We start from the raw sequence: 57239 nt of genomic DNA on the forward strand, positions 1-57239 counted from the left end.
AACAGGACCGTGAAACGACTCAGCGCCGATGATAGTGCGGATTCCCGTGTGAAAGTAGGTCATCGTCAGGCTAATATCAAGCAAACCCCTCGCACAGCAATGTGCGAGGGGTTTTGTCATTTGGGCGGAACTCTTATTCACTTCCCTCGTGAGTTTGTGTTGAATCGACTATCTGTTCGAAGTGGACAAACTTAAGTCACCTGCGTTTGCGTATCTCCCTCTTCAGCGGGTAAGAGGTCGCCCCTTATGAGGGACTGTTTTCTCTCCCGCTCCGGCATAGACTTCTCCCCTTCGATGCGAGATCGCGCGGGAGGCATATGCGGCGACTGGGAGACATTCAACGGGGCTGGTGGCAAGCTGTTTTGCTGACTATGTTCGGCGCGAGCTGGCTTCAGACGGTGGGAGCGGTCGAGTTACTGCAGGTGTCGCCCCAAGGCGAAGTTGGTCAGGTCCAGAATGTGGCGGTCAGGTTCAAGGAGCCGACTGCGGCGTTCGGCGATCCCCGTTTGCCGGACCCTGTCGAGATTCAATGCGGGAAGGTTGAGGTCAAGGGCACCGGTCGTTGGACCAGCGATCGCGAATGGGTCTTCGATTTCGTCCGCCCCTTGCCTGCGGGTGCGAATTGTCGGATTCGGGTCAAGGCTGATTTTCGACCGACCGCTCCAAATGCGTCGGGCAGCTGGGTCGGACGTCGCGAGTTCGGCTTCCAGATCGCTGCGCCGACCGTGCGACAGATTCGCCCCTGGGAAGGGGCTCGGATCGAGGAAGACCAGCGCTTTCTGCTGCAGCTGACCGGAGAGGCCAAGCTCTCGACCGTGGCGAGCAACCTTTGGTGCGAGTCGCAGGCTGTCGGCGAACGCATTCCCGCTCAGTTGTTTCCGGACGCCGAGAAGGAGGCCCTCCTCAAGGCGCTGAAGATGGATGCGGTTCGAGGACAGTCTTGCGTGCTTGTTGGTTGCAAGCGGCCATTGCCGGCTGGGGCTGATGCCACGCTGGTGTGGGGGCCAGGGATCGCAGGCGCTGCTGACGATGCGGTGCGTACGCGCGGTGAGCGTCGCTTCCGCTTCTCGGTTCGTCCACCGCTGACGGCTGACTTCTCTTGCGAGCGCGAGCGCGCCAATGCGCCTTGCTTGCCGATTCGTCCGCTGAGCGTCACCTTCTCCGAGCCTGTTCCGCGAGAGCTCGCGCTCAAGGTCCGGCTCAAAGCGCCGGATGGGCAAGAGATCAAGCCCGTCACGCCCAAGAACAGCGACGCCGACGAGGGCAACGCGACGCTGTCTTCCGTTCAGTTCCCTGTGCCACTTGCCGAGCAGCAGCAGTATCTGGTGGAGTTGCCCTCTGGCGTCAAGGACCTGAGCGGACGCGCGTTGTCCAACGGCGCGAGCTTCCCGCTCAAGGTCCGCACCGGCACGGCGCCTCCGCTGGCCAAGTTTGCGGCGGCTCCCTTTGGCATCGTGGAATGGGAGCCAAGTGGCCAGAGTCTGGTGCCGCTCAGCATGCGCCATGTGCAGGCGGATCTGCAGCCCAAGGCAGGCGGCCATCTGAAGGTCAAGCGGCTGACGGACGACATCGAGATCCTCCGCTGGTATGGCCGCATGGCCAATCAGCGCGAATGGGACGATCGCAAGATCGAGATGCTCAAGGGCGAATCTGGCCTCTCGTCGATGACCGTGCCCGCGCCGAACACCGACAAGGCGATCGACGTGGTCGGCATTCCGCTGTCGCAGCCGGGCTATCACGTGCTGGAACTCAAGTCGCCTCAGCTTGGGAAGTCCTTGCTCGACCCGGTGCAGCCGATGTACGTGCGGACCGGTGCGCTGGTGACCAATCTCGGGCTGCACTTCAAGCTGGGCCAGGACAACAGTCTGGTCTGGGTGACCAGCTTGGACAAGGGGCGCGCGGTCGAGGGCGCGACCGTGTCGGTTTACAGCTGCCAGGGCGAGCAACTCTGGACCGGCCGCAGCGACGCCAACGGTCTCGCCCGCATCGACCGACCCAATCTTGATCGCGGGTCGAGCGGCAAATGCATCGCCGAGCAAGGCCTGTTCATCACGGCGCGGCTGGATCAAGCCGGTCGTCCGAGCGATCAGTCCTTCATGTTCAGCGGCTGGAGTCGCGGCATCGAGCCTTGGCGCTTCAATGTGCCGATCTCGTGGGACCGGGAGCGGCAGGCCCGCGCTCACACCGTGATGGACAGAGCTTTGCTGCGCGCCGGTGAGACCCTGTCCATGAAGCACTTCTTCCGCTTCGAGACGCTGCAGGGACTCAACGACGCGACGCCGGATCAACTGCCGGACAAGCTCAAGGTGGTGTTTGAGGGCACCGGCGAGGACGTCGCGAGCTTTGATCTGAAATGGCAGGGCTCGCGCTATGCGTTGACGACGTGGAAGGTGCCGACGGACGCCAAGCTCGGACGGTATCGCCTGGTGCTGGAACGCAGCTCCGGCGGCGGCGAGGGGCAGCGCAGTTGGGACAGCGGAAGCGTGCGCGTCGAGGAGTTCCGCGTGCCGCTGGTGGATGCGCGCTTGATTCCACCCAAGACCAGTGCGCCCGGTGCAAAGGAACAGCCCTGGGGCGCGCAACTGAACTACATGTCCGGTGGCCCGATGGCGAAGTCGCCGATCGAGGTGAGCGCCATGTTGCAGCCGCGGTGGAGCAACTTCTCCGGCTATGAAGATTTCGCCTTTGAGCCGCCCGCCGCACGAGGTGCGGAGAGCGACGCCCCCACCAATCCCGAGGAGGACGGCGAGGGCGAAGGCTCGGCTGCGCCGGCGGGCAGCAACCGCCTGCTGCTGGACAAGCTGGCGCTGCAGACCGACGCCAAGGGTGCGGTCCAGTTCAAAGTGCCGCTGAAAGCCAATGTCGATCGCCCGACCGAGTTGCGGGTCGAGATGAACTATCGCGACCCGGATGGGCAGACCCACACCCGGGCTGCGTCGCAAGTGCTGTGGCCGGCCGATGTCATCGTGGGTCTGCGTGCGGCCAGCTGGATCGCCAACGGTCAGAAGCTGCGCGTTCACGCCGTTGCACTGGACATGAACGGCAAGCCGGTGGCTGGACGCAGCGTGAGCATCGGCGCGCGCCAGATCCAGACGCTGAGCACGCGCAAGCGTCTGGTCGGCGGCTTCTACGGCTACGAGCATCAGCGCCAGGTCAGGGATCTGGGCGAGCTGTGCAGCGGCAAGACCGACTCGCTGGGGCTGATGCAATGCGAGGTGACGCTCAAGGACAGCGGCCAGACCGAGTTGATCGCCGCGGCCACCGATGGCGGCGGGCGGACCGCGAAGGCAGCGCGCTCGGTGTGGGTGACGCGCGCGGGGCAGCTCTGGTTCTCGCAGGACAACGACGATCGCATCGACGTGCTTCCGGAACGCCGCCGGTATGAACCCGGTGAGACGGCGCGCTTCCAGGTCCGCATGCCGTATCGCGACGCGACGGCGCTGATCACGGTCGAACGCGAGGGTGTGATCCACAGCGAGGTGCGTCGGCTCTCCGGCACCGACCCGTGGATCGAGCTGAAGATCGCCAAGGAATGGGCCCCCAACGTGTACGTCAGCGTGATGGTGTTGCGCGGGCGGCTGCGCGAGGTGCCGTGGTACTCCTTCTTCAGCTGGGGCTGGCGCGAGCCCACCAACTGGTGGCGCGAGTGGCGCGCCTCGGGCGATTACCAAGCGCCGACCGCAATGGTCGACTTGTCCAAGCCCTCGTTCAAGTTGGGGATGGCGCCGATCGAGGTCGGTCAGGCGCGGCATCGTCTTCAGGTTGAGGTGGTGCCGCAGCAGGCGCAGTACGGCGTGCGCCAGAGCGCGCAGGTGAAGCTGCGCGTGACGCAGGACGGCAAGCCGGTGCCGGATGCGCAGATCGCCTTCGCCGCAGTCGACGAAGGGCTGTTGGCGCTCGCGCCGAATCCCAGTTGGCAACTGCTCGACGGGATGATCCAGACGCGCTCCTGGGGCGTGACCACCGCCACCGCGACGAGCGAGATCATCGGCCGGCGCCATTACGGCCGGAAGGCCGTGGCGGCGGGCGGCGGCGGCGGTTTCGCGACGCGGGAGCTGTTCGACACGCTGCTCACCTGGCAGCCCGCTGTGCGAGTCAACGCGCAGGGCGAGGTGCTGGTGCAAGTGCCGCTCAACGATTCGCTGACGCGCTTCCGGTTGGTCGCGGTCGCGGACGCGCCGGGGCAGCGCTTCGGAACGGGCGAGAACAGCATCAACGTCAGCCAGGACCTGCAACTGCTGTCCGGGCTGCCGCCGCTGGTCCGCGAGGGCGACCGCGTGCAGTCGATGATCACGCTGCGCAACGCGACCAACCGGGCGATGGACCTGCGGGTCACGCTGACCGGCAAGGCGACGATGGCGACGGGCGAGCAGCCGGTCGCCACCGAGCCGCGCATGGTGAAGCTCGCGGCGGGCCAGGCGCAGGAGCTGACCTGGGATGTCGTCGTTCCCGAGGGCGCGAACCGCATCGTGTGGGAGGCGCAGGCGCTGGAGCAGGGCACCGGCGGCGCGAAGGACGCGATGCGGACCACGCAGGCGGTCCAGCCCGCGGTGCCGCTGCGTGTGTTGCAGGCCACGCTGCGTCAGCTCGACGGGCCGGTGAGCATTCCCGTCGCCGCGCCGGCGGACGCCTTGCCGCCTCAAGGCGTGAAGAAGGGCGGGCTGGTCGTCGGTCTGCAGCCACGGCTGTCGAGCGCCCTCCCTGGCATCCGTCGCTACTTCGAAGAGTACCCCTTCACCTGTCTGGAGCAGCAGAGCTCCAAGTACCTGGCGCTGCACGACAACGCCGCCTGGGACGGTTTGATGGGGCAGCTGTCCAGCTATCAAGACTCGGACGGGCTGCTCGCCTACTTCCCGTTGTCGCGCTACATCGTGAAGGGCAATGACGTGCTGACGGCGCATCTGCTGTCGGCTGCACAGGAAGGCGGACGCACGATTCCGGCAGCTCAGCTGAGCAAGGCGCTGGACGGGCTGGCGGCTTTCGTCGAGGGTCGCATCGAGCGTCAGCATTGGTCGCCGCGTCCCGACGACGAGCCGCGACGCGTCGCCGCGCTGGCGGCGTTGGCGCGCTACGGCAAGGCGACGCCGCGCCAGTTGGGCACGGTGGACGGGACTCACTTGACGAGCTGGCCGACCAGCGCCGTGATCGATTGGCTGGTGATTCACCAGCGCATGGCGCAGGCGCCAAATCGCCAGGCGCAGATCGCCGCCGCGCAGAACCAGTTGCGCGCGCGCTTGAGCTTCAGCGGCTCCACGCTGCGCTTCGTCAACGAGGACACCGACTCATGGTGGTGGCTGATGGGCAGCGGCGATGCGGATGCGGCGCGCGCGATCCTCGCATTGGCGGAGGACGCCGGCTGGAAGGAGGACGTTCCTCGTCTGGTGGTGGGCGCGCTCGCGCGTCAGGAGCGAGGGGCGTGGTTCAACACGACGGCCAACCTGTGGGGCGTGTTGGCGCTGGAGAAGTTCTCCGCGCGCTTCGAATCGCAGGCGGTGAAGGGACGGACCGAGGCCAAGGTCGGCAACGCGCAGGCGGCGCATGACTGGAGCGCGAAGCCCGATGGCGGCACCCTGCAGCTCGCGTGGCCGGCGGCGGCCAGCGGCACGCTGAGCGTCACGCAGGTCGGCGAGGGCAAGCCCTGGGCGACGGTGCAGGCGCTCGCGGCGGTGCCCTTGAAGGCACCGCTGAACTCGGGCTACGCGATCAAGCGGACGGTGACGGCGGTCTCGCAGAAGGCGGCGCCGCGTTGGACGCGGGGCGACGTGATGCGGGTGCGCTTGGAGATCGACGCCGCGGCCGACATGACCTGGGTCGTCCTGAGCGATCCGCTGCCGACCGGCGCCGCCATCGTCGAAGGCACGATCGACAGCCAGGGCGAGCGCGCGGAAGGTCGGGCCTGGCCGGACTTCATCGAGCGCAGCTTCACCGCCTGGCGCGCCTACTTCGGCTTCCTGCCGCGCGGACATCACGTGCTCGAGTACACGGTGCGCCTGAACAATGCCGGCCGATTCCAGATGCCGACGACGCGCGCGGAGGCGATGTACGCGCCTGATCGCTTCGGCGAGACGCCGAACGTGACGCTGGAGGTCGCGCCGTGACGACGAGGCGCGTCCGTGCCGTCGCGGGCATGGCCGCGCGCGCGGCGGCGATCGTCGTCGCGCTGGGCGCGGCCCCGGTCGCTCGGGCCAACGACTTGCCGAGCTTCGCGCAGGCGCGTGCCGCGCATCCGGTTTCTGACCTGACCTTGCTGGACCGTCGAGGCGAGCCGCTGCAGACCTTGCGTCTGCACGCGGACCGGCGCGTCCTTCCCTGGGTGCCGCTGGGACGCATGTCGCCGTCACTGCTGCGAGCGATGCTGGTCTCCGAGGATCAGCGCTTCTACGAGCACAGCGGCGTGGACTGGTCCGCCGTGGCGGCCAGCGCCTGGGGCAATCTGTGGAACACGCGCACGCGCGGGGCCTCCACGGTGACCATGCAGCTGGCGGGTCTGCTGGATGAGGATCTGACCTCGCGCGGCGGGCGCAGCCTGATGCAGAAGCTGGGGCAGGCGTGGGTGGCGGGGCGTTTGGAGAAGCGCTGGACGAAGGCGCAGATCCTCGAGGGCTATCTGAACCGCGTGCCGCTGCGCGGCGAGTTGATCGGCGTTCCCGCGGCGGCACAGGCCTTCTTCGGCAAGCGGCCCGGCGGGCTGGATGCCCGCGAGTCGGCGATGCTGGCGGCGATGCTGCGCGCGCCGAACGCGTCGCCGGAGGTGATCGCCACGCGCGCGTGCGGCGTGCTCAAGGCCCTGGGCGAGGTCTGTTCAGGGTTGAACGACGAGGTCGGCGCGGTGCTGCGGCGCAAGGCGCTGTCGGTCGCTGACGCGCCGCAGTGGGCACCGCACTTCGCGCGCTTGGCGCTCAAGCCCAATGGTGGTCCGACGCAACGCAGCACGCTGGACGCGACCTGGCAGCGAGGCGCAGTGAACTCGCTGCGGCGTCATCTCGCCGAGCTGTCCGGACGGCAGGTCGAGGACGGCGCGGTGGTGGTGCTGGACAACGCCAGCGGCGAGATCCGCGTGTGGGTGGGTTCCAGCGGCAGCCAGCTGTCGGAAGCCGCGCAGGTCGACCATGTGCTGGCACGACGTCAGCCGGGCTCGACGCTCAAGCCCTTCCTCTATGAACTGGCGATTGAACGTCGTCTGATCACCGCGGCCAGCCTGCTCGATGACTCGCCCGCTCAGGTGGCCACGGCGGCAGGCGTCTACCTGCCGCAGAACTACGACAAGCACTACCGCGGCTGGATCAGCGCCCGAGCCGCGCTCGGCAACAGCCTGAACATTCCGGCGGTGCGGCTCTCGCTGATGCTGACGCCGGAGGTCGTGTTCGATCGGCTCAACGCGCTGGGATTGCAGCTGCCGGAGACGGGCGGCTTCTATGGCCACTCGCTGGCGCTCGGGAGCGCCGACGTCACGCTGCTGGCGCTGACCAACGCGTATCGCGCGCTCGCCAATGGCGGTCGCTACGGCGAGGTCTCGATGCCCGGCGCGGCGCCCGCGCGGACCTCCGTTCAGGACAAGGGCACGTTGTCGTCCGCTTCCTCGCGGTCGGCTAGGCCGGGTCAGGTGGCCGATGCGCGAGCGAGCTTCATCGTCGGCGACGTGCTGGCCGACAACAACGCGCGCGCGCTGACCTTCGGGCTGTCGAGCGCGCTGGCGCTCCCTTTCCCGGCCTCGGTGAAAACGGGGACCAGCAAGGACATGCGCGACAACTGGTGCATCGGCTGGAGCAGCCGCTTCACCGTCGGCGTCTGGGTCGGCAACTCGAGCGGGCAGGCGATGCAGCAGGTGTCGGGTGTCAGCGGCGCGGCGCCGGTCTGGCGCGAGGTGATGCTGTCCTTGCATGCGGGCCGCGTGCCGTCATTGGCCAAGGCGCCGGCGGGCGTGGTCCAGGTCGAAACCCGCTTCGAGGACCAGGACGAGCCGCGACGCCGCGAGTGGTTCCTCGCCGGCACGGAGCAGCCGGTGATCCACCGAGCCGCCGTCACGCCGACGCTCAGCAACCCGACCGACGGCGCCATCTACGCGCTGGATCCGGACATCCCGCCCACCGCGCAGCGCTTGCGCTTCACGCATGAAGGGCGGCTCGACAACGGGGCGGCGCAGTGGCGGCTGGATGGCCGCGTCATCGGTCGCGGCGCGGCATTCAACTGGCTGCCGATGCCGGGACGCCATGAACTGGCCTTGCTGGACGGCCGGGGGCGAGTCCTCCAGCAGGTCAAGTTCGAAGTGCGCGGCGCAGGCTTGCGGACGGCGCCGGGTGGCCCGCCCGGCGCGGGCGGCAGAAGGGGTGCAGACGGCAAGGGCGCCGTGCCCAAGCTCATTCCTCAGGCGGCGGCTGGTCGCCCCAATCCGGGTTGATCAGGGCGAAAGTCTCGTGATCGCGCCAGGCGCCATGGATGTAGAGGTAGCGCGGGCTGAAGCCCTCGCGCGCGAACCCCAAACGCTCGAGGACATGGCGGCTGCGTCCGTTCTCGGGCCGGACCGAGGCTTGGAGACGATGCAGCCAGACCCGCTCGCTGAAGACCTCGTCGCGCAACCGGCTGAGGGCTTCATGCATCAGGCCGTGACCGACTTCGGCCGCGTCCAGGCTGTAGCCGAGCATCGCGCTCTGGAAGACGCCGCGCGCGACCTGCGACAACGCGCATTGGCCGATCACGCGGTCCGGCGCCTCCGGCCGCACGAACCAGTAGCGCCAGAGGGTGCCGGCCTGGAAGGCCTCCTCGTATTGCGCCAAGCGCTCCCGAGTGGGCGCGACGTCCCAATAGTCCGGCGGGCGGATCGGATCCCAGCGATTGAAATGCTCGGCATTGCGGGCCTGGTAATCGCTGACGGCCGCCGCCAGGGCGGACGTGGAGGCCCGCATCAGCAGGCGGTCGGTGCTGAGCGTAGTGGCCGGCAGGCCGGGCTTGCGGACGACAGGGGCATTCATGGCGGGCGATTGTGCCGGGGGATCCCATCCCCGCATTCCGCAAGTCAAGCGCTCCAGGACGCAGTTCGTCGCCCCCCTGTGGTCTGGGCCGGGCTGACTTTCGATACTCCATCCATCGACGCAAAGTTCCTTCAAGGATCGGCAAAGATCCTGAATTCGCGCGGGGAGACCATGATCGCTAGCCAACGAGTTCCGATGACCACTGCCGCAGCCCTGTTGCGGGTGCCGCGCGGTGGCGCCAGCCTGATGGCCGCCCGTCGCGCCACGGGCGCGGCCGTCCGCGGTCTGGGCATCGCCGCGCTGGGCGCCGCGCTGCTGGTGCCGATGGCGCCGGCGCAGGCCAGCGAGGTGGTCAAGCTGGCGCGACTGGTCATCACCGGCAAGCGCCAGCCCAGCCGCCCGCCAGCGGCGCCGCAACCCGCACCCACCGACCGCGGCGACGTCACCACCCAGCCCCAAAGCCGCGCCGGCGACGGCGAGTCGCATGTCTATGCGCAGCAGCGGCGCACCGCCGAGGCGGCGCTCACGATGACCGAGTGACCCTCAAGCGACGGTCAAGCGCGCACCAAGGCGCCGCATTCATCCCCGTTTCGCGGCGTTACCGCACCAGCTCGGAACTTGTCGCCAAATGGCTGTGCGATTCCCGATGATGATGCTCAAAAGAGAGCATTTCTCCGCCTGACAAGGTCACGGTCGACCGCCACACTCCCGCGCTTCGCCTCATGAGGGCGTGACAGTTGGGAGAACAGGGAATGACCAAGGTCTATCGAAAAGGCCTGCCCTTCAGCGCGGAAGTCGCCCCCTTGATCGGGGCCATGCCGCTGCTGGACGAGTACCGCGAGCCGCTGATGCGCTTGCAGGGCGCTTGGGACAGCCTGGCCTTGCTGGGCCAGATGAGCGGCGCCGCCACCGACATGGCCGACACGCGCAGCGCCTTCGAGGCGCTCACCGGCCGGCTGCTGGACAGCCTGGCACGGCGGCAATTGCGCAACGCCGTGCAGCAGCTCCAAGGCCGGTCGCAAGTCGCGATCGACATCCTGATCCGCAATCTCTTCGAGCGCACCGCCGATGTCGGCTTCCTGGCCAGCGACGGCCCGCTGCGCGCGGCGCTGTCCGGCGCCGAGGATTTGCAAGCGTTGCGACAGCGCTTTGCCGCCTACGTCGCCAAGTACTCCGTCTATGACCAGGTTGTGCTGCTGAGCGCCGACGGCCGCCGGATCGCCGCGCTCGACGAGGCGCGCTGCGCGCCGCTGGTCGACGAACCCGCCCTGCGCGCCGCGCTCGATCCCGGACGCGCGTTCGTCGAGGTCCATGGCCCCACCGCCTTGCTCGGCGGGCAGGCGGGACTCGTCTACGCCGCAGCGGTCGAACCCGCGGGCACGGCCGGCGGCACCTCTGGCACGGCCGGCTCCTCCGGTCAGCGCGGTCTGCTGTGCCTGTCCTTCAAGCTGGAGGACGAGTTGCTGGGGCTGTTCCGCGCGCTGTGCGCGGGCGTGAAGCGCTCGGTGCTGGTGCTCAAGGACGGCGACGGGCGCGTGCTGCTGACCTCCGATCCCTGGCAGATCCCGCTCGGCGCGCCGCTCGCGGACGCGGGCGAGGCGCAGGGCTGGCGGCTGGACTTCGCCGGGCGCGACTACCTGTCCTGCAGCAGCGCCGCCAGCGGCTATGAGGGCTACTTCGGTCCCGGCTGGACCGCGCAGATGCTGCAGCCGCTGCAGCACGCGTTCGCTGACGCGCCGCCCGAACGGCAGGACGAGCGCGCCCGGCAGGTCGACACGCGCGCGCTCTTCGACGAGGAGCTGCGCAGCATTCCGCTCGAGGCGCGCCGCATTCAGCGGGAGCTGTCGCGCTCGCTGTGGAACGGCAAGCTCAAGAGCCGCGCGCAGGCGCAGGGATCGGCGCAAGAGAGCAACGCCTTCGCCGTGACGCTGCTCAACGAGGTCGAACGCACCGGCGACCAGTTGCGGCAGGTGTTCGAGCGCGCCATCGCGCAGCTCGAGGACGGCGCGCTGGGCGCGATCTTCGATGCCGCCGGCTTCCAGGCGGAGCTGGCCATCTCCATCGTGAACCGCAATCTCTACGAGCGTGCCAACGACTGCCGCTGGTGGGCGCTCGACGCGCGCCTGCAACAGGCGCTCGCCATCGGCGATGCCGCGGCGGCGAGCGAGGTGCTCGCGAGCATTCACGCGCTCTACACGGTCTACTCGCTGCTGCTGGTCTTCGACAACAGCGGTCGCGTCGTGGCCGTCTCGGATCCGGCGCAGGCGCATCACGTCGGTCGCTCGCTTCAGGGGGAGTGGGTGGGCGCCGCCCTCGGGCTGCGTGACACCAGCCGCTACGTGGTCTCCGCGCATGAGCCTTGCGGGCTCTATGGCGAGGACGGCCATGCGCCGTGCCTGGTCTACGCGGCCGGCGTGCCGCATCCGGACGGTGGGGGCCAGGTGGGCGGCCAAGTGGGCGGCATCGCGGTCGTCTTCGACGGCGCTCCGCAGTTCCGCGCGATGCTGCGCGCTGCCTTGCCTGCGCAGGCCGGTGCGGCCGCGTTGCTGGTCACGCGCGCGGGCCAGGTCGTCGCCAGCAGCGATGAGCGCTGGCATCCGGGCGATCGGGCGCCGGTGGCGCTCGCGTCCCTGCAGAGCCTGCCGGCCGATCGTCAGGTCACCGGCGAGTTCGATCACGACGGGTGCGTGCAGGCCTTCGGTCTGGCGATGTCCGGTGGCTATCGCGAGTACCGCCGCCTCACGCCGCCAGATCCGTCCGATCTGGCGGCGCTGGTGCTGATGCCGCTGGGCGAGCGGCTCGCCGACGGCGCGGGCATCCAGGGGCAGGCGGCCTTCGTGCCGCAGGCGCCGGCCGGCGCGCAGCAGGTCGACGTGGCGAGCTTCCTGGTCGACCATCAATGGCTGGGCTTGCCCGCGCTGCAAGTGCTCGCGGCGCTGGAGCGCCAACGCATCACCGCCTGGCCGCAGGCGCCCGCCGCGGTGCGCGGCATGCTGGGCTTCGAGGGACGCATGCTGCCGGTGCTGGATCTGGGGCAGTTGCTCTTCAATCGGCCCTGCGGCGACGAGGCCGCGTTGCTGGTCTGCCAGACCGCCGCCGGACAGCGCCTGGTGCTGGCGGTCCAGCAACTGGGTCAGGTGTTCGTCGCTGGCGCGGAGCAGTTGCAGCTCAGCCCGACGCGTCCCGGATGGGCCGCGCAGGCGCAGGTGCGCTTGCTCAAGGGGCAGGGGCCGTTGATGCTGACGCTGCTGGACGGCGACGATCTGTGGCGGCTGGTCAGCGGTGTCGCTGAGCCGGCGGCGCCCTCGACGCCGCCGGCCCTGACGCTGAACTGAGATCGCCCGGCCTGGGACCGGCCCGGACTGCGAGCGGCCCGGCCGGCTCACTCCGCGGCGCGCTCGATCACGGGCGGCCGGGGGTGCAGACGCGCCATCGTGAACACGTCCACGTAGCGGCCATGCCGCAAGCCGTAGCCGCGCAGCCGACCTTCGTGCTCGAAGCCGAAGCGGTCGTAGAGCCGGATCGCCGGCGCGTTGTCGACGAACACGGTCAGCTCGATCCGCAGCAGCCCCAGCCAGTCATCCGCCTGGCGCGTCAGCGCTTCCATCAGCGCCGAGCCGACACCCCGCCCATGCGCGTCCGGGTGCACGCCGATGCCCAGCATCATCGCGTGGCGCCGGCGCACCTGCGGCCCGACTGGATGCAGGCCCGCGTTGCCCACCAGACGATCGCCGTCGAAGGCGAGCAGCACCAGCTCGCCGGTGGACATGTCGGGCACTTTGGAGAAGCGCTCGCGCCACAGCTCCTCCGAGGTGTAGGGCGTCTGCAGCAGCCAGGGTTGCACGCCGGGGTGGCCCATGAGCTCCGCCTGGGCGCGCGCGTCCTCGGGGCGCGGGCGGCGCAGCGTGATGCCGTCGGCGACGCGGATCGCGGGGCGGTCGGTGCGAGGGGACCCGCCGACATGGGTGTCGCGGACATCGCGGTGGTCGTCGGAACGCGGGCTCAAGCTCGGGGTCGTCATCGGAGTCTCCTGGTGGGGTCGGGACCGAGGGCTGAAACGAACAAGGCCCGCGGGTTGCGCGGGCCTTGTTGGGGGAGGGGACTGGGATCTCTGAGGATCTGGGCCGGGGAAGCACTTGGAGCTGTCGGGCTCTGCTTCCGGGGCCGGGGCGTCTACCGCGTTCGACACCTGCCAGTCGTGTGCGTGCACATGCAGCATTGCAGCGAGTGCTGCTGCATCTGGACGACGACTAGACGGATGGCGCGGGACATGCGGGCCAGTATCTTGGCGGGGCTGCGAGGGCGTCAAGCCTGCCATTCGCCATGGCCTGGCCGCTCACGTGGCGACGGCGCGACAATGCGCGTTTCCCGATTCGTCGCGGCTTGGCCGCACGCCGACGCCATGCCTCGTTTGAGTTCCGTTGCTCCCACTGCCCCGGACACCTCCGCCACCGCCGCTGCGGCGGCAGCCGATGCCGGCCATGCCGGTCAGCCGGTGCGTGTGAAGGGGCAGCCCTTGCCGGCCGAGCGCTTCGCGCTGACCGTCGGACCGAGCGCGATCGACGGGCTGGGCGTCTTCGCGGCCGAGCCCATCCCGGCGCGGCTCAAGATCGGCGAGATGCGGGGAGAGGTCGTGTCGGTGCGGGAGGCGCGTCGGCGCATCGACGGCCGGCGGCGGATTCACGTGGTGGAGATCTCCAACAAGACCGCGATCGACGCGACCAAGTCGGATGGCGCGCTGCGTCATGTGAATCACAGCTGCGCGCCGAATGCGGTGCTGCGGATTCGGCAGGGGCGGGCCGAGTTCTACGCGATGCGGGACATCCAATCCGGCGAGGAGATCTGCGCCGATTACGGCGAGAGCCACCATGAGGGCAAGCTGCGCTGCCGCTGTGGGGCGCCGAATTGCAAGGGGCGGTTGTAGAAGACCCTCTCCCCAGCCCTCTCCCGCAAGCGGGCGAGGGGGTAAACAGCGTCCTCTGCGCAAGCGGGCGAGGGGGCAAACAGTGCCCTCTGCGCAAGCGGGCCATTCAGCGTGCTTCATCTCCGCCAGAGTGCGAAGGAGGGGCTCTTCTTACTCCCTCTCCCGCTTGCGGGAGAGGGCGGGGGAGAGGGTCTTCGAGCTCCCTGAGCTCCCGACGCTCAATGCTTCGCGTCGTTCGCGGCCAAGTCGGCCATTGCATCCTTGAGCGCGCGCTGCTGCATCCAGAACAGGCGCAGGTCCTGCACGGTGAACAGCATGTCGTCGATCAGCGCGTTCTGGTCGATGCCGTCGGCCTCTTCGTAGGCGCCTTCGATGTACTCGGCGCGCGGCGTCGAGCCCTCGTCCAGCGTCACCGCCTCGATCGCCTCCAGCATCAGCTTGAGGTCCTCGGCCGCATCGCCGTCCTGCAGACGCCAGTCGCTCTCGTGATCGTCGACGGCTTGCAGGAAGCCCTGGGCCCACATCGTGCCCGGCTCGGGCAGACGGTCCAGCAGCTCGGCCGTCAGCGCGCCTTGCGCCAGCAGCTCGGCCTTGGTCTCCTCGTCGAACTCGGAGATCAGCGGCACCAGGTGCATCTGCTCAGGCGCCTCCACCAGCGCCTCGGGCTCGACGCTGTCGCCGATCTCGTTCCAGCGCACATGCAGCGCGTCCATGAACGCGTCGGTCTGGTCGTGCTCTTCCAGCGCGGCCGGCCAGTCCTCGCCGAACAGCGCGTCCATCGCCTGAATCGGCGCCGCTTCCGACGGGCCCACGCGCAGCGCGGTCAGATAGCCGTCCAGCGTGTCCAGCGTGATCGCGGGCGCGTCCTGGTCAGCAGCGCCGGCCAGCAGGGCCAGCAGCTCGCCCAGTCGCTGCGCATTCTCCACGTCCAGCGTCACGCCCATGTCGTCGTCGGCCATCGGGGTGTCAGTCATTCATCTCTCCAGTTCAAAAAGCACAAGAGCCCGAGGGGGCCCTTGTCGCGGGCCCCGCCGGGCCCAGATCATCGCGTCGCCGTATGACGCGGCGGCGTCGTCCTTGTCAATCCGCGATCAGACGCGCTCGCCGACCCAGGCCTGCACGCTGGCCAGCGCCGCGGGCAGGGCCTTCGCATCGGTGCCACCAGCCATCGCCAGGTCCGGCTTGCCGCCGCCCTTCCCGCCGACCTGCTGCGCCACGAAGTTCACCAGCTCGCCGGCCTTGACCTTGCCGATCGAGTCCGCCGTCACGCCCGCCGCCAGCTGGACCTTGTCGCCGTCCACCGCCGCCAGCACGATGGCCGCCGTCTTCAGCTTGTCTTTCAGCTTGTCCATGGTCTCGCGCAGAGTCTTGGCGTCGGCGCCCACCAGCGTGGCGGCCAGCACCTTCAGACCCTTGACGTCCACCGCCTGCGACAGCAGCTCGTCGCCTTGCGCCGAGGCCAGCTTGCTCTTGGCGGCCGTCAGGTCCTTCTCCAGGGCGCGGACCTGGTCCAGCACCGCCTGCACGCGCAGCTCGACTTCCGTCGGTGCGGCCTTCAGCGTGCCGGCGACAGCGTTGAGCGTCGTCTCCAGCGATTGCAGGTAGTGCAGCGCGTTGTCGCCGGTCACGGCCTCGACGCGGCGGATGCCGGCGGCGACGCCGCTCTCCGCGACGATCTTGAACAGGCCGATGTCACCGGTGCGGCGCACGTGGGTGCCGCCGCACAGTTCCTTGGACGAGCCGATGCTCAGCACGCGCACCGTGTCGCCGTACTTCTCGCCGAACAACATCATCGCGCCGCTCTTCTGCGCGTCGTCCAGGGCCATGACCTGTGCTTGCGCGTCGGCGTTGGCGAGGATCTCGGCGTTGACGATGGCCTCGACCTTGCGGATCTCGTCCGCGGTCATCGGCGCGGTGTGCGCGAAGTCGAAGCGGGTGCGGTCGGCGTTGACCAGCGAGCCCTTCTGCTGGACGTGCGCGCCCAGCACCTCGCGCAGCGCCTTGTGCATCAAATGGGTCGCGCTGTGGTTGCGGACCGTCTTGGCGCGGCGCTCGGCGTCGACCTTGGCGGCGAAGACGTCGCCGACCTTGATCGTGCCCTCGACGACCTGACCGTGATGGCCGAACACGTCGGCCTGGATCTTCAGCGTGTCATCGACGACGACGCGGGTCGTGGCATTGCGGAACTCGCCCGCGTCGCCGACCTGGCCGCCGCTCTCTGCGTAGAACGGGGTGTTGTCGAGCACGACCACCACGTCGTCGCCCGCGTCGGCGCTTTGCACCGCGCTGCCGTCGACGTAGAGCGCGACGACCTTCGCGTCCTCGCGCGCCAGCTGGTCATAGCCGTGGAAAGCGGTCGCAGCGCCGGTGTACTCCAGGCCCTGCGCCATCTTGAACTTGCCGGCCTGGCGGCCGCGGTTCTTCTGCTCTTCCAGCAGGCGATTGAACTCGGCCTCGTCGACGGTCACGCCGCGCTCGCGGCAGACGTCGGCGGTCAGGTCGACCGGGAAGCCGTAGGTGTCGTGCAGCTTGAACGCGGTCTCGCCGTCGATCTGCCGGGCGCCGCCGGCCAGGGCCGATTCCAGCAGCTCCATGCCGGTGGCGATGGTCTTGAAGAAGCGCTCTTCTTCCTGCTTCAGGATCTCGGTGATGCGGGCTTCCTCGCGGCGCAGCTCGGGGTAGGCCTCGCCCATTTCCTTGGCCAGCGCGGACACCAGCTTGTGGAAGAACGGGGTGCGCGCGCCCAGCTTGTAGCCGTGGCGGATCGCGCGGCGGGCGATGCGGCGCAGCACGTAGCCGCGGCCCGCGTTGCCCGGGATCACGCCGTCCACGACGGTGAAGGAGCAGGCGCGGATGTGGTCCGCGATGACCTTCAGCGACGGGCTGTCCTTGTCGCAGTCGCCGGTGACGGGCGTGGCTGCGTCGACTTCCCGCTTGGCCGCGGCCAGCAGGTTCACGAACAGGTCGATCTCGTAGTTCGAGTGCACATGCTGCAGCACCGCCGCCAGTCGCTCCAGGCCCATGCCGGTGTCGACACTGGGCTTCGGGAGCTTGTGCATCACGCCGTCTTCAGTCCGGTTGAACTGCATGAAGACGTTGTTCCAGATCTCGATGTAGCGGTCGCCGTCTTCGTTCGGCGACCCGGGCGGGCCGCCGGCGACGTCCGGGCCGTGGTCGTAGAAGATCTCGGTGCAGGGGCCGCAGGGGCCCGTGTCGCCCATCATCCAGAAGTTGTCGGACATGTAGCGGCCGCCCTTGTTGTCGCCGATGCGCACGATGCGCTCGGCGGGCACGCCGACCTGCTGGTTCCAGATCTCGTAGGCCTCGTCGTCCTCGGAGTAGACCGTCACCCACAGCTTCTCCGCGGGCAGCTTGAAGTGCTGGGTCAGCAGCTCCCAGGCGAAGCTGATCGCGTCCTTCTTGAAGTAGTCGCCGAAGCTGAAGTTGCCCAGCATCTCGAAGAACGTATGGTGACGCGCGGTGTAGCCGACGTTGTCCAGGTCGTTGTGCTTGCCGCCGGCGCGGATGCACTTCTGCGCCGTCGTGGCGCGCGAGTACGAGCGCTTGTCGAAGCCCAGGAACACGTCCTTGAACTGGTTCATGCCCGCGTTCGTGAACAGCAGCGTCGGGTCGTCGCCGGGCACGACCGGGCTCGAGGCGACGATCTGGTGGCCCTTGGATTCGAAGAACTTCAGGAAGGTGTTACGGATCTCAGCGGCTTTCATGCCTGTCCTTTGGTAGCCAAACGCTTGATTTCGCGAAGCTTTCGATTATAGGAGCGCGACCCCGTCCCGCCCGCCCGGGCGCACCGGTGTCGCGTCCGTCACGTGGCGTTGACGCCAACGCCATTAGGATCGCCCGCCGTGCATGTGGGCACTCGGGCATCCCGGGTGCCCTGCCAGGACCAGGACCGCCCCGACTCCGGAGACCGACGATGGACACCAAGACCTCCCCGCTCACGCAGCTCAAGGATCCCAGCCTGCTCAAGACCGACGCCCTGATCAACGGCGAGTGGGTCGGCGGCTCGGCCCGCTTCGACATCGACGATCCGGCCACCGGCGCGGTGCTCACGCATGTGGCCAACCTGGGCGGCTCGGAGGCGGACGCGGCCATCACCGCCGCCAACGCCGCCTGGCCGGCCTGGCGCGCCAAGACCGCCAAGGAGCGCGCCGCCATCCTGATGCGCTGGTATCACCTGATGATCCAGCACGCCGACGACCTGGCCCGCATCCTGACCGCCGAGCAGGGCAAGCCGCTGGCGGAGGCGCGCGGCGAGATCGTCTACGGCGCCAGCTTCGTCGAGTGGTTCGCGGAGGAGGCCAAGCGGGTGCGCGGCGAGACCGTGCCGACGACCGACGCGACCAAGCGCTACCTGGTCATCCGCCAGCCGGTGGGTGTGTGCGCGGCCATCACGCCCTGGAATTTCCCGCTGGCGATGATCACCCGCAAGGTCGCGCCGGCGCTGGCCGCCGGCTGCCCGGTGGTGATCAAGCCGGCCGAGCAGACCCCGCTGACCGCCCTGGCCGCCGCCGAACTGGCCCAGCGCGCCGGCATGCCGGCCGGGGTACTGAACGTGATCACCGGCGACTCGGCACGCTCGATCGAGATCGGCAAGGTCTTGTGCGAGAGCCCGGTCGTGCGCCACCTGTCCTTCACCGGCTCGACCGAGGTCGGCCGCATCCTGATGGCGCAGAGCGCGCCCTCGATCAAGAAGCTGTCGCTGGAGCTGGGCGGGAATGCGCCGCTGCTGGTCTTCGACGACGCGGATCTGGACAGCGCGGTGGAGGGAGCCATCGCCAGCAAGTACCGCAACGCGGGCCAGACCTGCGTCTGCGCGAACCGGCTCTACGTGCAGGCGGGCGTGTACGACGCTTTCATCGCCAAGCTGGCGGAGAAGGTGGCCACGCTCAAGGTCGGCAACGGCTTCGAGGCAGGCGTGACGCAGGGGCCGCTGATCGACGATGCGGCGCTGGCCAAGGTGGAGCGCCACGTGGCCGACGCGGTGGAGAAGGGCGCCAAGGTGCTGATCGGCGGCGTGAAGCTGCATGACCGCTTCTTCCAGCCGACGGTACTCGCCGACGCAACGGCCGACATGCTCTGCGCGCGCGAGGAGACCTTCGGCCCGGTGGCGCCGGTCTTCCGCTTCCAGACCGAGGCCGAGGGCATCGCGATGGCCAACGCCACCGAGTTCGGTCTGGCGAGCTACTTCTTCAGCCGCGACATCGGCCGGATCTACCGCGTGGCGGAGGCCCTGGAGTCCGGCATGGTGGGGATCAACACGGGGCTGATCTCGACGGCCGAGGTGCCGTTCGGCGGCGTCAAGCAATCGGGCCTGGGCCGCGAGGGCGGTCATCAGGGCATCGACGAATACGTCGAGACCAAATACCTGTGCATCGGGGACGTCAACAAGTGACGGTGTCCGGCTGAGGCTCAGCCCGTGAGGGCTTTCATCTCCTCGGCGAGGTAGTCCAGGAAGCAGCTGATGCGCGAGGCCAGCGCGGTGTTGCGGTAGTAGACCGCGTGCACCGGCTGGCGCGTGTCGACGGTGTGCGACGCCAGCACCTGCACCAGCGTGCCGTCCGCGCGGTCCTGCGCGGTCATGAAGTCCGACAGCGACACCAGCCCCTGGCCGGCGATCGCGAGCTGCCGCAGCGTCTCGCCGCTGGAGGCGCTGAGCGTGGCGGCGATCGGATAGCCCTCGCCGCCGGACCAGCGCAGGGGCCAGATGTTGAGGCTCTCCGGCGCGGTGAAGCCCAGCAGCTGATGCTGGCTCAATTGCTCGACCTTGGTCGGCCGGCCGTGCGCGGCCAGGTAGGCCGGGCTGGCCAGCACCTTGAGCCGGAAGCTGCCCAGCGGCCGCGCATGCAGCGAGGAGTCCGCCAGCGTGCCGATGCGCAGCGCGACGTCGGTGCGTTGCTCCAGCAGGTCGATGATCTGATCGCTGCTGTTGAGCTCCAGCTCGATTTGCGGGAAGCGCTCGCGGAAGCCGCCGATCAGCGGCACCAACACATGCAGCATGAAGGGCGAGGCGGCGTTGATGCGCAGCCGCCCCGCCGGCTGATCGCGGCGCAGCGCGAGCTGCTCTTCCGCGTCCTCGACCGAGGCCAGCACTTTGCGCGCGCGAGCGAGAAAGAACTGACCCTCCTCGGTGAGCTCGAGGCGGCGCGTCGAGCGCCGCATCAGCGTCGTCCCCAGCTTCTGCTCAAGCCGGCTCAGTGCCCGGCTGACGGCCGAGACCGTCTGACCGAGCTGCTCGGCTGCCGCGCTGATCGTGCCCGCGTCCACGATGGCGGCGAGCACGGCGAGTTCGTCGAGGGTGCTTTTCATGCGCGGATCTCCCGCTTCCGATTGGGACGACGTCGGATCATATTTGCTTTGTAGGCAAGAATCATTTGGCCAATCGAGGCTTTTTTCGCAAGCGGCGAATGCGCACACTGGCGCCCATCGCAAGCTCACCGAAGGAGTCCTCATCATGCCGATCGCCTTGTGGGCGCTGACCGTCAGCGCCTTCGCCATCGGGACCACCGAATTCGTCATCGTGGGCCTGATCCCCACCATGGCCGCCGATCTCGGCGTCAGCCTGCCCTCGGCCGGGCTGCTGGTCTCGCTCTATGCGTTGGGCGTCGCCATCGGCGCGCCGGTGCTCACCGCGCTGTCGGGCCGCTGGCCGCGCAAGCAGCTGCTGCTCGCGCTGATGCTCCTGTTCACCGCCGGCAATCTGCTGGCGTGGCTCGCGCCGGGCTACGGCGCACTGGTCGTCGCCCGCGTGCTGACCGGCCTGGCGCATGGCGTGTTCTTCTCGATCGGCTCGACCATCGCCACCAGCCTGGTCCCGCGTGAGAAGGCCGCCAGCGCCATCGCCACCATGTTCTCCGGCCTGACCGTCGCCCTGGTGACCGGCGTGCCGCTGGGCACCTTCGTCGGCCAGCATTTCGGATGGCGCGCGACCTTCCTCGCCGTCGCCGCGCTGGGCCTGATCGCCTTCGTCGCGAGCCTGATCTTCGTGCCGCGCAAGCTGGCCCAGCCCGCGCGCGCCAGCCTGCTGCACCAGTTCGAGCCGCTGCGTCAGCCGCGCCTGCTGCTGGTCTATGCGATGACGGCCGTCGGCTACGGTGGATCCTTCATCGCCTTCACCTACCTGGCGCCCATCCTTCAGCAGATCAGCGGGATCTCGGCCAACGGCGTGAGCCTCGTCCTGCTGGTCTACGGCGTGTCGGTCGCGGTCGGGAATGTCTGGGGCGGCAAGCTGGCCGACCGGCGCGGCCCCGTCGGCGCGCTCAAGCTGATCTTCCTGGGCCTGGCCGCCGTGCTGTTCGTGCTCAGCGTCACGGCGCATTCGCCGATCGCCGCCGTGCTGACGGTGCTTGCCTGGGGCGCCTTCGCCTTCGGCAACGTGCCCGGCCTGCAGGTCTACGTCGTGCAGCAGGCCGAGGCCCACGCGCCCAAGGCGGTGGATGTCGCCTCGGGCCTGAACATCGCCGCCTTCAACCTGGGCATCGCCGGCGGAGCCTGGGGCGGCGGACTGATCGTCGAGCACCTGGGCCTGCTGCACACGCCGTGGATCGGCGCGGTCGTTGTGCTCGGCGCCTTCGCGCTGACCGTGCAGGCCGGTCGCCTCGATCGCCGCTACCCGCTGCCGCAGCGCGCGCCCGGCGCGGCACCGATCGCCGTCGGTCATTGAGCGACGCCGAGATCGCTTCCACCTGAACGGCGCCGCGATGCGCCGTCTGTCCCTCACGCATTCTCTCTGTGGAGTTCCCCCATGAGCAACGCCCCCATCACCGCCCGCTCGATTCCCATGCCCGTCCTGGGTCTGGGCACCTTCCGCCTGCAAGGCCAGACGGTCATCGACAGCGTCAAGAGCGGCCTGTCCATCGGCTATCGGCACATCGACACCGCGCAGATCTACGGCAATGAGGCCGAGGTCGGCCAGGCGATCGCCGAAAGCGGCATCCCCCGCGACGAGCTCTTCGTCACGACCAAGATCTGGATCGAGGCGCTGGCCGCCGATCGCCTGATCCCCAGCCTGCGCGAGAGCTTGACCCAGCTGCGCATGGACGCGGTCGACCTGACGCTGATCCACTGGCCGTCGCCGGGCGACGCGGTGCCGCTGAAGGACACGCTGGACGCGCTGATCGACGCCAAGCGCCTGGGCCTGACGCGCGCGATCGGCCTGTCCAACTTCACCGTCGCGCAGATGCGCGAGGCGGCGGCGCTGGTCGGCCCGGATCAGCTCGCGACCAACCAGGTCGAGATCCATCCCTTCCTGCAGAACCGCGCCGTCATCGCGGCCGCGAAGGCGCTGGATCTCGCGCTCACCGCCTACATGCCGCTGGCCTACGGCAAGGTCATGACCGAGCCCGTGCTGCTGGACATCGCCGCCAAGCACGGGACGACGCCGGCGCAGGTGTCGCTCGCCTGGCTGCTTCAGCAGGGCTTCACGGTGATCCCGTCCTCGACCAAACCAGCCAATCAGACCGCCAACCTCGACGCGCCGCGCCTGCGACTGGACGATGCCGACATGGCGCGCATCGCCACGCTGGACCGTGGCGAGCGCCTGGCCAATCCGGACTTCTCGCCGGCCTGGGACTGAGCGAGCGCCCGGCTTCTTCGTGAGCCTTTGCCGAGAGCCCCGACGACCGGGGCTCCTCATTTCCTCATTTGTGGAACGGTCATTCCAATAAGCGCTACAGTCGCGGCCATGGCCAGACCCAAGCTGTTCGATCCCGACGAGGCGCTGGACGCCGCGGTGGCGGTGTTCCGCGAGCACGGCTATGCCGGCGCGTCCGCGGAGATGCTCACCGAGGCGATGCAGATCGGCAAGCAAAGCCTCTACAACACCTTCGGCGGCAAGTGGCCGCTGTATTGCCGCGCGCTGGAACGCTACGCCGAGACCGAGACCTCCGAGCACATCACCGCCCTCAAGGCCGGCGACGGCGCGCTGGCCGGCATTGAGCGAATGATGAAGCGCGTGGTGGCGCAGGCACGCATGCCCTGCCTGGGCGTGAGCTGCGTCGCGGAGTTCGGCACGGACAGCGAGGGAAGTCCGGAGCTGGCCCGCATTCGCGAAGCCGGCGGCCGGGCGATGCGGACGCTGCTGCTCGAGAAGATCCGGCAGGCGCAGGCCGACGGCGAGATCGCCACTCGCGTGGACGCGAATCATGCGAGCGCCTTTCTGATCGCCAACATCGCGGCGTTGCGGCTGGCCGCGCGCGGCGGCGCCGGCGACACCGAGCTGCGCGCGATGGCGCGGCTCGCGCTGCAGGCGCTGAAGTAGGCAGTCGCCGATCAATGCGGGCGCCCCCTCGGCGCCCCTTCTTTTGGTTTTTTGTGGAACGATTGTTCAATTAAAGGAGTCGACGATGAAGGCGATGGTGATGACGCGACCGGGCGGACCGGAGGTGATGGATTGGATGTCGCGTCCGGACCCGGTGCCCGGGCCTGGACAGGTGCTGGTCGAGGTGGCGGCGGCCGGCGTCAACTTCATGGACATCGGCGTGCGGCGCGGCGGCTTCTGGTCGGAGTTCCAGTACCCGAAGCCGCTGGGGGTCGAGGGCGCAGGCCGAGTGCTGGAGGTGGGCGAGGGCGTGCGGGACTTCGAGCCGGGTCAGCGGGTCGCCTGGGTCTACGCGCCGGGCAGCTACGCGGACAAGGTGCTGATTCCCGCTGCGTCTCTGGTGCCGGTGCCCGACGCCATCGACGACAGGACCGCGGCGGCGGTGATGATGCAGGGGCTGACCGCCAGCCACTTCGCCACCGACTTCCATCCGGTGCAAGCGGGCGAGATCGCCCTGGTCCACGCCGCCGCCGGTGGGCTGGGGCTGCTGCTGACGCAGATCATCAAGCTGCGCGGCGGGCGCGTGATCGGACGGGTCTCGTCGGCGGACAAGGTCGAGGCTGCGCGCGAGGCCGGCGCCGACCAGGTGATCGTCGACCGCGAGGGCCGCTTCGCCGACGAGGTGATCCGGCTCTCCGACGGCGGCGTGCATGTGGTCTATGACGGCTCGGGGCCGGCGACATTCCAGGGATCGATGGACGCGTTGCGCCCGTCGGGGACCTTTGCCTGGTTCGGCCCCGTGCTGGGCGGTCCGGCGCCCATCGACGTCATGAAGCTGCCGCGCAGCATCAAGCTGGGCTATCCGGTCTTCATGGATCACGTGCGCAGCACGCAGCTGCTGCGTGAGCGCTCGGCGCGGTTGTTCGACTGGATCGCAGCCGGGCAGTTGCGGGTGCGCATCGGCGCCGAGTACCCGCTCGGCGAGGTCGCTCGGGCGCACGAGGCGATGGAGAGCCGGTCGACGGTGGGCAAGCTGCTGCTGATCCCGTGAGGCGGGCCGGCCCAGATCTCCGGGCGTGAAGTTTTTCGCGGTCGACGCGTGTGGTTACAGCTGGGGGCGGCGGGATTCGGCTTACAAGGCGAAGCCTTTGCATCACGACCGCCCCATGTTCCTGCTCCGCCCCCGCTCGAAACGCACCGGCAACTCCCCCGAGTCGGTGCTGGATCCGATGATGCCGACTGCTGCTCCCGAGGCGGGCTCGGCAGTGCCGGTCGGCGCGACGGCGGAGGGGGAAGCGGGCGCCATCGAGGCGCCCACCGAAGCACTCGACGCGGAGCTCGAGATCGAGCGCCGCAGCACGCCCAGACGCGGCGTCCCCCTGGGCCCCGCATTTCGGGCAGCGTTCACCTGGATGGGCAAGCCGCGCGATTTCATCCTCGACGACCTCTCGCTAGGCGGGGTGGGCATGCGCGCGCCGCTGGAATTCGGCCGCGGGATTCACCCCGGTCAGACGCTGCAGCAGGTCCGGCTGACGCTGGACGTGCACGGGTCGCTGGTGGTCGACCTGCATGTGCGTTCACGGCGTGGGTTCCGGTCTTTCCTTGCGGGCGAGCAGGCCTATCTGGGCTGCCAGTTCGGCGCCCTGGGCACGCGTGAGCAAGAGGAGCTGCAGCGCGTGCTTGCGCTGCTGGATCCGGCCCGGTACGGGCAACGCGGCAGCGAAGCCGGCTGAACGAGTGGAGCGGGCGAAGGGAGTCGAACCCTCGTCATTGGCTTGGGAAGCCAAGGTAATGGCCGTTATACGACGCCCGCTCTGGGCCTCCGCCGGCGCCGTCACCTGAGGTCACGGCGCGGGGAAGGCACGGAGTGTAGCGCGGTCCGCCCCCGTTTCCGGCGACGCCGCGCGGCCCCGCACGGGCGGCCAGCGACCCCTGCGGCCATCGGGCTGTCAGAAACGTGTTGGAATGCTGAACATTCCCTGAACGTCCGCTATCCGGTCCTGTCGCGCCAGCGCGCGACCCCGGACCGTCCGGCGTTCCCGTCGTTCAGGCGGTCCGCGGCCCCGGCCGTGGCGCTTGCCGCCCCAGCCGTATCGCTCCTGCCCATGTCCGCCGCGCCGCCTCTCGACTCCTCCGACCTCTCGACCCAGGCGCTGCCGCCCGGCGCCCGCACCGGCTGGGCGCTGCTGGCGCTGGCCATCGGCGGCTTCGCGATCGGCACGACCGAGTTCGCGGCCATGAGCCTGGTCCCCTTCTTCGCGCCCGACCTGGGCATCGACGCGCCCACCGCCGGCCACGTGATCAGCGCCTACGCGCTGGGCGTGGTGGTCGGTGCGCCGCTGCTGGCGGTGCTGGGCGCCCGCATGCCGCGGCGCTCGCTGCTGATCCTGCTGATGCTGGCTTTCGCGGTCGGCAACCTGCTCAGCGCGGTGGCGCCCAGCTATCACGCGATGCTGCTGTTCCGCTTCCTGAGCGGCCTGCCGCATGGCGCCTATTTCGGTGTCGGCGCGCTGGTGGCGGCCTCGATGGTGGCGCCGGAGCGCCGCGCCCGCGCGGTCAGTTTCATGATGCTGGGCCTGACGGTGGCCACCATCGTCGGCGTGCCGCTGGCCAACGCGCTGGGGCAGTGGGCCGGCTGGCGATGGGGCTTCGGCGTCGTCGCGGTGATGGCGCTGATCACCGCCGCGCTGATCGCGATGCACGCGCCGCGCGACGCGGTGCGGGCCGGCGCCAGCGCGATGCGCGAGCTCGGCGCCCTGGGCCGCCGCCAGGTCTGGCTGACGCTGGGGATCGCAACCATCGGCTTCGGCGGCATGTTCGCCGTCTACACCTACCTGGGCTCCACGCTGCTGGAGGTCACCGGCACCGGGCCCGGCATGCTGCCGGTGGTGCTGAGCGTCTTCGGCATGGGCATGACGGCGGGGACCATCGTCTCGGCCTGGGCTGCGGACCGGGCGCTGATGCCCACCGTCGGCGGGCTGCTGCTGTGGAGCGCCGCCTCGCTGGCGCTGTATCCCTTCGCCGCGGGCAGCCTGTGGACGCTGATCCCGGTCGTCTTCCTGATCGGCTGCGGCGGCGGACTCGGCGCCGTGCTGCAGACCCGGCTGATGGACGTCGCCGGCGAGGCCCAGACCCTGGCCGCCGCGCTCAACCATTCGGCCTTCAACGCGGCCAATGCGTTGGGGCCCTGGCTGGGCGGGCTGGCGATCTCGGCCGGGCTGGGCTGGACCTCGACCGGCTGGGTCGGCGTGGTGCTGGCCTTCGGCGGACTGGCGTTCTGGGGCGTGTCGCTGGCGGTGGACAGGCGCCGCTGATCGCCCGCCCGTGGCCGGGCCGTGCGTTCCGTCATCGGCGTGACGCCGGCCGATGGCGCGCGGCTCCTGCGGGAATGCCCTCATCCGGCGATAATCCCCGGCTTTGCGGCGCATCCTCCTGGAATCGCTCCGCAGGTGTTTGACGCCCCATCCGGCGTCCTCTGGAGAGATTCACATGGCCGACTGGCTGCCGCCGACCCGCTACTGGGTGCTGGCGATCTTCATCATCTCGGCGCTCTACGCCCACTTCCGCGGGCGCGTGCGCTTCAAGCTGTCGCGCGCGCTGACCGACTTCACCGTGCTGATCTCGCCGATCAACGCGCTGATGTACCTGTTCTCGCGCGCCCCGGCCACGCCTTACATCAAGACCGACCAGTTCCAGGAGCTGCAGCTGCTGCGCGACAACTGGCAGGTCATCCGCGACGAGGCCCTGCGCCTGAACGACGAGGGCTACATCAAGGCCGCGTCCGGCTACAACGACATCGGCTTCAACTCGTTCTTCCGCACCGGCTGGAAGCGCTTCTATCTGAAGTGGTATGACCGGGACATGGACTCGGCCCAGCAGCTGTGCCCCAAGACCGTGGAGCTGCTCAAGCGCATCCCGACGGTGAAGGCGGCGATGTTCGCGTCGCTGCCTCCCGGCGCGCGGCTGGTGCGGCATCGCGACCCGTATGCGGGCTCGCTGCGCTATCACCTGGGGCTGACCACGCCCAACGATCCGGGCTGCTACATCGACGTCGACGGCGAGCAGTACCACTGGCGCGACGGCGAGGACGTGATCTTCGACGAGACCTTCATCCATTACGCCGAGAACACCACGCAGCATCAGCGCGTGATCCTGTTCTGCGATGTGGAGCGGCCGCTGTTCTTCGCGCCGACGCGCTGGTTGAACCGCTGGTTCGGCAAGCTGGTGATGACCGCCGCCGCGACGCAGAACCTGGAGAGCGAACCCATCGGGGGGCTCAACAAGTTCTTCTATCACGCGTACAAGGTGCGGCTGTTCTTCAAGGCCTTCAAGGCGAAGAGCCGGACCGGCTACTACATCACCAAGTGGGTGTTGATCCTGGGCATCCTGGCGGCGATCTTCATCTGACGGGCACGACGTCCGTCGCAACGACAATTGGCTCCCTGCGGGAGCCAATTGTCGTTTGGGGGAGGGGCTTGCCGCCTTCGCGGCCAAGGGCCCGTGGCCCCACGGCCGCTCGGCAACCCGGCGGCTTGGTGAATCCGACCGAGCTTGCTGATCAGACCCGGCGGCCGGTTGGAGCCGCGGCAGAGATTGCGCCCGTCAGACGGAAGCCGCCTCTTTCTCCAGCTGCGCGGCCAGCGCGCTGCCCTGCGGGCCGAAGGCGTAGGCGTCCATGCCCAGGCAGCCGAAGGTGACGCCCTCGTGCAGGCGCAGCGGGGCGTCGTCGCGGCCACCGGCGCCCGCGGCCACGTACCAGGGCAGCAGATGCTCGTCGGTCGGATGCATCAGCACCGCGCTCGGAGCCAGGCGGCGGTAGTCGGCCAGCGAGGTCCAGTCGCGCTCCGACGAACGCTCCGCCATCCAGCCGCGGAAGGCCGCCGATTCGGGCATCTCGGGCGAGCGCTCCTCGGGCCGTTGGCCCGCGCCGTTCGGGCGGAACAGCAGCCGCAGGTTGTGCGTGATGCTGCCGGTGGCCAGGATCAGCACGCCCTCGCTGGAGAGCGCCGCCAGCCGCTCGCCCAGCGCCATCAGCTCCGACGGTGCGGCATGCGGATCGAAGGCCAGCGGCACGACCGGGACGTCTGCCTCCGGATAGATGTAGCGCAGCGCCGTCCAGATGCCGTGATCCAGGCCGCCGTGATCGAGGACTGGCACCTGCAGCGCGGCGCCGATGGAGGCGGCCAGTGTGGGCTCCCCCGGCGCGTCGTAGCGAAGCTGGTAGAGCGCGGGCGGGAAGCCGCCGAAGTCGTAGATCGCCTCGTGATGGGCGCCGCCCAGCAACACCGATTCGCGCGCCGTCGTGTGCGCGGACACGGCCAGCACCGCCTTGGGGCGGCCCCAGCCGGCGTCCAGCGCCACGCCCAGGCGTCGCATGAACTGACCGGCGTCGCCGGGCTCCAGCGCGATCATGGGCGAGCCGTGCGACACGAACAGGGGAGGGAAGACGGAGTTCATGACATCGATTGGACGCCCCGGTCCGCGCCCCATCGTCAAAACCGCTTGCACGGACTGTTCAAGCCGACTGCACGACGGCATGACCTTGCGGCGCCCGGGCACGCGCTTCGCTACAGTCCGCGCATGAGCGCGCATTCCTCTCCCTCGTCCGCCGGCACCACGCAAGCGTCCTCGCCTCAAACGACCACGACCGGAGCGCCCCGGCGGCGCCCGCCTTCGCTGTGGCGTCAGAGCGCGCTCCAGACCTGGCGCGACGCCCGCGCCGGCGAGCTCCACCTGCTGATCCTGGCGCTGATGCTGGCGGTGGCGGCGGTCTGCGCGGTTGCGTTCCTGTCGGACCGGCTGGACCAGGGGCTGCGTCGCGACGCGGCCCAGCTGCTGGGCGGCGACGCGGTCGTCGCCAGCGACCAGCCTACGCCTGCCGCGGTGCGCGAGCTGGCGGCCAAGCTCAACCTGCGCAGCGTCGACACGCTGAACTTCCCCAGCATGGCCCGCGCCAACGAGGACCAGGGCGGCGGCAGCCGACTGGTGGCGGTGAAGGCGGTCGGCGCGACCTATCCGCTGCGGGGCGCGCTCGCGCTCAAGGACGGCCGGCAGGTCGGTGCGCCGGCGGCGGGCACGGTCTGGGTCGACCCGGGCGTTTTGAGCGCGCTGGGCCTGAAGGTCGGCGATCCGCTGCTGCTGGGCGACAGCACGCTGCGCATCGGCGGCGAGATCGCCAACGAGCCCGACCGCGGCGCCGGCTTCCTGAACTTCGCGCCGCGCGTGATGCTGGCGCAGGCCGACCTGGCCGCGACCGGCCTGGTGCAGCCGGCCAGCCGCATCACCTATCGCTACGCGGTGATCGGCAATGAGCTCGGCGTCAAGCAGTTCAGCGCCGAAACCAGCCTGCAAATGAAATCCGGCCACTGGCGCGGCGTGCGGCTGGAGTCGCTGGAGACCGGCCGGCCCGAGATGCGCCAGACCCTGGACCGGGCGACCAAGTTCCTGAACCTCGTCGCGCTGCTGGCGGCGCTGCTGGCCGCGATCGCGGTCGCGCTCGCCGCGCGTGAATTCGCGAATCGCCACCTCGACGACTGCGCCATGCTGCGCGTGCTCGGCCAACCGCAGCGCCGGCTGGCCTGGGTGTTCACGCTGGAGTTCGCCGGCGTCGGCTTCATCGCCAGCGCGGTCGGCGTGCTGCTGGGCTTCCTGCTGCACTTCGGCTTCATCGCGCTGCTGGCCGGGTTGATCTCGGTGGACCTGCCTTCGGCCGGCATCTGGCCGGTGCTGCTGGGCCTGGGCATGGGCATGAGCCTGCTGCTGGGCTTCGGTCTGCCGCCGGTGCTGCAGCTGGCGGCCGTGCCGCCGCTGCGCGTGATCCGCCGTGAGCTGGGCCGGCCCAAGCTGGGCTCGCTGGCCGTGCTGGTGGCGGGTGTCGCCGGCTTCGCGGCGGTGCTCACCGCGCTGTCGGCCGACTGGCGCCTGGGCCTGATCGCCACTGGCGGTTTCGCGGTCGCGCTGGGCGTCTTCGCGCTGCTGGCCTATGGCGCGGTGATCGCGCTGCGCAAGCTGGTGCCGCAGGCCGGCGCGCCGCGCTGGCTGCTGCTGGCCACGCGCCAGGTCGCCGCGCGGCCGGCCTTCGCGGTGTTGCAGGTGGGCTCGCTGTCGCTGGGCCTGCTGGCGCTGGCGCTGCTGGTGCTGCTGCGCACCGACCTGATCACCAGCTGGCGCGCCGCGACGCCAGCCAACGCGCCGGACCGCTTCGTCATCAACATCCAGCCCGACCAGGCCGCGGGCTTCCGCGCCGACCTGGACCGCGCCGGCGTCAAGGACTACGACTGGTACCCGATGATCCGCGGCCGATTGGTCGCCATCAATGGCACCGAGGTCCGCGCCAACCAGTTCACCGAGGAACGCGCCCAGCGCCTGGTCGAGCGCGAGTTCAACCTCAGCCACACCGGCGCGCTGCCCTCGCACAACCAGCTCTCCAAAGGGACCTGGACGGCGCAGGAGAAGGACGGCGTCAGCGTCGAGCAGGGCCTGGCCGACCAGCTCGGCCTGAAGCTGGGCGACCGCCTGAAGTTCGACATCGCCGGCATGCTGATCGAGTCCAGGATCACGTCGCTGCGGAAGGTGGACTGGGGCTCGATGCGGGTCAACTTCTTCGTGCTCTACCCGCGCGCGGAGATGCCCGAGCTGCCCGTGAGCTTCATCTCCGCCTACCGCTCACCGGCGGGCGAGGGCGCGCCCGCCGCGCTGGATCGCAAGCTGGTCAACGAGTTCCCCAACCTGACGCTGATCGATGTCTCCGCCGAGCTGGCGCAGGTGCAGGGCGTGCTGGAGCAAGTGATCATGGCCGTGCAGCTGCTGTTCGCGGTGGCGCTGGCGCTGGGTGTGGTCGTGCTGCTGGTGGCGGCGGTGGGCTCACGCGATGCGCGCACCCGCGAGTTCGCGCTGATGCGGGCTTTCGGCGCGTCGAGCACGCTGATGGCGTCGGTGCAGCGGGCCGAGCTGCTGGGGCTGGGGGCGCTCGCGGGCCTGCTGGCCGGCGGCGCGGCGCAGGCGCTGGGCTGGGCGCTCACGCATTACGCCTTCGATTTCGAATGGCAGTTCAAGCCCTGGGTGCTGATCGGCACGACCATCGGCGGCGCCGTGCTGGCGCAGCTCGCCGGCTGGTGGGCGCTGCGCGGCGTGCTGCAGCGTCCGGTGGTGCAGACGCTGCGCGAGGCCGATACGAACTGAGCGTCAGAAGGTTTCCCAGTCCCCGTCGTCGACCTTGGGGGAGGGCGCCGGCGCGGGAGCGGGCCGGGGTGCCGCAGGCGCGGCCGCCACGGACACCGGCGCCGATGCCGCGCCCGCCGCGGCCACCACCGGCTTGGCTGCAGGGCGCGCGCCGGGCTTCGTCGTGTAGGTCTTGGGCGCCGATGCGCTGGTCGCGGCGCCGGGCGTGGACGTTGACGCCGCCGCGGTCGATGCCGATGCGGACTTCGCCGCCACGCTCGTCTTGACGAGCGGCTTGTGAGCCGCCGCCATCGCCGGTCCGTCATTCCCCAAGCGGAACACCGACACGATCTCCGTCAGCCGGTGCGCCTGGTCCTTCAGGCTCTCGGCGGCCGCGGCCGATTCCTCGACCAGCGCCGCGTTCTGCTGCGTCATGCGGTCCAGCTGCGTGACCGCGTCGTTGACCTGCGCGATGCCGCCGCTCTGCTCGGTGGACGCGGCGGTGATCTCGCCGATGATGTCCGTTACCCGCTGCACGCTGTGCACGATGTCGTTCATCGACGCGCCCGCCGCCTCGACCAGCCGCGAGCCGGCCTCCACGCGATCGACGCTGGCGCCGATCAGGGCCTTGATCTCCTTGGCCGCCTCGGCGCTGCGCTGCGCCAGCGAGCGCACCTCGCTCGCCACCACCGCGAAGCCGCGGCCCTGCTCGCCGGCGCGCGCCGCTTCGACCGCCGCGTTCAAGGCCAGGATGTTGGTCTGGAAGGCGATGCCGTCGATGGTGCCGATGATGTCGTTGATCTTCTTGGAGCTGGCGTTGATCTCGTCCATGGTCGAGACCACCTGGCTCACCACCTCGCCGCCCTTGGCCGCCGCGCTGGAGGCGCTGGAGGCGAGCTGATTGGCCGTCTGAGCCGCATCCGCGGTCTGCCGCACCGTGGCGGTCAGCTGCTCCATCGACGAGGCCGCCTGCTGCAGATTGGACGCCGTCTGCTCGGTGCGCTGGGACAGGTCTTGCGCGCCGATGGCGATCTCGCTGGAGGCGGTCGAGATCGAGTTGCTGGCCGAGCGCACGTCCAGCAGCATGCGCTGGATCTTCTCGGCGAAGACGTTGAAGGAGGACGCGATCCGGCCGACCTCGTCGCGTCCGCCCGAGGGCAGGCGCTGGGTCAGGTCGCCGTCGCCGGCGCTGATGTCGTCCAACGCCGCGCGCACCTGATCGACGCCGCGCAGCATCGCGGCGATGGTGCCGGTCATCGCCAGCGCGGCGATGGCCATCATGATCAGCGCGGTGATCACGGCGGTGCGCAGCAGCGCGCTCAACGAGCCCAGCGCCTCATCCTTGCGTGCCGCGACGAAGAGCTGCCAATCAGTCTCCGGCACCGGCGTGCCGCTGATCAGGAACTTGTTGTCGCCGACCTTGGCCTCGACCCAGCCGGCTTTCGGATCCAGCGCGTCCTTGAGGGCGGCGGCGCTGAGCTGCTCCGAGACCGCGCTCGCGTCCTTGAGCGCCAGCGAGGCGTCCGGATGGGCGACGACCTTGCCGTCCTTGGACAGCAGGAAGGCGAAGCCGCCGGGCGTGGGCTTGATCGCCTTGACCGTGGCGACGACGTCGTCCAGGAACACGTCCGAGGCGATCACCGCCTTGGTCGAGCCGCCGCTCTTGTCGGCGCTCGCGAAGGTCACGACCAGGCGGCCCTTGGAGGCGTCCATGTAAGGCGCCGTCAGCACCACGCCGGAGGCCTGCGCCGCGCCGGTGTACCAGGGGCGGCTGGTGGGGTCGTAATCGGCGGGGAGGTTCTGCGGGGTGTTGAAGACGATCTTCTTGTCGGCGAAACCGACGTAGGCCGCTTCCAGCCGTCCCGACTTCTGCGCCTGCTGGAGCAGGGGGACCGGGTCCGCCGCGCTGACCGCCGGCTGCAGCGACTGCACGATGTCGCGCTGCGTGCGGACCCATTGGTGGATGGCGTCGGCGCGCGCCGCGGCCAGCTCATCCAGCGCCTCCGACACCTGCCGCTCGGTATGCCCGCGCACGGTCAGGTAGTTGGCCACCGTGATCGCCAGCAGCGTCAACGCGACGATGCCGACACCCAGCGAGATCAATCGCGTCTTGATCGAGTCGAACATGAACCGGCCCTCCGAAGTGGCTTGCTCCATGCGGCGGGCGTCCGCTCCTGTGCGGGGACGCTCCGCGCGCTGACTCCCTTTTTGCCGGCGCGCGCTTGATGCGGCGGCGCTGCCGGCTCCCAACGACTTTCGACGATCAACGGTCACCGCTGCGGCTGCGTCGGGCCCGTCGACGGCCCAAGTCAAAACGCCCGGCAGTGCCGGGCGTTTCGTTCGATCAGGCGGCGGTCATCGCATCCATCAGACCCATGTCCGCGCTGGACATCAGGCCCTCGATGTCGATCAGGATCAACATGCGCTCGGCGACCGCGCCGATGCCCATGATGAAGCTGGTGTTGACGGTGCTGGAGCTCAGCTCCGGCGCCGGGCGGATGACGTCGCGGTTCAGCTCGAGCACGTCGGACACCGAGTCCACCACCGCGCCGACGACGCGATTCTTGACGTTCAGCACGATGACCACGGTGAAGCTGTTGTACTCGGCCGTGGCGCAGCCCAGCTTCAGACGCAGGTCGACGATGGGGACGATCACGCCGCGCAGGTTGACGACGCCCTTGATGAAGTCCGGTGCGTTGGCGATGCGGGTGGGCTGCTCGTAGGAACGGATCTCCTGGACCTTCAGGATGTCGATGCCGTATTCCTCCTGGCCCAGGCGGAAGGTCAGGTACTCCCCGCTGGCGGGCGCGGCGCTGGCGGCGCCTTGCGGGACCAGGGAGCCGGAGCCTGCTTGCACGACTTGGGTGCCGGGTTGTTGGACGATTTCCATGTGTGACCTCTTGAGCGGCGGATTAGAAGGTTTCCCAGTCGCCGTCGGCGGCGGTGGTTGCCGGGACCGCCGGCGCGGGAGTGAAGGGGGTGGACGCCGCCTTGGGCGCGACCGTGGATTTTGCGGCGAAGCCGGCCGTCGTGGCGCTCTTGACCGCGCTCTTGCCCCCGGTCTTCGTGACCGGCTTGACGGTCTTGGCCGCCGCCTTCACGGCCACGGGCTTCACGGCGGGCGTCGTCGATGCCGTCGATGGGGCAGTGGACGCTGGCTTGGCGGCGCTGAACTGCGGCTCGCTCTTCACGGCCGGCTTGGCGGGCGCCGACGCGAACAGCGCCGAGCTGGTCGCCGCGTTGCCGCCCACGCGGAAGCGGTCGACCACCGCGCCCAGGCGCTCGGCCTGGTCCTTGAGGCTCTCGGCGGCGGCGGCGGATTGCTCCACCAGCGCGGCGTTCTGCTGCGTCATCTGATCCAGGTTGCTCACGCCCTGGTTGACCTGGCTGATGCCGTCGCTCTGCTCGCTGGAGGCGGCGGTGATCTCGCCGATGATGTCGGTCACGCGCTGCACGCTGGCGACGATGTCGCTCATGGTCGTGCCCGCTTCCTGCACCAGGCGCGAGCCGGTCTCGACCCGCTCGACGCTGGCGCCGATCAGGGTCTTGATCTCGCGCGCGGCCTCGGCGCTGCGCTGGGCCAGCGAGCGCACCTCACCGGCCACGACCGCGAAGCCGCGGCCCTGTTCACCGGCGCGCGCGGCCTCGACCGCGGCGTTCAGCGCCAGGATGTTGGTCTGGAAGGCGATGCCGTCGATGGTGCCGATGATGTCGCTGATGCGTTTGGAACTGGTGTTGATCTCGTCCATCGTCGAGACCACCTGGCTCACCACGTCACCGCCCTTGGCTGCCGCACCGGAGGCGGAGGAGGCCAGCTGGTTGGCGGTACGGGCGCTGTCGGCGGTCTGCTTGACGGTGCCCGTCAGCTGGACCAGCGAGGACGCGGCTTCCTGCAGATTCGACGCGGTCTGCTCGGTCCGGCTGGACAGGTCCTGGTTGCCGGAGGCGATCTCCACCGACGCGGTGCGGATGGAATCAGCGGCGGTGCGCAGCTGGCCGACCATGGCCTGCAGCGCTTCCTGCATGCGGTGCAGCGAGCGCATCAGCTTGGACGCCTCGTCCACGCCTTCGACCGGCTTCATGCTGCGGGACAGATCGCCCTCGGCGATCGCGGCGGCCAGCGCTTCGGCCTCGGCCAGCGGCGCGCAGATGGTCTGCATGTTCAGCAGGGTCAGCGGCACCACGATCACCGCGGCGAAGACCAGCACCAGCACGAAGGTCGTCAGCACGCCGCCCTGCGTGCTCTCGATGCCCTGGCGCATGTCCTGGGACTGCGCTTCCAGGCGCTTGCTCAGCTCGTCGAGCTGCTTCTCGGCCTCGACCACCTGGTCCTTGGCGGGCTGCAGCAGACGGTCGGCCACGGCGGCGTGGTCGTAGGCGCCCGACTCCAGCTGCGTCACGACGTTCGCGGCCTTGGCGGCATAGGTCTCCAGCGCGGCCTGCAGCTTCTTGATCGCGTCCTGGTCGTCCGGGGCGCTGAGCTTGGCCAACGCGGCCAGTTCCTCCGAGGCCTTCTTGCGGGCGGCGTCCCACTTGGCGTGGCGCTCCTTCACCACCTCGGGCTTCTCGTAGTTGATGATCATGTCCTTCTCATGGACACGCAGCTTGCCCATGGAGCTGGTCAGATCGCTGATCAGGTGGCTCCGGGCGGTGGACTTCTCCAGGAACTCCTGGGTCTGACCGCGCATCGACTGCATGCCGAAGAGTCCCACGCTGCCCACGATCAGCAGCAGGACCAGCACGATGGCGATCGCGCCGATCATCCGGGTGCGGATGCTGAACTGACGCATCAGTGCACTGAAATTCATGTTGACCTCTTATGCCTGAGGCGGCCGGTCCCTTGACCGGCGCGCCCTCAAATTCGACCTGGGCTCAATGCCGCGAGCGGCGCACCAGGCTGCCCACGTCCAGGATCAGCGCGACGCGGCCGTCGCCCATGATCGTGGCGCCCGACACGTCGGTGACCTTGCGGTAATTGGCTTCCAGGTTCTTGACCACGACCTGCTGTTGACCCAGCAGCTCGTCGACCAGCAGCGCCACGCGACCGCCTTCGGCCTCGACCACGACCATGATCGAGCTGACATGCTCGAAGTCGAAGCGGGGGACGTTGAAGACCTGCTCGAGCTCGACCACGGGCATGTACTCGTCGCGGACCTCGACCACGCGGCCGGAGCCGCCCACGGTCTTGATGGTGTCGGACTGGACCTGGAAGGACTCGACCACCGACGACAGCGGCAGGATGTAGACCTCTTCGCCCACGCCCACGCTCATGCCGTCCATGATGGCCAGCGTCAGCGGCAGCCGCACCGAGACCTTCATGCCGTAGCCCTCGGCGGAGTCGATCTCCACGGTGCCGCCCAGCGAGGTGATGTTCTTCTTGACCACGTCCATGCCGACGCCGCGGCCGGACACGTCGGTGACCTGGTCGGCGGTGGAGAAGCCCGGCGCGAAGATCAGACCCCAGACTTCCTGATCGGTCATGGTGTCGGGGGCGTCGATGCCCTTTTCACGCGCCTTCTTGATCAGCTTGTCGCGGTTCAGGCCGCGGCCGTCGTCGCGGACCTCGATCACGATGGAGCCGCCCTGATGCGAGGCGACCAGCGTGATCGTGCCCTGCTCGGGCTTGCCCTTGGCGATGCGGTCGGCGGGCAGCTCGATGCCGTGGTCGCAGCTGTTGCGCACCAGGTGGGTCAGCGGGTCGGTGATCTTCTCGACCAGGCCCTTGTCCAGCTCGGTGGCTTCGCCCTGCGTGACCAGCTCGACCTTCTTGCCCAGCTTGGCCGCCAGGTCGCGCAGCATGCGCGGGAAGCGGTTGAACACGACCGACATCGGAATCATGCGGATGGACATGACCGATTCCTGCAGGTCGCGCGTGTTGCGCTCCAGGTCGGCCAGGCCCGAGGCCAGCTGTTGATACAGGCCCGGATCCAGGTTGCGGCTGTTCTGCGCCAGCATGGCCTGGGTGATGACGAGCTCGCCCACCAGGTTGATCAGCTGGTCGACCTTCTCGACCGAGACGCGCAGCGTGGACTGGTCCATGTTGGCGCCGCCGGCGCGCGGCGCGACGTCGGTGCGGGCTGGCGTGGCGGGCTTGGCGGCCGGCACGGGCACGGCGGCCTTGGGGGCCTCTTCCGGCTTGGGCTCGGCGGCGACACCGGCGGGCACGCCCGGGGCGTCGTCGAAGAAGCCGTAGCCCGGGTCTTCGTCCTTCTTGGCCTCGACCGGGGGCGCGCCGGGCGCGCCCTCATGGAAGCCGTAACCCTCGCCCAGCGGCAGGATCTTCACTTCCTCGCGCGAGACGTGGAAGGTGAACAGGTCCAGCAGGTCGTTGTCGGTGCTGCTGGTCAGGACCTTGAAACGGCGCATGCCGTCGGCCGAGATGCCGCCATCCAGCGGCTCGATCGTGCCCAGGTCGGTGATCTCCTTGAACAGATCGACCAGGTTGTCGGCCTGCGCGGGATTGCTCAGCGGACCGACCAGCAGCTCGAGCTGGCGCACGGTCGACTTCAGCGGGGCAGGGGCGGCGGCGGCCGGCGCGGGCGCCGGGGCGGCCTGCGGCGCGGGGGCCGGAGCGGGCGCGGCGGCGCGCGCGCCATCCAGCGTGCCGCCGTCGACCAGGGTACGGATGCTGCTCAGCAGTTCGCTGGTGTCCACCGCGTCGGCGCCCGAACCCTGATGACGGGCCAGTTGCGCCTTGAGCGCGTCGCCCGACTGCAGCAGCACGTCCACCATCTGGGACGTGGGGGCCAGTTCGTGACGGCGCAGCTTGTCCAGCAGCGTCTCCATCTGGTGGGTCAGCTCGGCCACGTCGTTGAAGCCGAACGTGGCGGCGCCGCCCTTGATCGAGTGCGCGCATCGGAAGATGGCATTCATCTGCTCATCGTCCGGATTGTCGATGTCCAGATTCAGGAGCAGCTGCTCCATGTTGTCCAGGTTCTCGCCCGCCTCTTCGAAGAAGACTTGGTAGAACTGGCTCAGGTCAATGCCGGCGCCCAGGTTCGCGCCTTCGGAGGTCATGTCTCCCATCGATATCTCCCGCGTGGACTCAGCGAATCACCTTGCCGATCACTTCGATCAGCTTGGCCGGGTCGAAAGGCTTGACCAGCCAGCCAGTGGCGCCGGCGGCGCGGCCGGCCTGCTTCATCTGGTCGCTGGACTCGGTGGTCAGGATCAGGATCGGCGTGGTCTTGAACTTGGGATTGTCACGCAGCTTCTTGGTCAGGCTGATGCCATCCATCCGCGGCATGTTCTGGTCGGTCAGCACCAGGTCGAAATCGCGCTGGGACGACTTCTCCCAGGCGTCCTGCCCGTCCACCGCCTCCACGACGTTGAAACCCGCATTCTTGAGGGTGAACGAGACCATCTGGCGCATGGAGGCCGAATCGTCTACGGCGAGGATCGAGGGCATTTTGAGTTCTCCGGATGACTTGCGTGTTTTCGGGTGGACCCGACAATTCTTGATGACGATGAGGTCCCTGGGATGACGCCGCCGACGGTTTCCGTGACGTAAGCGTCAGAAGCGGCGTCGAGGAACGGAACAATCAGAACAACTCGATCGACCCCGCGTCCATCTCGTCCTGCGTCACGGGGTTGGGTCGCAGCGGGGCGCTCTCGACGACGGCCATGCCGTCCTCGTCGTCCCCGAAGGTGTCTCGGGCCAGTTGGTCCGAGCAGTTGCGCAGCCGCTGACTCGTGTGCGCGATCAGCTGCGTGGACATGTCCTGGAACTGCAGCGCGGTGATCGCACCGGCCAGATGCAGCATCAACTGCTGCAGCGCGTCCTGATCCTTGGCGTCGGGCAGGCGCTCGCGCATCTGGTCGACCAGTCCGGACGCACCGAAGAAATGGGTCGACAAGGCCTCGCAAGCGTCGTCCAGCAAACGCTGCAAGCGCTCCAGGTCATTGTTGACCGTCATCAAGTGGTCTTGCAGCTCGGCCGCGGCCAGCAGCGGCATCAAGCCGCCATCCGGCTCCACCGCTGTCTCATCGATTTGCATCTTGGCTCCAACTAGGGCGTCCTGCTGCGTGATCACGTCTGCCCAACTCAGACGTGCGCCCGGACATTTGCGGCTGACAAGAATCTTCGGCCTTTGTATCGAATCTGTCGACGGGACTAACTGGTCAAAGTCAGTCCAATAACGTAGATCGACCAGGGGACACAAATTCTCGATAAGGGTAAACCCAAGACTCTACGGTTTCTAGCCCACATAAAGCTGCGGGTCCACCTGCACAGATGAGGGATACGCGACAAACTTGGCATACTCGCGGCCATGCCGACTGTCCCCCTCGCCGAGCGCCGCCTGCGTTTGCTGCACATCGAAGATTCCGACCTGGATCACCAACTGATCCTGGCCCAGTTGCAACGCGCCGGACTGCGCTTCGAGGTCACCCGGCTGGACACGCTGCCCGACATCGAGGCCGCCCTGGACCGGCCCTGGGACGCGATCATTTCGGACTACAACCTGCCCGGTTTCTCGGGTCTGGTGGTGCTGGACATCATCAAGCAGCGGCAACTGGTGCTCCCTTTCGTCCTGGTCTCGGGGGAGATCGGCGAGGACACCGCGGTGGCCGCGATGCGCACCGGCGCCTCGGATTACCTGCTCAAGAACAACCTGGCGCGGCTGGCGCCGTCGCTGCTGCATGCGATCGAGTCCTGCGAGGCGCAGCGCGCGCGGCAGGAGGCGGATCGGGAGCTGCTCAAGTCCAAGCAGCAACTGCATGAACTGGCCGGCCATCTGCAGACCAGCGTGGAGATGGAGCGCGCGGCCATCGCGCGCGAGATCCATGACGACGTCGGCGGCTCGCTGACGGCGCTCAAGTTCGATCTGGCCTGGATCGCGCGGCACAGCAAGGATGAGGACGTGCAGCAGCGCGTGCAGTCGGCGCTGGAGACCGTCACCAGCGCCATCGAATCGAGCCAGCGGATCATGCACAACCTGCGCCCGGCCATCCTGGAACAAGGATTGCTGGCAGCGGTGCAATGGCTGGCGGCGCGCTTCGAGCGCCGGACCGGCATCGCGACCGCCGTGCGGCATGTGGGCGAGCAGTTCCAGCTGCCGCCGGGCGTGCCGCTGGTGGCCTACCGCTGTGCGCAGGAAGCGCTGACCAATGTGTCCAAGCATGCCGAGGCAAGCAAGGTCGAGGTGGAGCTGAGCATGGAGGGCGGGGTGCTGACGCTGGAGATCAAGGACAACGGGCGCGGTGTGGCGCCGGGCGATCTGAGCAAGGCGCGCAGCTTCGGCATCCGCGGCCTGCGCGAGCGCGCGGCCACGGTCGGCGGCTGGGTGGATCTGAGCACGGGCCCGCAGGGCACGGCGCTGATCCTGTCGGTGCCGCTGCGCGGGGTGATCGCCGCGCTGGACTTCGACGACGAGGACGACGACAGGCCCGCCCCGGCGGTCAAGGCCGACGCGCCGGCCGTCACGGCGCACGACCCCTCCTCGTGGGGCGACCTATGATCAAAGTCATCCTCTGCGACGACCATGCGCTGATCCGCCGCGGTATCCGGGACACGCTGTCCGACGCGCCCGACATCGAGGTGGTCGGCGAGGCCGGCGACTACGGCGAGCTGCGCAGCCTGATGCGCACGCTGCCCGCCGACAAGCAATGCGACGTGCTGGTGCTGGACATCAACATGCCGGGCCGCAGCGGTCTGGACGTGCTGCACGTGCTCAAGGACGAGGGCGCCACCACGCGGGTGCTGATCGTCTCCATGTACCCCGAGGACCAGTACGCCATCCGCGCGCTGCGCGCCGGCGCCTTCGGCTACGTGAACAAGGGCGGCGATCCGCAGCTGCTGGTGCAGGCGGTGCGCACGGTGGCACAGGGCCGCAAGTACGTGACGCCCGAAATCGCCCAGATGCTGGTCGAGAGCCTGACCGCGCCGGCCCCCGAGCAGGCGCATCAGAAGCTGTCCGACCGCGAGCTGCAGACGCTGGTGATGATCGCCTCGGGCAAGCGCCTGTCGGACATCGCCGAGGAGCTGATGCTCAGCCCCAAGACCGTCAGCGTGTACCGCGCCCGGGTGCTGGAGAAGCTGGCGCTGTCCAACAACTCCGAGCTCACCGTCTACGCCATCCGCAACGGCCTGGTCGAAAGCTGAGCCCGCTTCCGCGTGTCGAACGCGGGGTCTGCCGTTCGTCGTCCCCCGAGGGCATTCGCGACCGCCATCCGCCATTCGTCGCAAGTCAGGATTGACGCGCGCCGGGCGCCGCGCAGAATTCGCCCCGATCCGAACAAGACCTCGCCGACTTGGCGAGTCCGCACTCCAAGGGGGCTGTCATCGATACCGCATTGTTGAAAGAACTGCGCATCCAGGGCACGGAGCGTGACGACCACGGCGGCGGACCGCCCAAGTGGGTCTGGACTCTGGTGGCGGTGATCGTCGTGCTGGCCTTGCTGGCCGGCGGCGGCTGGTGGTGGTGGCGACAGTCCCAGGTGCCCGAGGTCGAGACCGCGAACGCCCTGTCCCGCGGGGGCGCCGGCGGCGGCAACGCGGTGCTGCAGGCCACCGGCTATGTGACGGCGCGCCGCTCGGCGACGGTGTCCACGCAGATCACCGGCACCCTGACCGAGGTGCTGTTCGAGGAGGGCGATCGGATCGCCAAGGGCCAGGTGCTGGCGCGGCTGGAGGACGCGGCGCTGCGCGCCTCGCTGGCGATGGCGCAGGCCAACGTGAAGAGCGCTCAGGCCAATGTGGTGGCGACGCAGGCCCAGCTGGCGCAGGCTCAGGCCGACCTGAAGCGCCAGGACGAGTTGTCCGCCAGCGGCATGACCACCAAGCAGGCCGCCGAGCAGGCGCGCACCGCGGTCAACGCCTACACCGCCCAGGTCGAGGCCCGTCGCCGCGAGGCCGATGCCGCGATGGCGCAGGCGGCGCAGGCGCAGGTCCAGTTCGATTACACGGTGGTCAAGGCGCCCTTCGCCGGCGTCATCACCGCCAAGGCGGCGCAGGTGGGCGAGATTGTCTCCCCGCTGTCCGCCGGCGGCGGCTTCACCCGGACCGGCGTGGGCACCATCGTCGACATGGACTCGCTGGAGATCGACGTGGACGTGAACGAGGCCTACATCGGCCAGGTCAAGGCCGACATGCCGGCCGAGGCCGTGCTGGACGCCTATCCCGACTGGCGCATCGGCGCGCACGTGATCGCGGTCGTGCCCTCGGCCGACCGCGGCAAGGCGACGGTGAAGGTGCGCGTGGCGCTGGAGCAGAAGGATGCGCGCGTCGTGCCCGACATGGGCGTGCGCGTGTCCTTCCTGGCGCCCAAGCAGACCGGTCAGGTCGCGCCGCCGCCGGGCGTGCTGGTGCCCAAGTCCGCGGTCGTGACGCGGGACGGCGCGGACGTGGTGTTCGTCGTCGTCGGCCAGAACGCCGCGGCGCGCAAGGTCAAGCAGGGGACGCCGCTGGGCGCCCAGGCGGTGGTGCTGGACGGGGTCAAGCCCGGCGAGCCCATCGTCGTGAATCCGCCCGAGGACCTGAAGGACGGCGGCCAGATCCGCCTGGTCGCCTCGGGCAAATAGTCGGCAGTCCGTCGATTGGGAGTGCCGCCGCGCGTCGTGAGGACGTGGGGCGGCGATGCCGCGCGCCCGCGCAGGCATGACGCGTTTGAACCGTTGATGCGAGGAGTCACCGTGAGCAAGTTGATCGAGATCCGGGACCTGTCCAAGGTCTACACCCGAGGCAAGCAGAAGGTGGAGGTGCTGCACCACATCGATCTGGACGTTGAGCAGGGGGCCTTCCTGGCTTTGATGGGGCCCTCGGGCTCCGGCAAGACGACCTTGCTGAATCTGATCGGCGGGCTGGACCAGCCCAGCGGCGGCAGCATCGCCATCGGCGGCGATCGCATCGACCAGCTCGGCACCGGCGCGCTGGCCAAGTGGCGCGCGGCCAAGGTCGGCTTCGTGTTCCAGTTCTACAACCTGATGCCCATGCTCTCGGCGCAGCGCAACGTCGAGTTGCCGCTGCTGCTGACCAAGCTCTCCGCCGCCGAGCGCCGCAAGCGCGCCGCGATCGCGCTGCAGCTGGTGGGCCTGTCGGACCGCGCCAGCCACAAGCCGACCGAACTGTCGGGCGGGCAGCAGCAGCGCGTGTCGATCGCACGGGCCATCGTGTCCGACCCCACGCTGCTGGTCTGCGACGAGCCCACCGGAGACCTGGACCGCCAGTCGGCCGAGGACGTGCTGGCGCTGCTGCAGGCGCTGAACCGCGATCACGGGAAGACCATCGTGATGGTCACCCACGATCCCAAGGCGGCCGAGCGCGCCGGCCAGATCCTGCATCTGGACAAGGGCACCCTGGTCGAGCAGACCGCCCGCGTCACGGCCTGACCCCCAGCGAGGCATGCCATGAAATACCTTCATCTCATCTGGGCGGCGCTGTTCCGGCGCAAGCTCAGGACGGTGCTGACGCTGGTGTCCATCATCACGGCCTTCCTGCTGTTCGGCCTGCTGGACGCGGTGCGCACCTCCTTCGACCAGGCCGGCCAGAGCGCCAACGGCGCGTCGCGGCTGCAATCGGGCTCGCGGCTCTCGTTCATCCAGACGCTGCCCATGTCGCTGCAACAGCGCATCGAGGCGGTGGACGGCGTGAAGCTGGTGACCTACGCCAACTGGTTCGGCGGCGCCTATCAGGACCCGCACAACCAGGTCTTCAGCTTCGCCGTGCCGCCCAACTACCTGGACATGTATCCGGAGATGGTCGTCACCGAGCAGGCCCGCAAGGCCTTCGTGTCCACGCGCATCGGCGCGCTGGTGGGCGAGGGCCTGGCGCGCAAGTTCAACTGGAAGGTCGGGGACAAGATCCCGATGCAGTCGACCATCTTCCCGGACCGCAACGGCAGCAAGGACTGGCAGTTCGAGATCGTCGGCCTGATCCATGCGGCCGACAAGAAGACCGGCGGCTGGTACGACCAGATGTTCCTGCTGAACTGGAAGTACTTCGACGACACGACGCCCTACAACCGCGGTCAGGTCGGCTGGTACGTGACCAGCGTGAAAGATGCGAATCAGGCGGACCGCGTGGCCAAGGCGATCGACGCGATCTCGGCCAACTCGGACCATGAGACCCGCACGCAGACCGAGCAGGCGGCGATGGCCTCCTGGATGAAGCAGGTGGCCGACATCGGGCTGATCGTCAGCTCCATCATGGGCGCGGTGTTCTTCACGCTGCTGCTGCTGTCGGGCAATACGATGATGCAGGCGGTGCGGGAGCGCACCGGCGAGATCGCCGTGCTCAAGACCATCGGTTTCTCGGAGGTCAGCGTGCTGCTGATGGTGCTGGCGGAGTCGGTGCTGCTGCTGGTGATCGGCGGCGTGATCGGCCTCGGTCTGGCGAGCGTCATCGGACCGGCCGTCAGCGCCGGCAGCGGGGGAGCGCTCAATCTGCCGGCCGCGGGGCTGGGCAGCTGGGCCATGGGCGTGGGGCTGATGGTGCTGTTCGGCGTGATCGTCGGCGCGCTGCCGGCGCTCAACGCGATGCGCTTGAACATCACCGATGCGCTGGCGGGGAGGGCCTGAACATGAAATTCCTGAAACGACTCGGTTTGCTGGCGCTGCTGGTCCTGGTGCTGGTGGCGTGGGTGAAGTTGCCGTGGTTCGGCGCGCTGGGCCTGGCCGTGGTGCTGGCGCTGTGGATGCTGCTGTCGCGCCGCGGAGCGCAGGCGCGCTCGGTCACCAGCGTGGGCGTGAGCACGCTGCCGCAGCGGCTGGGCTCCTCGGCGGTGATCGTCGTGGGCATCGCCGGCGTGGTCGGCGTGCTGGTAGCGCTGCTGGCGATGGCCGAGGGCTATGCGGAGACGCTGCGCAAGTCAGGCAGCGAGGACACCGCCATCGTGCTGCGCGGCGCGTCGGCGGCGGAAGTCGCGTCGGTGCTGTCGCGCGACGACATCACGCAGATCGCGCAGGCGCCCGGCGTGGCCAAGTCCGCGAAGGGCGAGCCGCTGGTCTCCGCCGAGACCGTGGTCGCGGCCAACCTGCCGGTCAAGGGCACGACCACCGACGACGAGGGCAGCGTGCAGGTGCGCGGTGTGGGCGACGAGGCCTTCGCGGTGCGGCCGCAGGTCAAGATCGTCGCCGGCCGCAAGTTCCAGCCGGGGCTCAAGGAGCTGATCGTCGGTCAGGGCGCGGCGCGCCAGTTCGAGGGCCTGGAGCCGGGCAAGCAGATCCGACTGGGCAGTCAGATGTGGACGGTGGCTGGGGTCTTCGCCTCGGGGGACTCGATGGAATCGGAGCTGTGGGCCGATGCGCCTGTGGTGGCCGATACCTACCGGCGGGGCGCGAGCCGCAATTCGGTGACGGTGAAGCTGACGGACGCAAAGGCGTTCAAGGACTTCAAGGCTGCGCTGGAGGCGAATCCGCAGCTCAAGGTCGACGCGACGACGACGCTGGCCTTCTTCTCCAAGCAATCGGAGCAGATGACGAAGATCCTGCGCGGGATCGGGATCGTGGTGGGATCGATCATGGCGATCGGTGCGGTCTTCGGGGCGCTGAACACCATGTTCGCCGCGGTCGCGACGCGTGCGCGGGAGATCGCGACGCTGCGCGCGATCGGCTTCCCCGGTCTTCCGGTGGTGGTGGCGGTGATGCTGGAGACCATGCTGCTGGCGGCGCTGGGCGGGATCATCGGCGGGGCGATCGCCTACCTGCTGTTCAACGGGCACGCGGCGTCGACGATGGCGGCGGGCTCGGTGGGCAAGCTGAGCTTCGAGCTGCGGGTGTCGGGACAGCTGCTGTGGGAGGGGCTCAAGTGGGCCCTGGCCATCGGCTTCATCGGCGGGCTGTTCCCGGCGGTGCGGGCGGCGAGCGTGCCGGTGACGACGGCGTTGCGGGAGTTGTGATGCGCTGAGGAGCCGCGCCGCTGCGACGCGGCGCGGCCCTGACTCATCATGCTCCTGCACTCGCAGGCGTGTCCCGCAACGAGCGTTGCTGACTTAGCTTTTGTTCAGACCTGACCCTCGGCTGAACATGATTCGAACTGGTTGTCGATGGGGGAGAAAAAGCAAACAAAAATGCCCCCGAAGGAGGGTGCGTCGAGGGCCGCCGGAGGGGCGGCGAGGCGCGTCCGGCGCCGCGCTAGTTGAAGGCCGCGAGCAACCGCTCCAACGCGATCTCGAAGGGCTGGTGCATGAGCGGCAGCGTCGCCACCAGGCCCACCAGCCCGATGCTCACCGTCAGCGGGAAGCCGACCGAGAACACGTTCAGCTGCGGCGCCACGCGCGAGATGATGCCCAGCACCAGGTTCACGAACATCAGCATCGTGATCAGCGGCAGCGCGATCCACAACCCGATGCGGAAGACCTCCGCCCCCCAGACCTGTGGCTGCGCCACGCGCAGGAAGCGGAAGGGCTCGTCACCGACGGGGAAGGCCTGGAAGCTGGCCACCAGCGCATTGATCAGCATCAGATGGCCGTTGATCGCGATGAACAGGAAGGCCACCATCGACCCGAGAAAACGCGAGGAGGACGTGCCCTGCGCGCCGGTCGACGGGTCGAAGAAGCCGGCGAAGTTCAAGCCCATCTGCAGACCGATCAGCTCACCCGCGAACTCCAGCGACGCGAACACCAGCCGCACCGCGAAACCCATCGCCAGGCCGATCAGCATCTGCTGCGCGACCGCGGTGAGGATCTGCGGGAGCGAGTCCAGCGGGATGGTCGGCATCACCGGCAACGAGGGCTGCGCCGCCACCGCGATGAACAGCGCCAGCCCGATCCGCACCCGCGTCGGCACGTTGCGCTGGCTGAAGACCGGCATGCCGGCGAACAGCGCCAGCGTGCGCAGGAAGGGCCACAGGATCGGATTGATCCAGGCCAGCAGCTGGGCTTCGTTGAAGGTCAGCATCGGACGGCAGCAGGGTGTCGGCGCGCGGCGCTATGGACAGGAGCCCGGGCGCGGCCTCAGCCCAGCGCCTGCGGGATGCTCTGCAGCGTCCGCTGGATGTATTCGACCAGGGTCGAGATCATCCAGGGGCCGGCCACCGCCAGCACCAGCACGGCCGCGACGATCTTGGGCACGAAGGACAGCGTCGATTCGTTGATCTGCGTCGCCGCCTGGAAGACCGACACCAGCACCCCGACCGCCAGCACCGTCAGCAGAATCGGCGCCGCCACCAGCAGCAGCACGTACAAGCCCTGCTGGCCGATCGTGAAGACCTGTTGCGCATCCATCGTCCTGTCCTTTCTTGTCCGCTGCCCGTGTCGCCGCGATGCCGCTACTCGCCGCTACTGCGCGAACGAGGCCGCCAGCGATCCCAGCAGCAGATTCCAGCCGTCTGCCAGCACGAACAGCATCAGCTTGAACGGGAGCGACACCAGCACCGGCGACAGCATCATCATCCCCAGGCTCATCAGCACGCTCGAGACGATCATGTCGATCACCAGGAAGGGGATGAAGATCAGGAAGGCGATCTGGAACGCGGACTTGAGCTCGCTGGTCACGAAGGCCGGCACCAGCACGCGGAAGGGCACGTTCTCGGGCGCGACGTTGGGCTCGAGCTTGGCCAGCTTGGCGAACAGCGCGACGTCGGATTGGCGCGTCTGCTTGAGCATGAAGGCGCGCATCGGGACCTGGGCCCGCTCCAGCGCGACCTCGAAGCCGATCTGGCCCGCTTGATACGGCTGCCAGGCCTCGGCATAGACGCGGTCCAGGGTCGGGCTCATGACGAAGAAGGTCAGGAACAGCGACAGGCCGACGATGACCTGATTCGGGGGCGCCGCCTGCGTGCCCAGTGCCTGACGCAGCAGCGACAGCACGATCACGATGCGGGTGAAGCCCGTCATCATCAGCAGCACTGCGGGCAGGAAGCCCAGCGCGGTGAAGAACAGCAGGGTCTGGATGGGGACCGAGTAGCTGTTGCCGCCGGCGCCCTGGCCGATGATCAGCGGGACGCTGGCGCCGTTGCCGCTCTGCTGCGCCCAGGCCGCCGCGCCCAGGCCGCCGAGCGCAAGCACCGCGCCCGCGCCGAGCACGCGGCGCAGCATGCGCCTGGCGGGCCGGGGAGCAGCAGTGGCGGAAGCCGTAGCTTCAGCGGAGCAAGAAGTCGAAGCCGTCATGCGCGGACCCCGATCAGGTCGAAGACCCGGTACCGGGGCCATCGGCGTTCCTGCCCCCCAGGCTGCGCTTGAGCATCGAGGAGAACGAGGGCTGGGCCGCTTGCAGCGCCACGCCGGCGTCGGCCTGCGGCGGCATCACATGCAGCGTGCGGATCTGCTGGCCGGTGATGCCCAGGACCAGCCACTGCCGGTCCTCGTTCTGGCCCACCTCGACGATCACGATGCGTTGGCTCGGGGCGATCACCAGCTGCGCGACGGTGCGCAGTTGACCGCCCAAGGCCGCACCGCCCAGCGGCGTGCGTTTGAGCAGCCACAGCACGATCGGGATCAAGGCCAGGATGGCCAGGAACCAGAGCAGGGGAACGATGCTGTTGTTCATGCCGGAGTTCATGGGCGGCGATTATGACCGGCGCGAAGGGCGCCAGAACGCGAGCAGGCGGTCCGCTGGCCAGGCGCCATGCGCAGCCGGACTCCTGTCCGGCGAGCGCGGCAACGACGCCAGCGTGCCGTGTGCGAAGTCGGTCTGGCGTCCTTCGGGGGTCAGGCCTTGCTCAGGCGGCGCATGCGTTCGGACGGGGTCACGATATCCGTGAGGCGGATACCGAATTTGTCGTTCACGACCACCACCTCGCCCTGGGCGATCAGGTAGCCGTTGACCAGCACGTCCATCGGCTCGCCGGCCAGCGCGTCGAGCTCGACCACCGAGCCCTGCGCCAGCTGCAGGATGTTCTTGATCGGGATGCGGGTGCGGCCCAGTTCAACCGTGAGCTGGACGGGGATGTCCAGGATCATGTTGATGTCGCTGCCCGGCAGGTTGCCCGGCGTCGGCGAGAAATTGGTGAACGCCGCGGGCGCGACCTGCTCGGCCGCCGGCTGCACTTCGGCCGCGACCTCGCTGCCGCCGCCGCCAGCTTCTGCCAGCGCCGCCGCCCATTCGGCGGCCATCGCGTCCTGTTCGTCCATCGGGGTGTTGTCAGCCATTCCGGGCTCCCAGCCAGCCGGCATCCGGGCCGGTCAGCATCTTCTCAATCTTGATCGAATACTTGCCGTTCGAGGTGCCGTAATGGCAGTCGAACACCGGCACCCCGTCCACCTTGGCCTGGATGACCTGCGCCAGGTCCAGCTCGATGAAGTCGCCCGGCTTGAAGGCCAGCAGCTGCTCGACGGTCGCGGGCGCGTTGGCCAGCTCCGCCACCAGCTCGACCTCGGCCGACTGGATCTGGTGCTTGAGCAGGTTGACCCAGCGGCGGTCGGGTTCGGCGGAGTCGCCCTGCGTGGTGCTGTACAGCACGTCGCGGATCGGCTCCAGCGTCGAGTAGGGCACGCAGAAGTACACCGTGCCGCTGGTCTCGCCGATCTCCAGCGTGAACGACGTGGACACGACGATCTCGCTGGGCGTGGCGATGTTGGCGAACTGCGGCTGCATCTCCGAGCGCTGGTACTCCAGCTCCAGCGGATAGATGCCCTTCCAGGCCTTCTGATACTCCTGCGTGATCACCTCGACCAGGCGCAGGATCACGCGCTGCTCGGTGGCCGAGAAATCGCGGCCCTCGATGCGGGTGTGGAATTTGCCGATCCCGCCGAAGAGCGAGTCGATGACCGCGAACACCAGCGTCGGGTCGCACACGATCAGGCCCGAGCCGCGCAGCGGCTTCACCGACACGATGTTGAAGTTGGTCGGGACCACGATCTCGCGCAGGAAGGCGCTGTACTTCTGCACCTTGATGCCGCCGATGGCGACTTCCGGGCTCTTGCGGATGAAGTTGAACAGCCCGATGCGGATGTTGCGCGCGAAACGCTCGTTGATGATCTCCATGGTGGGCATGCGCCCACGGACGATCCGTTCCTGGCTGGCGAGGTTGTACTCGCGGATGCCGCCGGTCTGGACCTCTTCGGCCTCGAGCTTCTGGCTCTCGCCGGTGATGCCCTGGAGCAGGGCATCGACTTCGTCTTGCGACAGGATTTGCTGATTCATCGCCTGGTCCCTTCGGGGTCCGTGGTCACTGCACGATGAAGGTGGAGAAGAGCACCTGCGTCACCGGGCTCTCGACCGGACGCTTCTTTTTCTTCTTCTTTTTCGGCGCGGCGTCCTCGTCTTCGTCCTCGTCGTCGAGCTCGATGCCCATCGGACGCACCGACTCGCGGCGGATCTCGCGGGCCAGCTTCTCCTTGCCCTCGACGCTCAGCAGGTCCGCCGACGTCTTGTGCGACAGCACGATCAACACGTTGTTGCGGATCGCCGGCATGTAGGCCTTGAGCTGGTCCGCGAACTTGGGATCGGCGACCTCCAGCGTGATGCCGACCTGCGCGAAGCGGTCGACTTCCTTGTCCGCCAGATTCACGGTGAAGGGGTCCAGCGGGACGAAGGTGGGGGGCGTGCCGGGCTTGACGTGGGCGGTCGCGGCGGGCTTCTCCTCGGCGGCGCCTTCCTCCTCGTCGCCATGCGACTTCTTCTTCATCATGAGCAGCGCGGCGACGCCGGCCAGCACCACCACCAGGACGATGGCGATGATGATGATCAGCTTCTTCTTGCCGCCGCCCTTGACGGCGGCGTCGTTGCCAGCGGCTGCAGTGGCCATTGGGCGCTCCTGTGAGATGCGGTCGTTGTCGATGAATCGGATGCCGCGCGGACACGAGGTCCCGGCGAACTGGCTCCCATTGTGAAGCGGCGCCTTTGCGGCCAAACCACGAAAAGGCCGTGGAATCCGGTCAGACTCGTCGCGCTTCGCCCGCGCCGGGCGGACCGACCCTCAGACGGACCTTCAGCCGATCACGCGTAGAGGTCGACCAGTCCGCGTGCCGGGGTGCGGCGCTCGGCACGTCCCGTGGCCGCGATGCCGCCGTCGTCCTCATGACCCTGTGCGCCGCGGCGACCGTTGCCGCCTGACGAGCCGTCGGCCGATCCGTCGCGTTGATTCTGGCTGCCGCCGGGCTGTTGTTGGGCGAACACCCCGCCTCCGCTCAGGGTCAGGCCCTGGGCTTGCAGCGCCGCCGCGAGGTCGGGCAGGCTGCGTTCCAGCACCTCGCGGGTGGCGGCGTGCTGTGCATGGAAGTTGACCTGCGCCTGCTGGCCGTCGAGCTGGATGTTGATGGACACGGGGCCCATCTCGGTCGGGTTGAGCTGCAGCTGCGCCTCGTGGATGCCGTCCTTGAGCAGCAGGCTGACGCTGGCCGAAAGCTCGGGCGCGAAGTCCGGGCTGTGCAGCGGCTGGCTCAGCGGTACGCTGGGCGGCTCGGCGCGGCCGGTGGCCGACGAGGCGTTCGTGCCTGTCGCGCCGCCGGTCTGCTGCGCGGCGGCCAGCATGGCGTCGAAGCTCTGCGGCGTGCCGGACGCGGCGGTCTTGCCGTCGCCCAGCGCGATCTCGTACGCGCCCTGGCCGTTGACGGCCTGCATCGCGTCGTCCTTGGCGCCGGCGTCCTGGCCCTTGCCGCTCGCCGCTTGCGCGAGCTCGCGCTGCAGCTGCTGGCGCTCGCGCAGGACGTCGCCCGTCGTGGGTGGATGCTTGCCGTGGGCCCGCGTGCCGCCGGACAGGGCGGCATCGGCTGCGTCGCCCTCGGCGCTGTCGCCCTTGTCGCCGCGCGCGCGGCCCTTGACCTGCGCCGGCGCTTCGCCGCGCAGCATGGCCAGGATCTGCTCGCCGGGTGTCGCGGATGCGTCCTTCCCGTCCTTCGCGTCCTTGGAATCCTTGGCGACCTTCTTGTCCGAGCCTTCGCCATCGACGGCCTGAGCGCGCTCGGCGCCCTCGGCCTCGGCGGCGTCCTTGGCGTCGGCCGCCTCGGTCTGGCCGGCGTCCTCAGCGCGGGACTGGCCCGACGCCTTGGCGCCGTCGGCCTTGTTGGCGCTGCTGCGGCTCGCGGCGTTGCGCGCCGCCAGCTTGTTCTCGTCCTGCGCGGCGCTGTGCTCCGGCTCGGGCGCCTTGGGGGCGTTGTCGCGCGCGTTCTGGGCGTTCTGAGCCTGCTGGTTCTGCAGCTGCTGCGCTTGTTGCTGGGATTGCAACTGCTGCGCTTGCTGCTGTTGGCTCTGCAGCTGTTGGTTCTGCAACTGCTGGCTTTGCAGTTGCTGACTCTGCTGCTGGCTTTGCAACTGCCGGGTCTGGAGTTGCTGGCTGCTCTGGTTCAGCCATTGCGAGAAAGCGGGCACGCCGTCCTTGCGGGCGGCGCTGCCGGACGCGGCGGCAGTGGCCGCGGCGCTCAGGCCGTTGAGACTGGACGAGCTCAACAGCGGATTCTGGTTCTGGATCTGGTTCATGGCCGGGGAGGGTGCCAGGGCCGGGTCGCGCTCAGGCGACCAGGCGGGTCATCGGGTTGCCGCCGCGGGCCGCGGCACGCGCGGCTTGTTCGTCGGTGGCGCGCTGTTCCTGGCGCATCTGGCTGCGCATCGCCTCGGCGCGACGGCGCTCGATCAGCTTGCGCACCGAGGCCACGCGCATTTCGCGCTCGCGCAGCACGTCGCGGGCGGCGGTCAGGCGCTGGTCGGCGAAATCGGCGATGCCGGCTTGCTGGCCGATCGCCTGGTCCAGGCGCTGGCCGAAGTTCTGGTAGCAGCCCAGCATGCTGACGGTGGTCTGCCGGGTGAACTCCTGCGTCCAGCGTGAGGTGTAGTCCGTCCGGTACTGCGAGAGCTGGTCGTGCTGGTTGCGCGCCGAGCTGGCCCGCGACTGCGCTTCCTGCAGGAAACGCAAGGCTTCATCGCGCTCGGCCTCCGCGCGTTCGAGGAGAACGTTCAGGGCCTGCAGGTTGGAACTACTCATGTCGATGACCTCTCTTCACGGATGTCGGCAGCTATCACGCAAAGTTGAGTGTGGCGGCCAACTGATTGAGGCAATCCGTCAAAGAAGCGGGGGAATGCATGTCTTGTTGGAGCAATCGGTCCATGTCGGCATGCAAGCGCACGGCGCTGTCCAGCTCCAGGTCGTGGCCGGGCTGGTAGGCGCCGAGCTGGATCAGGTCGCGCGCCTTGTTGTATTTGGCGAGCAGCTGGCGGAAACGGCGTGCCAGCTCGATGTGGCGCTTGTCCGCGACGCTGGTCATCACGCGCGAGATCGAGCGCTCCACGTCGATCGCGGGATAGTGCCCACTCTCCGCCAGCTCGCGGCTGAGCACGATGTGGCCGTCCAGAATCCCGCGCGCCGCGTCGGCGATCGGGTCCTGCTGATCGTCGCCCTCGGACAGCACGGTGTAGAAGGCGGTGATCGATCCTTCGCCCGCCAGACCGTTGCCGCTGCGCTCGACCAGTTGCGGGAGCTTCGCGAAACACGAGGGCGGATAGCCCTTGGTTGCCGGGGGTTCGCCGATGGCGAGGGCGATCTCGCGCTGGGCCATGGCGTAGCGGGTCAGCGAGTCCATCAGCAGCAGCACGTGCTGGCCGCGATCGCGGAAGTGCTCGGCGATGGCGGTGGCATAGGTCGCGCCCTGCATGCGCAGCAGCGGCGGCGCGTCGGCCGGCGCGGCGACCACGACGCTGCGGCGCAGGCCTTCCTCGCCGAGGATGTCCTCGATGAACTCCTTGACTTCGCGGCCACGCTCGCCGATCAGGCCGACGACGATGACATCCGCTTGCGTGTAGCGGGCCATCATGCCCAGCAACACGGACTTGCCGACGCCGGTCCCGGCGAACAGGCCCAGGCGCTGGCCGCGACCGACGGTCAGCAGCGAGTTGATCGCGCGCACGCCGGTGTCCAGCGGACGGCGCACGGGATCGCGGTCCATCGCGTTGATCGGACGGCGGACCATGGGTTCATCACGCACGTCGGCCAACGGGCCGGCGCGGTCGATGGGATGGCCCTGCGGATCGACGACGCGTCCCAGCAACCCGTCGCCCATGGGCAGGTGAAGGCCGCGGTCCTCGTCGCGGCGCCAGGGATGACGCTCCTCGCCGAGCACGGGGCCGTGCAGCGCGGCCGGGCGCGGCAGCACCATCGCGCCGCTGGCCAGGCCTTGGATCTCGTCGGTCGGCATCAGGTAGGCGCGGTCGCCGGAGAAACCGACCACCTCCGCCTGCACCGGTCGCTGGCCGCGGCGCGGGCTGGCGGCGGACGAGGGCATGTGGATCTCGCAGACCGAGCCCACCGGCACCTTCACGCCGGTGGCCTCCAGCACCAGACCGGCGACGCGCACCAGTTTGCCCTGCGGCTCCAGCGCCGGCGCGTTGCCGGCGAAGGCCTGCAGGTCGCCCAGGTACTGCTGCCAGCGGTCGATGCGATCGCTCATCGCGATTCCTCGCCGTCGTACTGGCTGGGCTGCGCGTCGAGCCGGAAGTCCAGGCGCGAGTCGTCGGCCTCGTCGGAGGCGCGGCGGTCCTGCCAGACCGAGGTCTGACCCAGCGCGCCCACGGCCGCCTGCCAGCGCGCGGGCAGCGAGGCGTCCACGCTGCAGATGTCGGCGTCGACCTTGACGCCGCCGCGGGTGATCGTCGGATCGGGGATGACTTGGGCCTCGCGGGCGCGCAGTTCCTGGCCGGCGCCGTCCAGCACCAGCGGCAAGTCGTCCGGATGGACGCGCACCCGCACATGGCGGGCGTTGATCAGCAGCGCCTCGACCGCGTCATGGGCGACGCGCGCGATCAGCTCAGGCGCGGTCGACAGCTCGTTGCGAACGACTTGGCGGGCCAGCTCGACCGCGGTGCGGGCCAGCGCCGCCGCCATGTCCTGCTCGATGGCCTGCATGTCGTGATCGAAGCTGGCGACCAACTGGCCGACCTGCGCGCTGATCTGCTTGGCGAAGCTCTGCTTGAAGGCGTCCAGGGCGGCCATGCCGTCGCGGTAGCCGTCCTGGTAGCCGGCCTGGCGGGCCTGCTGCATGAGTTCCTCGACGCTCGGGCCGGGCGGGGGCGGCGGAGCCGGCGGCTCGACCGGCGCGGGCGCGCTGACCGAGGGCCGGCGCGGCGGCGCGCCGCCGTCGAGCGAGCCCGGATTCCAGGCGGCGAAGCCGGACAGCTCCTCGCGCGGAATGATGCGGCTGTAGGTGCCGCCGCCGCGGGGATCGCCGTCGGGGCGAGGGGGCGGCGGGACTTGACGGGGCGGGCGGGTGGCCATGGGCGGGTGGGTTCTCGGGCGTTCTGGTGCGGGGGATCCCGAGGATTACAGGAACTGGTCGTCGCCGCCACCGGCCAGCACGATCTGGCCCTCGTCGACGAGGCGGCGGACCACCTTGAGGATTTCCTTCTGCTCGGCCTCGACCTCGGACAGGCGCACCGGGCCGCGCGACTCCAGGTCCTCGCGCAGCGTCTCGGCGGCGCGGCTGGACATGTTGCGGAAGATCTTCTCGCGCAGCTCAGGGCCGGCACCCTTGAGCGCGACGATGAGCGACTCGGACTGCACCTCCTTGAGCACCGCCTGGATGCCGCGATCGTCGATCTTCTCGACGTCGTCGAAGGTGAACATGTTGTCCATGATCTTCTGCGCCAGGTCGGAGTCGGCCTCGCGGATGTAGTCCAGCACTGAGGCCTCGACGCTGGTGCCCATCATGTTGATGATCTCGGCCGCGGTCTTGACGCCGCCCAGGTTGGACTTCTTCATGCGCTCGCCGCCGGCCAGGATCTGGCCCATGACCTCGTTCAGGTCCTTGAGCGCCATCGGCTGGATGCCGTCCAGGGTCGCGATGCGGATCAGCACCTCATTGCGCTGACGCTCGCTGAAGACGCGCAGCACCGAGCTGCTCTGGTCGAAGTCCAGGTGCGAGAGGATGGCCGCGACGATCTGCGGGTGTTCGTTGCGCAGCAGCTCGGCCACCGAGCCGGGATCCATCCACTTCAGCGACTCGATCGAGGACACGTCCGAGCCCTGCAGGATGCGGTCCAGCAGCAGGTTGGCCTTGTCCTCGCCCAGCGCCTTGCGCAGCACGGAGCGGACGTACTCGTCGGTGTCGTTGACCAGAGTGCTCTGGGTCTCGGCGACGCGGTCGAACTTGTCGAGCACTTTCTCGACGCGCTCGCGCGGTACGACCTTCATCTTGGCGATGGTCTCGCCCAGCTTCTGCACTTCCTTGGGCGCGAGGTGCTTGAAGACCTCGCTGGCCTCTTCCTCGCCCAGGGACATGAGCAGGATGGCCGCGTCTTCTACGCCTTTGTCGTCCATGGTGGTGTCTCGTCGTCGATGCGGGTTGCGGTGCGGGCGGGCCGGGGCGATGGGGTCGGGCGGGGATCAGCGACGGCCGCCCGCGGGCGCCATCTCCAGTTCCTCGCCGTTGACCCAGGCGCGCATGATGTTGGCCACCGCGATCGGGTTGTCCTTGGCCAGCTGGCGGGCGCGCTCGAGCTTGTCATTGGAGACCGGGGCCTCCAGGGCCGGCAGGCCGCCGGACTGACCCGGGCCGCCGAGGGCCAGTTGCTCGTCCTCGACCACGCTCAGCTGATTCTGGGCAGTGTCGTCCTTCTGCTCGGCCGGCGGCGGGAAGGCCGCCTTGAGAGCAGGGCGAACCATGCCGAACACGGCGATCAGCGCGACCAGCACCAGGGCGGCAGGCACGGCCATGTCGCGGGCCAGGTCGCGCAGCCAGGGCTGCTGCCACAGCGGCAGGTCGGTGCTGTCCAGCTTGGGCGCGACGAAGGGCGCGCTGATGACCTTGATCGAGTCGCCGCGTTCCTGCGAGTAGCCCAGCGCCTCCTTGACCAGCGAGTCCAGCTTCTGGAGCTCGTCGGCGGACAGCGGCTGGCTGCTGGTCTTGCCGTTCTTGTCGGTCACCGTCTTCTGGTTCACGACCACGGCGGCGTTCAGGCGGCGGATCTGGCCGATGGCGTTGCGGGTCACGCGGACGGTGCGGTCCAGTTCGAACTGCGTGTCGTTGTTGCGGCGCATGTTCTGCGTGCCGCCGGTCTGGCCGGCCGGCTGCATGGGCTGGGCCTGACCGTTGATCGGCGCGGCCGC

General features: G+C 68.9%; 45 protein-coding genes and 1 tRNA gene (1 of these 46 running past the window's edge). 20 read left to right on the forward strand and 26 right to left on the reverse strand.

Features of this window, described 5'->3' with window-relative positions; genetic code table 11:
- The first annotated feature begins 1130 nt into the window (after positions 1-1130).
- The gene (locus ABDW59_RS03240) at positions 1131-6098 is read left to right on the forward strand and encodes an alpha-2-macroglobulin family protein (protein ID WP_343628010.1); all 4968 of its coding nucleotides are present in this window, start codon (positions 1131-1133) and stop codon (positions 6096-6098) included.
- On the forward strand, positions 6095-8398 hold the full coding sequence (gene pbpC / locus ABDW59_RS03245) for a penicillin-binding protein 1C (protein ID WP_343628011.1): 2304 nt from the start codon (positions 6095-6097) through the stop codon (positions 8396-8398). The genes ABDW59_RS03240 and pbpC overlap by 4 nt, the downstream gene beginning before the upstream one ends.
- On the opposite strand, the gene ABDW59_RS03250 is transcribed toward pbpC, so the two are convergent.
- Entirely contained in the window at positions 8358-8969 is a 612-nt protein-coding gene (locus ABDW59_RS03250; protein WP_343628012.1) for a GNAT family N-acetyltransferase, read from the reverse strand. The two genes, pbpC and ABDW59_RS03250, sit on opposite strands and share 41 nt — an antisense overlap.
- Before the next feature lie 195 nt (positions 8970-9164).
- Here ABDW59_RS03250 and ABDW59_RS03255 point away from each other — a divergent pair, with 195 nt between their 5' ends.
- Both ABDW59_RS03255 and ABDW59_RS03260 read left to right on the forward strand, forming a co-directional pair.
- The gene (locus ABDW59_RS03255; protein ID WP_343628013.1) at positions 9165-9509 is read left to right on the forward strand and encodes a hypothetical protein; all 345 of its coding nucleotides are present in this window, start codon (positions 9165-9167) and stop codon (positions 9507-9509) included.
- A 212-nt stretch (positions 9510-9721) separates the two neighbouring features.
- A complete protein-coding gene (locus ABDW59_RS03260; protein ID WP_343628014.1) occupies positions 9722-12304 on the forward strand; it encodes a chemotaxis protein CheW in 2583 nt (860 codons plus the stop codon).
- A 47-nt stretch (positions 12305-12351) separates the two neighbouring features.
- Here ABDW59_RS03260 and ABDW59_RS03265 read toward each other — a convergent pair whose 3' ends face one another.
- A complete protein-coding gene (locus ABDW59_RS03265) occupies positions 12352-12990 on the reverse strand; it encodes a GNAT family N-acetyltransferase (protein WP_343628015.1) in 639 nt (212 codons plus the stop codon).
- 381 nt (positions 12991-13371) lie between these two features.
- Here ABDW59_RS03265 and ABDW59_RS03270 point away from each other — a divergent pair, with 381 nt between their 5' ends.
- On the forward strand, positions 13372-13893 hold the full coding sequence (locus ABDW59_RS03270) for an SET domain-containing protein-lysine N-methyltransferase (protein ID WP_343628016.1): 522 nt from the start codon (positions 13372-13374) through the stop codon (positions 13891-13893).
- Between the two features lie 218 nt (positions 13894-14111).
- On the opposite strand, the gene ABDW59_RS03275 is transcribed toward ABDW59_RS03270, so the two are convergent.
- Both ABDW59_RS03275 and alaS read right to left on the reverse strand, forming a co-directional pair.
- A complete protein-coding gene (locus ABDW59_RS03275) occupies positions 14112-14867 on the reverse strand; it encodes a UPF0149 family protein (protein ID WP_343628017.1) in 756 nt (251 codons plus the stop codon).
- Between the two features lie 117 nt (positions 14868-14984).
- On the reverse strand, positions 14985-17618 hold the full coding sequence (alaS, locus tag ABDW59_RS03280; protein ID WP_343628018.1) for an alanine--tRNA ligase: 2634 nt from the start codon (positions 17616-17618) through the stop codon (positions 14985-14987).
- Between the two features lie 209 nt (positions 17619-17827).
- On the opposite strand from alaS, the gene ABDW59_RS03285 reads away from it, so the two are divergent.
- Positions 17828-19306, forward strand: coding sequence for an NAD-dependent succinate-semialdehyde dehydrogenase (locus ABDW59_RS03285; RefSeq protein WP_343628019.1), 1479 nt, complete (start codon positions 17828-17830; stop codon positions 19304-19306).
- Positions 19307-19323: 17 nt separating this feature from the next.
- Here the strand turns inward: ABDW59_RS03285 and ABDW59_RS03290 are convergent, their stop codons facing one another.
- Positions 19324-20220, reverse strand: a complete 897-nt coding sequence (locus tag ABDW59_RS03290) for a LysR substrate-binding domain-containing protein (protein ID WP_343628020.1) — start codon at positions 20218-20220, stop codon at positions 19324-19326.
- Positions 20221-20365: 145 nt separating this feature from the next.
- Here ABDW59_RS03290 and ABDW59_RS03295 point away from each other — a divergent pair, with 145 nt between their 5' ends.
- From ABDW59_RS03295 to ABDW59_RS03315, 5 genes are all read left to right on the forward strand, one after another.
- Positions 20366-21574 carry an MFS transporter gene (locus ABDW59_RS03295; protein ID WP_343628021.1) on the forward strand — a complete coding sequence of 403 codons (1209 nt, stop codon included), beginning with the start codon at positions 20366-20368 and terminating at the stop codon, positions 21572-21574.
- An 81-nt stretch (positions 21575-21655) separates the two neighbouring features.
- Complete coding sequence (gene dkgB / locus ABDW59_RS03300; protein ID WP_343628022.1) at positions 21656-22486, forward strand: 2,5-didehydrogluconate reductase DkgB; 831 nt, start codon at positions 21656-21658, stop codon at positions 22484-22486.
- 108 nt (positions 22487-22594) lie between these two features.
- The gene (locus ABDW59_RS03305; RefSeq protein ID WP_343628023.1) at positions 22595-23170 is read left to right on the forward strand and encodes a TetR/AcrR family transcriptional regulator; all 576 of its coding nucleotides are present in this window, start codon (positions 22595-22597) and stop codon (positions 23168-23170) included.
- Between the two features lie 85 nt (positions 23171-23255).
- The gene (locus tag ABDW59_RS03310; RefSeq protein ID WP_343628024.1) at positions 23256-24221 is read left to right on the forward strand and encodes a quinone oxidoreductase; all 966 of its coding nucleotides are present in this window, start codon (positions 23256-23258) and stop codon (positions 24219-24221) included.
- A 115-nt stretch (positions 24222-24336) separates the two neighbouring features.
- On the forward strand, positions 24337-24903 hold the full coding sequence (locus ABDW59_RS03315) for a PilZ domain-containing protein (protein WP_343628025.1): 567 nt from the start codon (positions 24337-24339) through the stop codon (positions 24901-24903).
- Positions 24904-24908: 5 nt separating this feature from the next.
- Here ABDW59_RS03315 and ABDW59_RS03320 read toward each other — a convergent pair.
- Positions 24909-24983, reverse strand: a tRNA-Gly gene (locus ABDW59_RS03320).
- A 292-nt stretch (positions 24984-25275) separates the two neighbouring features.
- Here ABDW59_RS03320 and ABDW59_RS03325 point away from each other — a divergent pair.
- Both ABDW59_RS03325 and ABDW59_RS03330 read left to right on the forward strand, forming a co-directional pair.
- On the forward strand, positions 25276-26484 hold the full coding sequence (locus tag ABDW59_RS03325) for an MFS transporter (protein ID WP_343628026.1): 1209 nt from the start codon (positions 25276-25278) through the stop codon (positions 26482-26484).
- 175 nt (positions 26485-26659) lie between these two features.
- Entirely contained in the window at positions 26660-27577 is a 918-nt protein-coding gene (locus ABDW59_RS03330) for an aspartyl/asparaginyl beta-hydroxylase domain-containing protein (protein WP_343628027.1), read from the forward strand.
- 195 nt (positions 27578-27772) lie between these two features.
- On the opposite strand, the gene ABDW59_RS03335 is transcribed toward ABDW59_RS03330, so the two are convergent.
- Positions 27773-28627: a class III extradiol ring-cleavage dioxygenase gene (locus ABDW59_RS03335; protein WP_343628028.1), complete on the reverse strand. Its 855-nt coding sequence runs from the start codon at positions 28625-28627 to the stop codon at positions 27773-27775.
- Positions 28628-28750: 123 nt separating this feature from the next.
- Between ABDW59_RS03335 and ABDW59_RS03340 the strand changes: the two genes are divergently transcribed.
- The gene (locus ABDW59_RS03340) at positions 28751-31351 is read left to right on the forward strand and encodes an FtsX-like permease family protein (RefSeq protein WP_343628029.1); all 2601 of its coding nucleotides are present in this window, start codon (positions 28751-28753) and stop codon (positions 31349-31351) included.
- A 3-nt stretch (positions 31352-31354) separates the two neighbouring features.
- Here ABDW59_RS03340 and ABDW59_RS03345 read toward each other — a convergent pair whose 3' ends face one another.
- The 6 genes from ABDW59_RS03345 to ABDW59_RS03370 form a co-directional block, all read right to left on the reverse strand.
- Positions 31355-33487 (reverse strand): methyl-accepting chemotaxis protein, encoded by a 2133-nt coding sequence (locus ABDW59_RS03345; protein WP_343628031.1) that lies wholly within the window; start codon positions 33485-33487, stop codon positions 31355-31357.
- A 187-nt stretch (positions 33488-33674) separates the two neighbouring features.
- Positions 33675-34220: a chemotaxis protein CheW gene (locus tag ABDW59_RS03350; RefSeq protein ID WP_343628032.1), complete on the reverse strand. Its 546-nt coding sequence runs from the start codon at positions 34218-34220 to the stop codon at positions 33675-33677.
- 22 nt (positions 34221-34242) lie between these two features.
- Positions 34243-36138 carry a methyl-accepting chemotaxis protein gene (locus tag ABDW59_RS03355; protein ID WP_343628033.1) on the reverse strand — a complete coding sequence of 632 codons (1896 nt, stop codon included), beginning with the start codon at positions 36136-36138 and terminating at the stop codon, positions 34243-34245.
- A gap of 64 nt (positions 36139-36202) precedes the next feature.
- Complete coding sequence (locus tag ABDW59_RS03360; protein WP_343628034.1) at positions 36203-38356, reverse strand: chemotaxis protein CheW; 2154 nt, start codon at positions 38354-38356, stop codon at positions 36203-36205.
- Between the two features lie 19 nt (positions 38357-38375).
- The gene (locus ABDW59_RS03365; RefSeq protein WP_067068294.1) at positions 38376-38738 is read right to left on the reverse strand and encodes a response regulator; all 363 of its coding nucleotides are present in this window, start codon (positions 38736-38738) and stop codon (positions 38376-38378) included.
- A 133-nt stretch (positions 38739-38871) separates the two neighbouring features.
- On the reverse strand, positions 38872-39327 hold the full coding sequence (locus tag ABDW59_RS03370; RefSeq protein ID WP_343628035.1) for a hypothetical protein: 456 nt from the start codon (positions 39325-39327) through the stop codon (positions 38872-38874).
- Positions 39328-39600: 273 nt separating this feature from the next.
- Between ABDW59_RS03370 and ABDW59_RS03375 the strand changes: the two genes are divergently transcribed.
- The 6 genes from ABDW59_RS03375 (at position 39601) to ABDW59_RS03400 (ending at position 46164) form a co-directional block, all read left to right on the forward strand.
- Positions 39601-40788: a histidine kinase gene (locus tag ABDW59_RS03375; protein ID WP_343628036.1), complete on the forward strand. Its 1188-nt coding sequence runs from the start codon at positions 39601-39603 to the stop codon at positions 40786-40788.
- Positions 40785-41432, forward strand: coding sequence for a response regulator transcription factor (locus tag ABDW59_RS03380; RefSeq protein WP_067068286.1), 648 nt, complete (start codon positions 40785-40787; stop codon positions 41430-41432). Before ABDW59_RS03375 ends, ABDW59_RS03380 begins: the two co-directional genes overlap by 4 nt.
- A 191-nt stretch (positions 41433-41623) precedes the next feature.
- Positions 41624-42850 (forward strand): efflux RND transporter periplasmic adaptor subunit, encoded by a 1227-nt coding sequence (locus ABDW59_RS03385; protein ID WP_343628038.1) that lies wholly within the window; start codon positions 41624-41626, stop codon positions 42848-42850.
- A 96-nt stretch (positions 42851-42946) separates the two neighbouring features.
- The gene (locus ABDW59_RS03390) at positions 42947-43657 is read left to right on the forward strand and encodes an ABC transporter ATP-binding protein (protein ID WP_343628040.1); all 711 of its coding nucleotides are present in this window, start codon (positions 42947-42949) and stop codon (positions 43655-43657) included.
- Between the two features lie 18 nt (positions 43658-43675).
- Positions 43676-44845, forward strand: coding sequence for an ABC transporter permease (locus tag ABDW59_RS03395; protein ID WP_343628042.1), 1170 nt, complete (start codon positions 43676-43678; stop codon positions 44843-44845).
- A gap of 2 nt (positions 44846-44847) precedes the next feature.
- Positions 44848-46164 (forward strand): ABC transporter permease, encoded by a 1317-nt coding sequence (locus tag ABDW59_RS03400; protein WP_343628043.1) that lies wholly within the window; start codon positions 44848-44850, stop codon positions 46162-46164.
- 235 nt (positions 46165-46399) lie between these two features.
- On the opposite strand, the gene fliR is transcribed toward ABDW59_RS03400, so the two are convergent.
- The 13 genes from fliR to fliF all read right to left on the reverse strand — a co-directional run.
- Positions 46400-47164, reverse strand: coding sequence for a flagellar biosynthetic protein FliR (gene fliR / locus ABDW59_RS03405; RefSeq protein ID WP_343628044.1), 765 nt, complete (start codon positions 47162-47164; stop codon positions 46400-46402).
- 56 nt (positions 47165-47220) lie between these two features.
- Positions 47221-47490: a flagellar biosynthesis protein FliQ gene (gene fliQ, locus ABDW59_RS03410; protein WP_343628046.1), complete on the reverse strand. Its 270-nt coding sequence runs from the start codon at positions 47488-47490 to the stop codon at positions 47221-47223.
- A gap of 54 nt (positions 47491-47544) precedes the next feature.
- On the reverse strand, positions 47545-48303 hold the full coding sequence (gene fliP, locus ABDW59_RS03415; RefSeq protein ID WP_343628047.1) for a flagellar type III secretion system pore protein FliP: 759 nt from the start codon (positions 48301-48303) through the stop codon (positions 47545-47547).
- Positions 48304-48388: 85 nt separating this feature from the next.
- A complete protein-coding gene (locus ABDW59_RS03420; protein ID WP_343628048.1) occupies positions 48389-48766 on the reverse strand; it encodes a flagellar biosynthetic protein FliO in 378 nt (125 codons plus the stop codon).
- Positions 48767-48915: 149 nt separating this feature from the next.
- Positions 48916-49356: a flagellar motor switch protein FliN gene (gene fliN, locus ABDW59_RS03425; RefSeq protein ID WP_343628049.1), complete on the reverse strand. Its 441-nt coding sequence runs from the start codon at positions 49354-49356 to the stop codon at positions 48916-48918.
- Positions 49349-50350, reverse strand: coding sequence for a flagellar motor switch protein FliM (fliM, locus tag ABDW59_RS03430; RefSeq protein WP_343628050.1), 1002 nt, complete (start codon positions 50348-50350; stop codon positions 49349-49351). Before fliM ends, fliN begins: the two co-directional genes overlap by 8 nt.
- A 25-nt stretch (positions 50351-50375) precedes the next feature.
- Positions 50376-50954, reverse strand: coding sequence for a flagellar basal body-associated FliL family protein (locus tag ABDW59_RS03435; RefSeq protein WP_343628051.1), 579 nt, complete (start codon positions 50952-50954; stop codon positions 50376-50378).
- 191 nt (positions 50955-51145) lie between these two features.
- Positions 51146-52624, reverse strand: a complete 1479-nt coding sequence (locus ABDW59_RS03440; protein WP_343628052.1) for a flagellar hook-length control protein FliK — start codon at positions 52622-52624, stop codon at positions 51146-51148.
- 31 nt (positions 52625-52655) lie between these two features.
- Positions 52656-53126 (reverse strand): flagellar export protein FliJ, encoded by a 471-nt coding sequence (gene fliJ, locus ABDW59_RS03445; protein WP_343628053.1) that lies wholly within the window; start codon positions 53124-53126, stop codon positions 52656-52658.
- A gap of 34 nt (positions 53127-53160) precedes the next feature.
- Entirely contained in the window at positions 53161-54585 is a 1425-nt protein-coding gene (gene fliI / locus ABDW59_RS03450) for a flagellar protein export ATPase FliI (RefSeq protein ID WP_343628054.1), read from the reverse strand.
- Positions 54582-55409 carry a FliH/SctL family protein gene (locus tag ABDW59_RS03455; RefSeq protein ID WP_343628055.1) on the reverse strand — a complete coding sequence of 276 codons (828 nt, stop codon included), beginning with the start codon at positions 55407-55409 and terminating at the stop codon, positions 54582-54584. Before ABDW59_RS03455 ends, fliI begins: the two co-directional genes overlap by 4 nt.
- A gap of 45 nt (positions 55410-55454) precedes the next feature.
- Positions 55455-56450, reverse strand: coding sequence for a flagellar motor switch protein FliG (gene fliG, locus ABDW59_RS03460; RefSeq protein WP_343628056.1), 996 nt, complete (start codon positions 56448-56450; stop codon positions 55455-55457).
- Positions 56451-56516: 66 nt separating this feature from the next.
- Positions 56517-57239, reverse strand: the 3' end of a protein-coding gene (gene fliF / locus ABDW59_RS03465) for a flagellar basal-body MS-ring/collar protein FliF (protein WP_343628057.1). The gene runs 1002 nt beyond the window's last position; 723 of the gene's 1725 nt are visible here — the last part of the coding sequence; the start codon falls outside the window, past its right edge; it ends in the stop codon at positions 56517-56519.

Origin of the sequence: Roseateles sp., assembly GCF_039595295.1 — a bacterium.
Lineage (GTDB): Bacteria > Pseudomonadota > Gammaproteobacteria > Burkholderiales > Burkholderiaceae_C > Roseateles.

Excerpts from the sequence above, each read along its gene's own strand:
- ABDW59_RS03250 (WP_343628012.1), bottom strand. The coding sequence starts at position 8,969 with ATGAATGCCCCTGTCGTCCGCAAGCCCGGCCTGCCGGCCACTACGCTC.
- ABDW59_RS03255 (WP_343628013.1), top strand. The coding sequence starts at position 9,165 with ATGACCACTGCCGCAGCCCTGTTGCGGGTGCCGCGCGGTGGCGCCAGC.
- ABDW59_RS03260 (WP_343628014.1), top strand. The coding sequence starts at position 9,722 with ATGACCAAGGTCTATCGAAAAGGCCTGCCCTTCAGCGCGGAAGTCGCC.
- ABDW59_RS03265 (WP_343628015.1), bottom strand. The coding sequence starts at position 12,990 with ATGACGACCCCGAGCTTGAGCCCGCGTTCCGACGACCACCGCGATGTC.
- ABDW59_RS03270 (WP_343628016.1), top strand. The coding sequence starts at position 13,372 with ATGCCTCGTTTGAGTTCCGTTGCTCCCACTGCCCCGGACACCTCCGCC.
- ABDW59_RS03275 (WP_343628017.1), bottom strand. The coding sequence starts at position 14,867 with ATGACTGACACCCCGATGGCCGACGACGACATGGGCGTGACGCTGGAC.
- alaS (WP_343628018.1), bottom strand. The coding sequence starts at position 17,618 with ATGAAAGCCGCTGAGATCCGTAACACCTTCCTGAAGTTCTTCGAATCC.
- ABDW59_RS03285 (WP_343628019.1), top strand. The coding sequence starts at position 17,828 with ATGGACACCAAGACCTCCCCGCTCACGCAGCTCAAGGATCCCAGCCTG.
- ABDW59_RS03290 (WP_343628020.1), bottom strand. The coding sequence starts at position 20,220 with ATGAAAAGCACCCTCGACGAACTCGCCGTGCTCGCCGCCATCGTGGAC.
- ABDW59_RS03295 (WP_343628021.1), top strand. The coding sequence starts at position 20,366 with ATGCCGATCGCCTTGTGGGCGCTGACCGTCAGCGCCTTCGCCATCGGG.
- dkgB (WP_343628022.1), top strand. The coding sequence starts at position 21,656 with ATGAGCAACGCCCCCATCACCGCCCGCTCGATTCCCATGCCCGTCCTG.
- ABDW59_RS03305 (WP_343628023.1), top strand. The coding sequence starts at position 22,595 with ATGGCCAGACCCAAGCTGTTCGATCCCGACGAGGCGCTGGACGCCGCG.
- ABDW59_RS03310 (WP_343628024.1), top strand. The coding sequence starts at position 23,256 with ATGAAGGCGATGGTGATGACGCGACCGGGCGGACCGGAGGTGATGGAT.
- ABDW59_RS03315 (WP_343628025.1), top strand. The coding sequence starts at position 24,337 with ATGTTCCTGCTCCGCCCCCGCTCGAAACGCACCGGCAACTCCCCCGAG.
- ABDW59_RS03325 (WP_343628026.1), top strand. The coding sequence starts at position 25,276 with ATGTCCGCCGCGCCGCCTCTCGACTCCTCCGACCTCTCGACCCAGGCG.
- ABDW59_RS03330 (WP_343628027.1), top strand. The coding sequence starts at position 26,660 with ATGGCCGACTGGCTGCCGCCGACCCGCTACTGGGTGCTGGCGATCTTC.
- ABDW59_RS03335 (WP_343628028.1), bottom strand. The coding sequence starts at position 28,627 with ATGAACTCCGTCTTCCCTCCCCTGTTCGTGTCGCACGGCTCGCCCATG.
- ABDW59_RS03340 (WP_343628029.1), top strand. The coding sequence starts at position 28,751 with ATGAGCGCGCATTCCTCTCCCTCGTCCGCCGGCACCACGCAAGCGTCC.
- ABDW59_RS03345 (WP_343628031.1), bottom strand. The coding sequence starts at position 33,487 with ATGGAGCAAGCCACTTCGGAGGGCCGGTTCATGTTCGACTCGATCAAG.
- ABDW59_RS03350 (WP_343628032.1), bottom strand. The coding sequence starts at position 34,220 with ATGGAAATCGTCCAACAACCCGGCACCCAAGTCGTGCAAGCAGGCTCC.
- ABDW59_RS03355 (WP_343628033.1), bottom strand. The coding sequence starts at position 36,138 with ATGAATTTCAGTGCACTGATGCGTCAGTTCAGCATCCGCACCCGGATG.
- ABDW59_RS03360 (WP_343628034.1), bottom strand. The coding sequence starts at position 38,356 with ATGGGAGACATGACCTCCGAAGGCGCGAACCTGGGCGCCGGCATTGAC.
- ABDW59_RS03365 (WP_067068294.1), bottom strand. The coding sequence starts at position 38,738 with ATGCCCTCGATCCTCGCCGTAGACGATTCGGCCTCCATGCGCCAGATG.
- ABDW59_RS03370 (WP_343628035.1), bottom strand. The coding sequence starts at position 39,327 with ATGCAAATCGATGAGACAGCGGTGGAGCCGGATGGCGGCTTGATGCCG.
- ABDW59_RS03375 (WP_343628036.1), top strand. The coding sequence starts at position 39,601 with ATGCCGACTGTCCCCCTCGCCGAGCGCCGCCTGCGTTTGCTGCACATC.
- ABDW59_RS03380 (WP_067068286.1), top strand. The coding sequence starts at position 40,785 with ATGATCAAAGTCATCCTCTGCGACGACCATGCGCTGATCCGCCGCGGT.
- ABDW59_RS03390 (WP_343628040.1), top strand. The coding sequence starts at position 42,947 with ATGCGAGGAGTCACCGTGAGCAAGTTGATCGAGATCCGGGACCTGTCC.
- ABDW59_RS03395 (WP_343628042.1), top strand. The coding sequence starts at position 43,676 with ATGAAATACCTTCATCTCATCTGGGCGGCGCTGTTCCGGCGCAAGCTC.
- ABDW59_RS03400 (WP_343628043.1), top strand. The coding sequence starts at position 44,848 with ATGAAATTCCTGAAACGACTCGGTTTGCTGGCGCTGCTGGTCCTGGTG.
- fliR (WP_343628044.1), bottom strand. The coding sequence starts at position 47,164 with ATGCTGACCTTCAACGAAGCCCAGCTGCTGGCCTGGATCAATCCGATC.
- fliQ (WP_343628046.1), bottom strand. The coding sequence starts at position 47,490 with ATGGATGCGCAACAGGTCTTCACGATCGGCCAGCAGGGCTTGTACGTG.
- fliP (WP_343628047.1), bottom strand. The coding sequence starts at position 48,303 with ATGCTGCGCCGCGTGCTCGGCGCGGGCGCGGTGCTTGCGCTCGGCGGC.
- ABDW59_RS03420 (WP_343628048.1), bottom strand. The coding sequence starts at position 48,766 with ATGAACTCCGGCATGAACAACAGCATCGTTCCCCTGCTCTGGTTCCTG.
- fliN (WP_343628049.1), bottom strand. The coding sequence starts at position 49,356 with ATGGCTGACAACACCCCGATGGACGAACAGGACGCGATGGCCGCCGAA.
- fliM (WP_343628050.1), bottom strand. The coding sequence starts at position 50,350 with ATGAATCAGCAAATCCTGTCGCAAGACGAAGTCGATGCCCTGCTCCAG.
- ABDW59_RS03435 (WP_343628051.1), bottom strand. The coding sequence starts at position 50,954 with ATGGCCACTGCAGCCGCTGGCAACGACGCCGCCGTCAAGGGCGGCGGC.
- ABDW59_RS03440 (WP_343628052.1), bottom strand. The coding sequence starts at position 52,624 with ATGAACCAGATCCAGAACCAGAATCCGCTGTTGAGCTCGTCCAGTCTC.
- fliJ (WP_343628053.1), bottom strand. The coding sequence starts at position 53,126 with ATGAGTAGTTCCAACCTGCAGGCCCTGAACGTTCTCCTCGAACGCGCG.
- fliI (WP_343628054.1), bottom strand. The coding sequence starts at position 54,585 with ATGAGCGATCGCATCGACCGCTGGCAGCAGTACCTGGGCGACCTGCAG.
- ABDW59_RS03455 (WP_343628055.1), bottom strand. The coding sequence starts at position 55,409 with ATGGCCACCCGCCCGCCCCGTCAAGTCCCGCCGCCCCCTCGCCCCGAC.
- fliG (WP_343628056.1), bottom strand. The coding sequence starts at position 56,450 with ATGGACGACAAAGGCGTAGAAGACGCGGCCATCCTGCTCATGTCCCTG.